This window comes from Oceanimonas doudoroffii (genome assembly GCF_002242685.1).
GTDB classification, from domain to species: Bacteria; Pseudomonadota; Gammaproteobacteria; order Enterobacterales; family Aeromonadaceae; genus Oceanimonas; species Oceanimonas doudoroffii.
Genome location: NZ_NBIM01000001.1, coordinates 54,992 through 111,902 on the forward strand (window position 1 = coordinate 54,992; position 56,911 = coordinate 111,902).

At 61.7% G+C, this 56,911-nt stretch carries 51 protein-coding genes, 1 tRNA gene and 2 riboswitches (2 of these 54 cut by a window edge); of the genes, 26 read left to right on the forward strand and 26 right to left on the reverse strand.

Annotation, left to right across the window (positions count from 1 at the left end):
* Together B6S08_RS00280 and B6S08_RS00285 are read left to right on the forward strand one after the other, a co-directional pair.
* Positions 1–147, forward strand: partial view of a macro domain-containing protein gene (locus B6S08_RS00280; RefSeq protein WP_094198790.1) — the end only. The gene continues 393 nt to the left of window position 1, outside the view; only the last 147 of its 540 coding nucleotides appear in the window; its start codon lies off the left edge, out of view; its stop codon occupies positions 145–147.
* Positions 148–243: 96 nt separating this feature from the next.
* Entirely contained in the window at positions 244–1,962 is a 1,719-nt protein-coding gene (locus B6S08_RS00285; RefSeq protein ID WP_094198791.1) for a potassium/proton antiporter, read from the forward strand.
* Positions 1,963–1,978: 16 nt separating this feature from the next.
* Here B6S08_RS00285 and B6S08_RS00290 read toward each other — a convergent pair whose 3' ends face one another.
* From B6S08_RS00290 to B6S08_RS00305, 4 genes are all read right to left on the reverse strand, one after another.
* Positions 1,979–2,368, reverse strand: a complete 390-nt coding sequence (locus B6S08_RS00290) for a rhodanese-like domain-containing protein (RefSeq protein WP_094198792.1) — start codon at positions 2,366–2,368, stop codon at positions 1,979–1,981.
* 156 nt (positions 2,369–2,524) lie between these two features.
* Positions 2,525–2,974 (reverse strand): YtoQ family protein, encoded by a 450-nt coding sequence (locus B6S08_RS00295; protein WP_094198793.1) that lies wholly within the window; start codon positions 2,972–2,974, stop codon positions 2,525–2,527.
* Positions 2,975–3,050: 76 nt separating this feature from the next.
* Positions 3,051–4,160: a PQQ-dependent sugar dehydrogenase gene (locus B6S08_RS00300; RefSeq protein WP_094198794.1), complete on the reverse strand. Its 1,110-nt coding sequence runs from the start codon at positions 4,158–4,160 to the stop codon at positions 3,051–3,053.
* Complete coding sequence (locus B6S08_RS00305; RefSeq protein ID WP_094198795.1) at positions 4,141–4,575, reverse strand: IS1096 element passenger TnpR family protein; 435 nt, start codon at positions 4,573–4,575, stop codon at positions 4,141–4,143. The genes B6S08_RS00300 and B6S08_RS00305 overlap by 20 nt, the downstream gene beginning before the upstream one ends.
* Before the next feature lie 190 nt (positions 4,576–4,765).
* Here B6S08_RS00305 and B6S08_RS00310 point away from each other — a divergent pair, with 190 nt between their 5' ends.
* Positions 4,766–5,785 carry an amino acid ABC transporter substrate-binding protein gene (locus B6S08_RS00310; RefSeq protein WP_094198796.1) on the forward strand — a complete coding sequence of 340 codons (1,020 nt, stop codon included), beginning with the start codon at positions 4,766–4,768 and terminating at the stop codon, positions 5,783–5,785.
* 12 nt (positions 5,786–5,797) lie between these two features.
* Positions 5,798–7,477: a GGDEF domain-containing protein gene (locus B6S08_RS00315; RefSeq protein ID WP_245849779.1), complete on the forward strand. Its 1,680-nt coding sequence runs from the start codon at positions 5,798–5,800 to the stop codon at positions 7,475–7,477.
* A 13-nt stretch (positions 7,478–7,490) separates the two neighbouring features.
* On the opposite strand, the gene B6S08_RS00320 is transcribed toward B6S08_RS00315, so the two are convergent.
* Together B6S08_RS00320 and ppnP are read right to left on the reverse strand one after the other, a co-directional pair.
* Complete coding sequence (locus tag B6S08_RS00320; protein ID WP_094198797.1) at positions 7,491–8,993, reverse strand: Na+/H+ antiporter NhaC family protein; 1,503 nt, start codon at positions 8,991–8,993, stop codon at positions 7,491–7,493.
* A gap of 212 nt (positions 8,994–9,205) precedes the next feature.
* Positions 9,206–9,532 (reverse strand): pyrimidine/purine nucleoside phosphorylase, encoded by a 327-nt coding sequence (ppnP, locus tag B6S08_RS00325; protein ID WP_094198798.1) that lies wholly within the window; start codon positions 9,530–9,532, stop codon positions 9,206–9,208.
* A gap of 139 nt (positions 9,533–9,671) precedes the next feature.
* Between ppnP and ovoA the strand changes: the two genes are divergently transcribed.
* On the forward strand, positions 9,672–11,792 hold the full coding sequence (gene ovoA, locus B6S08_RS00330; RefSeq protein WP_094198799.1) for a 5-histidylcysteine sulfoxide synthase: 2,121 nt from the start codon (positions 9,672–9,674) through the stop codon (positions 11,790–11,792).
* 190 nt (positions 11,793–11,982) lie between these two features.
* On the opposite strand, the gene B6S08_RS00335 is transcribed toward ovoA, so the two are convergent.
* From B6S08_RS00335 to ppsR, 3 genes are all read right to left on the reverse strand, one after another.
* On the reverse strand, positions 11,983–12,351 hold the full coding sequence (locus tag B6S08_RS00335) for a cupin domain-containing protein (protein WP_165662274.1): 369 nt from the start codon (positions 12,349–12,351) through the stop codon (positions 11,983–11,985).
* A 365-nt stretch (positions 12,352–12,716) separates the two neighbouring features.
* Positions 12,717–14,126 (reverse strand): uracil-xanthine permease family protein, encoded by a 1,410-nt coding sequence (locus B6S08_RS00340; protein ID WP_094198801.1) that lies wholly within the window; start codon positions 14,124–14,126, stop codon positions 12,717–12,719.
* 271 nt (positions 14,127–14,397) lie between these two features.
* A complete protein-coding gene (gene ppsR / locus B6S08_RS00345) occupies positions 14,398–15,210 on the reverse strand; it encodes a posphoenolpyruvate synthetase regulatory kinase/phosphorylase PpsR (protein WP_094198802.1) in 813 nt (270 codons plus the stop codon).
* Between the two features lie 181 nt (positions 15,211–15,391).
* On the opposite strand from ppsR, the gene ppsA reads away from it, so the two are divergent.
* From ppsA to B6S08_RS00375, 6 genes are all read left to right on the forward strand, one after another.
* Positions 15,392–17,767, forward strand: a complete 2,376-nt coding sequence (gene ppsA / locus B6S08_RS00350) for a phosphoenolpyruvate synthase (protein ID WP_094198803.1) — start codon at positions 15,392–15,394, stop codon at positions 17,765–17,767.
* A 161-nt stretch (positions 17,768–17,928) separates the two neighbouring features.
* On the forward strand, positions 17,929–18,624 hold the full coding sequence (queC, locus tag B6S08_RS00355) for a 7-cyano-7-deazaguanine synthase QueC (RefSeq protein WP_094198804.1): 696 nt from the start codon (positions 17,929–17,931) through the stop codon (positions 18,622–18,624).
* Positions 18,624–18,980, forward strand: a complete 357-nt coding sequence (gene queD / locus B6S08_RS00360; RefSeq protein WP_094198805.1) for a 6-carboxytetrahydropterin synthase QueD — start codon at positions 18,624–18,626, stop codon at positions 18,978–18,980. The genes queC and queD overlap by 1 nt, the downstream gene beginning before the upstream one ends.
* Positions 18,977–19,693: a 7-carboxy-7-deazaguanine synthase QueE gene (queE, locus tag B6S08_RS00365; protein ID WP_094198806.1), complete on the forward strand. Its 717-nt coding sequence runs from the start codon at positions 18,977–18,979 to the stop codon at positions 19,691–19,693. The genes queD and queE overlap by 4 nt, the downstream gene beginning before the upstream one ends.
* 150 nt (positions 19,694–19,843) lie before the next feature.
* The gene (locus tag B6S08_RS00370; protein ID WP_094198807.1) at positions 19,844–20,650 is read left to right on the forward strand and encodes a MetQ/NlpA family ABC transporter substrate-binding protein; all 807 of its coding nucleotides are present in this window, start codon (positions 19,844–19,846) and stop codon (positions 20,648–20,650) included.
* The gene (locus B6S08_RS00375) at positions 20,643–21,497 is read left to right on the forward strand and encodes an alpha/beta fold hydrolase (protein WP_094198808.1); all 855 of its coding nucleotides are present in this window, start codon (positions 20,643–20,645) and stop codon (positions 21,495–21,497) included. The genes B6S08_RS00370 and B6S08_RS00375 overlap by 8 nt, the downstream gene beginning before the upstream one ends.
* Before the next feature lie 19 nt (positions 21,498–21,516).
* Here B6S08_RS00375 and B6S08_RS00380 read toward each other — a convergent pair whose 3' ends face one another.
* Both B6S08_RS00380 and B6S08_RS00385 read right to left on the reverse strand, forming a co-directional pair.
* Positions 21,517–22,923: a YfcC family protein gene (locus B6S08_RS00380; protein ID WP_206063703.1), complete on the reverse strand. Its 1,407-nt coding sequence runs from the start codon at positions 22,921–22,923 to the stop codon at positions 21,517–21,519.
* 45 nt (positions 22,924–22,968) lie between these two features.
* The gene (locus B6S08_RS00385; protein ID WP_206063704.1) at positions 22,969–24,195 is read right to left on the reverse strand and encodes a M20 aminoacylase family protein; all 1,227 of its coding nucleotides are present in this window, start codon (positions 24,193–24,195) and stop codon (positions 22,969–22,971) included.
* 110 nt (positions 24,196–24,305) lie between these two features.
* Here B6S08_RS00385 and B6S08_RS00390 point away from each other — a divergent pair, with 110 nt between their 5' ends.
* Positions 24,306–25,250: a LysR substrate-binding domain-containing protein gene (locus B6S08_RS00390; RefSeq protein WP_094198809.1), complete on the forward strand. Its 945-nt coding sequence runs from the start codon at positions 24,306–24,308 to the stop codon at positions 25,248–25,250.
* Positions 25,251–25,277: 27 nt separating this feature from the next.
* Here the strand turns inward: B6S08_RS00390 and B6S08_RS00395 are convergent, their stop codons facing one another.
* Genes B6S08_RS00395 through B6S08_RS00405 form a run of 3 tightly spaced genes read right to left on the reverse strand, consistent with a single transcriptional unit; the run spans position 25,278 to position 28,242 of the window.
* Positions 25,278–25,538, reverse strand: a complete 261-nt coding sequence (locus B6S08_RS00395; RefSeq protein ID WP_094198810.1) for a DUF1289 domain-containing protein — start codon at positions 25,536–25,538, stop codon at positions 25,278–25,280.
* Between the two features lie 49 nt (positions 25,539–25,587).
* Complete coding sequence (locus tag B6S08_RS00400; protein ID WP_094198811.1) at positions 25,588–26,862, reverse strand: NAD(P)/FAD-dependent oxidoreductase; 1,275 nt, start codon at positions 26,860–26,862, stop codon at positions 25,588–25,590.
* A 15-nt stretch (positions 26,863–26,877) separates the two neighbouring features.
* On the reverse strand, positions 26,878–28,242 hold the full coding sequence (locus tag B6S08_RS00405) for a glutamine synthetase family protein (protein WP_094198812.1): 1,365 nt from the start codon (positions 28,240–28,242) through the stop codon (positions 26,878–26,880).
* A 215-nt stretch (positions 28,243–28,457) separates the two neighbouring features.
* Between B6S08_RS00405 and B6S08_RS00410 the strand changes: the two genes are divergently transcribed.
* The 7 genes from B6S08_RS00410 (at position 28,458) to B6S08_RS00440 (ending at position 35,917) form a co-directional block, all read left to right on the forward strand.
* Complete coding sequence (locus B6S08_RS00410) at positions 28,458–29,816, forward strand: glutamine synthetase family protein (protein WP_370462326.1); 1,359 nt, start codon at positions 28,458–28,460, stop codon at positions 29,814–29,816.
* A gap of 30 nt (positions 29,817–29,846) precedes the next feature.
* A complete protein-coding gene (locus B6S08_RS00415) occupies positions 29,847–31,220 on the forward strand; it encodes an aspartate aminotransferase family protein (protein WP_094198813.1) in 1,374 nt (457 codons plus the stop codon).
* 1 nt (position 31,221) lies between these two features.
* A complete protein-coding gene (locus B6S08_RS00420) occupies positions 31,222–32,328 on the forward strand; it encodes an extracellular solute-binding protein (RefSeq protein WP_094198814.1) in 1,107 nt (368 codons plus the stop codon).
* A 164-nt stretch (positions 32,329–32,492) separates the two neighbouring features.
* Positions 32,493–33,614 (forward strand): putrescine ABC transporter ATP-binding subunit PotG, encoded by a 1,122-nt coding sequence (gene potG / locus B6S08_RS00425; protein WP_094198815.1) that lies wholly within the window; start codon positions 32,493–32,495, stop codon positions 33,612–33,614.
* A gap of 10 nt (positions 33,615–33,624) precedes the next feature.
* A complete protein-coding gene (gene potH, locus B6S08_RS00430) occupies positions 33,625–34,515 on the forward strand; it encodes a putrescine ABC transporter permease PotH (protein ID WP_094198816.1) in 891 nt (296 codons plus the stop codon).
* A gap of 3 nt (positions 34,516–34,518) precedes the next feature.
* Positions 34,519–35,364: a putrescine ABC transporter permease PotI gene (gene potI, locus B6S08_RS00435; RefSeq protein ID WP_094198817.1), complete on the forward strand. Its 846-nt coding sequence runs from the start codon at positions 34,519–34,521 to the stop codon at positions 35,362–35,364.
* Positions 35,365–35,374: 10 nt separating this feature from the next.
* Positions 35,375–35,917 carry a cupin domain-containing protein gene (locus tag B6S08_RS00440; protein ID WP_094198818.1) on the forward strand — a complete coding sequence of 181 codons (543 nt, stop codon included), beginning with the start codon at positions 35,375–35,377 and terminating at the stop codon, positions 35,915–35,917.
* On the opposite strand, the gene B6S08_RS00445 is transcribed toward B6S08_RS00440, so the two are convergent.
* On the reverse strand, positions 35,914–36,462 hold the full coding sequence (locus B6S08_RS00445) for a cupin domain-containing protein (RefSeq protein WP_094198819.1): 549 nt from the start codon (positions 36,460–36,462) through the stop codon (positions 35,914–35,916). The two genes, B6S08_RS00440 and B6S08_RS00445, sit on opposite strands and share 4 nt — an antisense overlap.
* A gap of 157 nt (positions 36,463–36,619) precedes the next feature.
* On the opposite strand from B6S08_RS00445, the gene ald reads away from it, so the two are divergent.
* On the forward strand, positions 36,620–37,762 hold the full coding sequence (ald, locus tag B6S08_RS00450) for an alanine dehydrogenase (protein WP_094198820.1): 1,143 nt from the start codon (positions 36,620–36,622) through the stop codon (positions 37,760–37,762).
* A 94-nt stretch (positions 37,763–37,856) separates the two neighbouring features.
* Here ald and lysC read toward each other — a convergent pair whose 3' ends face one another.
* The gene (gene lysC / locus B6S08_RS00455) at positions 37,857–39,194 is read right to left on the reverse strand and encodes a lysine-sensitive aspartokinase 3 (protein ID WP_094198821.1); all 1,338 of its coding nucleotides are present in this window, start codon (positions 39,192–39,194) and stop codon (positions 37,857–37,859) included.
* Positions 39,195–39,263: 69 nt separating this feature from the next.
* Positions 39,264–39,435, reverse strand: a riboswitch (Lysine riboswitch).
* Positions 39,436–39,503: 68 nt separating this feature from the next.
* Positions 39,504–40,841 (reverse strand): amino-acid N-acetyltransferase, encoded by a 1,338-nt coding sequence (argA, locus tag B6S08_RS00460; RefSeq protein ID WP_094198822.1) that lies wholly within the window; start codon positions 40,839–40,841, stop codon positions 39,504–39,506.
* 277 nt (positions 40,842–41,118) lie between these two features.
* Between argA and nhaD the strand changes: the two genes are divergently transcribed.
* The gene (gene nhaD, locus B6S08_RS00465) at positions 41,119–42,561 is read left to right on the forward strand and encodes a sodium:proton antiporter NhaD (protein WP_094198823.1); all 1,443 of its coding nucleotides are present in this window, start codon (positions 41,119–41,121) and stop codon (positions 42,559–42,561) included.
* Between the two features lie 46 nt (positions 42,562–42,607).
* On the opposite strand, the gene B6S08_RS00470 is transcribed toward nhaD, so the two are convergent.
* The 5 genes from B6S08_RS00470 to nagB all read right to left on the reverse strand — a co-directional run bounded on the left by B6S08_RS00470 (position 42,608) and on the right by nagB (position 46,893).
* Positions 42,608–43,174, reverse strand: a complete 567-nt coding sequence (locus B6S08_RS00470) for a TMEM165/GDT1 family protein (RefSeq protein WP_094198824.1) — start codon at positions 43,172–43,174, stop codon at positions 42,608–42,610.
* 23 nt (positions 43,175–43,197) lie between these two features.
* Positions 43,198–43,373: riboswitch (yybP-ykoY riboswitch) on the reverse strand.
* A gap of 45 nt (positions 43,374–43,418) precedes the next feature.
* Positions 43,419–43,736: a translation initiation factor gene (locus B6S08_RS00475; protein WP_094198825.1), complete on the reverse strand. Its 318-nt coding sequence runs from the start codon at positions 43,734–43,736 to the stop codon at positions 43,419–43,421.
* Complete coding sequence (locus B6S08_RS00480; RefSeq protein ID WP_094198826.1) at positions 43,733–44,947, reverse strand: ROK family transcriptional regulator; 1,215 nt, start codon at positions 44,945–44,947, stop codon at positions 43,733–43,735. The genes B6S08_RS00475 and B6S08_RS00480 overlap by 4 nt, the downstream gene beginning before the upstream one ends.
* Complete coding sequence (gene nagA, locus B6S08_RS00485) at positions 44,944–46,086, reverse strand: N-acetylglucosamine-6-phosphate deacetylase (protein WP_094198827.1); 1,143 nt, start codon at positions 46,084–46,086, stop codon at positions 44,944–44,946. The genes B6S08_RS00480 and nagA overlap by 4 nt, the downstream gene beginning before the upstream one ends.
* Positions 46,087–46,089: 3 nt before the next feature.
* Positions 46,090–46,893, reverse strand: coding sequence for a glucosamine-6-phosphate deaminase (gene nagB, locus B6S08_RS00490; RefSeq protein ID WP_094198828.1), 804 nt, complete (start codon positions 46,891–46,893; stop codon positions 46,090–46,092).
* 120 nt (positions 46,894–47,013) lie between these two features.
* Between nagB and nagE the strand changes: the two genes are divergently transcribed.
* The gene (nagE, locus tag B6S08_RS00495; protein ID WP_245849840.1) at positions 47,014–48,540 is read left to right on the forward strand and encodes an N-acetylglucosamine-specific PTS transporter subunit IIBC; all 1,527 of its coding nucleotides are present in this window, start codon (positions 47,014–47,016) and stop codon (positions 48,538–48,540) included.
* Positions 48,541–49,047: 507 nt separating this feature from the next.
* On the opposite strand, the gene B6S08_RS00500 is transcribed toward nagE, so the two are convergent.
* Positions 49,048–49,123, reverse strand: a tRNA-Asn gene (locus tag B6S08_RS00500).
* A gap of 151 nt (positions 49,124–49,274) precedes the next feature.
* Here B6S08_RS00500 and uvrB point away from each other — a divergent pair.
* The 3 genes from uvrB (at position 49,275) to B6S08_RS00515 (ending at position 53,140) form a co-directional block, all read left to right on the forward strand.
* Positions 49,275–51,275, forward strand: a complete 2,001-nt coding sequence (gene uvrB, locus B6S08_RS00505) for an excinuclease ABC subunit UvrB (RefSeq protein WP_094198830.1) — start codon at positions 49,275–49,277, stop codon at positions 51,273–51,275.
* 87 nt (positions 51,276–51,362) lie between these two features.
* The gene (locus B6S08_RS00510) at positions 51,363–52,163 is read left to right on the forward strand and encodes a helix-turn-helix domain-containing protein (protein ID WP_094198831.1); all 801 of its coding nucleotides are present in this window, start codon (positions 51,363–51,365) and stop codon (positions 52,161–52,163) included.
* Between the two features lie 50 nt (positions 52,164–52,213).
* On the forward strand, positions 52,214–53,140 hold the full coding sequence (locus B6S08_RS00515) for a TlpA family protein disulfide reductase (RefSeq protein WP_094198832.1): 927 nt from the start codon (positions 52,214–52,216) through the stop codon (positions 53,138–53,140).
* Between the two features lie 31 nt (positions 53,141–53,171).
* Here B6S08_RS00515 and B6S08_RS00520 read toward each other — a convergent pair whose 3' ends face one another.
* Together B6S08_RS00520 and corA are read right to left on the reverse strand one after the other, a co-directional pair.
* Positions 53,172–53,639, reverse strand: coding sequence for a CreA family protein (locus tag B6S08_RS00520; protein WP_094198833.1), 468 nt, complete (start codon positions 53,637–53,639; stop codon positions 53,172–53,174).
* Between the two features lie 80 nt (positions 53,640–53,719).
* Positions 53,720–54,667: a magnesium/cobalt transporter CorA gene (corA, locus tag B6S08_RS00525; protein WP_094198834.1), complete on the reverse strand. Its 948-nt coding sequence runs from the start codon at positions 54,665–54,667 to the stop codon at positions 53,720–53,722.
* Between the two features lie 209 nt (positions 54,668–54,876).
* On the opposite strand from corA, the gene B6S08_RS00530 reads away from it, so the two are divergent.
* Complete coding sequence (locus B6S08_RS00530) at positions 54,877–55,347, forward strand: DUF922 domain-containing protein (protein ID WP_094198835.1); 471 nt, start codon at positions 54,877–54,879, stop codon at positions 55,345–55,347.
* A 40-nt stretch (positions 55,348–55,387) separates the two neighbouring features.
* Here the strand turns inward: B6S08_RS00530 and mnmC are convergent, their stop codons facing one another.
* Positions 55,388–56,911, reverse strand: the 3' portion of a protein-coding gene (gene mnmC / locus B6S08_RS00535) for a bifunctional tRNA (5-methylaminomethyl-2-thiouridine)(34)-methyltransferase MnmC2/FAD-dependent 5-carboxymethylaminomethyl-2-thiouridine(34) oxidoreductase MnmC1 (protein ID WP_094198836.1). The gene runs 462 nt beyond the window's last position; the window shows 1,524 of its 1,986 coding nt (coding positions 463–1,986); the start codon falls outside the window, past its right edge; its stop codon occupies positions 55,388–55,390.

Sequence of the window (56,911 nt, forward strand, 5' to 3'; positions counted from 1 at the left end):
GCGCCGGCGGCGCGCATTGCCGTCGAGACGGTGCTGGCGACCCTGCCCGCCTGCCCGAGCGTAAAACGGGTGCGTTTTGTGCTGTTCGGCGCCGCCGATCTGGCCTGCTATGAACAGGTGCTGAACGAATGGAAAAGCGGTAATTGAATTTATATTTTTAAATAATCACTAAAAATTCACTTTTAGGGGGCCGCCCCGACTGTGATATAACATTCATATCTAAAAAGAATCGGAATAATCATATTGAATAATATCGAACACCTGTTTTTGCTGGCCGGCGCCCTGCTGTGCCTGAGTGTACTGGCCACCCTGGTGTCGGCGCGCTCGGGCATTCCCATACTGCTTATTTTCTTGCTGATCGGCATGCTGGCCGGTGAGAGCGGTCCCGGTGGCATTCAGTTCGAGAGTTATTCCCTGGCCTATTCGGTAGGCAACCTGGCGTTGGCCATTATTCTGCTTGACGGCGGCATGCGCACCCGCATGGATACCTTTCGCGTGGGGCTCAAACCGGCGCTCAGCCTGGCCACCCTGGGGGTGGTGATCACCAGCGGCATTACCGGCATGCTGGCGGTCTACATTCTGGATCTGGGCTGGCTGCAGGGGTTGCTGCTGGGGGCCATTGTCGGCTCCACCGACGCCGCGGCGGTATTTTCCCTGCTGGGAGGGCGGGGCATGCAGCTCAACCAGCGGGTCGGCGCTTCCCTGGAAATCGAGTCGGGTACCAACGATCCCATGGCCATTTTCCTGACCCTGACCCTGATTGCGCTGATCACCGGCGAGATGGACAGCACCGGCGATGCCCTGTTGTTTCTGCTGAGCCAGTTCGGCGTGGGCACCCTGGCGGGGCTGTCGGGGGGCTGGCTGCTGGTGCAGCTGATTCGCCGCATTCACCTGGTCTCCGGGTTGTATCCACTGCTGGTGGCCGGCTTTGGCCTGGCCCTGTTTGCGTTGACCGCGGTGCTGGAAGGCAGCGGTTTTCTGGCGGTGTACCTGGCCGGGCTGGTGCTGGGCAACTCCCGGCTGCGTAACCTGGAGTCGATTCTGCCGATGTTCGATGGCCTGGCCTGGCTCAGTCAGATTGGCCTGTTCCTGATCCTGGGGCTGCTGGTGTCCCCCGCCGACATGTGGGCCATGGCGCTGCCCGCCAGCCTGATCGCCCTGGCCATGATCTTTATTGCCCGGCCGCTGGCGGTGCTGGCCTCGCTGTTGCCGTTTTTCCGCTTTAACGCACGGGAGCTGGGATTTATTTCCTGGGTGGGGTTGCGCGGCGCCGTGCCCATTGTGCTGGCCATTTTTCCGCTGATGGCGGGCATCGAAGAAGGCAACATACTGTTCAATGTGGCCTTTTTCGTGGTGTTGATCTCCCTGCTGGTGCAGGGCTCCAGCCTGCCGCCGGTGGCCCGCTGGCTGAGTGTGGAAGTGCCCCCCGAGCCGGCGCCCCGGCGGCGCTCCATGCTGGGCATTTTCAAGGAAAACGACTTCGAGATGTTCCTGTACCGTGTCGACAGCCAGTCCCTGGACGGCGTGGTGGTTCGCCAGCTGACCTTTCCGCCCCACTGCCGGGTGGCGGCGGTGTTTCGAGGAGAGCACCTGCTGCCGGCTTCGGGCAGCACTCGGCTGGCGATGAATGACATGCTCTGTGTGATCGGCCGCAGCACCCACCTGAAAACCCTCAACAACATGTTTGGCGGCGATCTGGAAACGGCGCGGGAGAAGGCCAGGGCCTTCTTTGGCGACTTTATTCTCGCCGCCGACGCCCGCATGGGCGATGTGGCACTGATGTACGGCGTGGACGTGGCAGAAGACGAGCTGGAACTGACCCTGGGCGACTTCGTGCTGGCCCACAGCAGTGGCCACCCCGTGGTGGGGGATCACTTCGTGCGTTACGGCATGGTCTGGACGGTGGCGGACGTGGACGGCGACCGTGTACTCAAGGTGGGTCTGCGCGAACGGGAACTCTGAGCCTCAGCCGGCCTGCTTATCGGGCCGGCAGGGTGTGACCGGCGGGTTGCAGCCGGGGCGAAGGGGCGGGCGGCGCCGAGCCCCGCAGTGCACTCAGGCTGCCAAAGTCCTCTACCCTGTGGTAGCCCAGTGCCTGCAGGGCTTCCATGGCCATGCGCGAACGCCGGCCATCCTGACCGTAAAGGTTGATGCGGGTCTCGCGGTTGGGAAAGCGTTCGGTCACCCCCCGGGCGATGTGGGTGTGGGGAATGAGCACCGCCCCCGGCAAGTGATCCTGCTGATATTCCTCGGCGCTGCGTACATCTACCCAGACCGGACCTCGCCTGTTCGCGTCCTCAGAGACCGGCTCGGCGGCCATCAGCGGCGTGGTCAGGGTCAGCAGCAGGGGAAGGAGGCGGGCATTCATGAAGACTTAACCTGTTCAGTGATGTTCGCCCCCAGTGTAAAACAGAACCTGTGGTGGCCAAGGAACGAACGGTCACCGGCCGACAGAAACCGGCACAGCAATGCAAAAACGGAGCCACAAGGCTCCGTTTTTTAAGGCTTAATGGGGTGTGTCGGTTCAGGACATCAGGTAGGCCAGGATCTCCACCACCTGTTCCGGGTGACGGCAGGTGGCCTTGGCGGCTTCGTCCACTTCCTTCAGCGGGTGATCGTGCTCGGCGTCGTGCAGGGTGATGATGGGCACACCGGATGCCACGGCAAAGCCGGCGTCAAAGGCGGCATTCCATTGCTTGTATTTGGGGCCGAAACGCACCACCACCAAATCCGCTTCGCGAATGTGGGTGGAGGTACGAATGCTGTTAATGCCGGAGGCTTTGCGGTCACGCCAGAAGTTGTCTTCCTCGCTGCCCAGAATGTTCACGCCCACCATGTCGCTGGCGTCGTGATCGGTCACGGCGGAGCTGAAGCGTACCTTCAGGCCCTTGGCTTCACAGCCGGCGATGATTTGCTCGCGCCAGTCGGTGTGGATTTCGCCGGAGAGGTAGACGTTCCAGATCTTGTCGCTCATATTGCTTCCTTATTGTTCACAAAAGTAACTTAAATAAAGTACAGTTGTTACAGGTTACCCCATTTCGGCGGCAAAATCAGCCCTTGGCTGCGGCCGGCACCAGCTTGAGCAAACGGCCGTCGGGCGCGTCGGTCAGCACCAGAATACCGCCGTCGGTGGCCTGGGCCAGGGCGCGAATACGCCAATCCCGCTCCTGCAGCAGATGGTGCTCGCTCATCACCCGCTCACCTTTCAGTGCCAGCCGCACCAAACGGCGCTTGGCCAGGGCGCCCACAAACAGATTGCCGCGCCAGCCGGGAAAGGCGTCACCGGTGTAAAACAGCATGCCCGAAGGCGCGATGGAGGGTACCCACACCCAGAGCGGGTCTTCCATGCCCGCCTTGCGGTTGCCTTCGCCGATAACGCCGCCGCCGTATTCCTCGCCAAAGGTCACCACCGGCCAGCCATAGTTGGCGCCCCTGCGAATGCGGTTGACCTCGTCGCCCCCCTGGGGGCCGTGTTCATTAATCCACAGTACCCCGGTGCCGGGATGGATGGCGGCACCCTGCACATTGCGATGGCCCAGGCTCCAGATTTCGGGCAGGGCACCGGGCCTGTTCACAAAGGGATTGTCGGCGGGCACGCCGCCGTCGTCGTGCAGGCGAATGATCTTGCCGAGGTGATTGTCCAGCCGCTGTGCCTGATGCCGGCTGTGGTAGCGGTCGCCGGTGGTGATAAACAGAAAGCCGTCGGCATCAAAGGCCAGCCGGGAGCCAAAATGGGCGCGGCCGTGGGTTTTGGGGTGCTGCACAAACACCAGCTCAACGTCTTTAAGCCCGTCAGCCGTCAGTCTGGCCCGGGCCACGGCGGTGCCGGCCCCACCCGGGCCGGGCTGGCTGAAACTGAAATAGAGCCACCCGTTGCGTTCAAAGTCGGGGTGCAGGGCCAGATCGAGCAGCCCGCCCTGGCCGCCGGCGGCGATGGGCGGCAGGCCGGACAGACTGTGCCGTTCGCCGTCGGGTCCAAGCCGCAACAGCTGGCCCCGGCGCTCGCTGACCAGCAGGCGGCCGTCGGGCAGCTCCACCAGCCCCCAGGGATGATGCAGGCCGGTGGCCAGGGTCTGTACGGTGTAGTCTGCTACTGCCAGGGGGGCGGCCAGCAGCCACAGCAGCAGTGCCGTCAGCCACTTACCATTCGGGTTCGGCATGGGGGTCATAGCCTTCGTATTGCACCGGACGAGTGCCGCTTTCACCACTGACGCGAGGGTAAGGCGCATCGGGGCCGGCGTCTTTCGGGCGCTTGCGGGATTTGCCCACCTGAAAAATCCAGTCGTCACCAAAGTCGAACCAGTAGAACAGTTTTTTGCCGGCGGGCAGCGGAAAGAGCGAGGCAATGCTGGCGCCGTGGGAGAATTCTTCGCCATCGAACAGCTGGCGCTCGGCGCCCTGCGTCTTGCGGGAAATAAAAAAGGCATAGAGGTGATCGTTGTCAAAGTGTACCGCCTGCTGAATGGCGAGATGCAGATCATGCAGCGAGGCCTGATCATCAATGTCCAGTTCGCAGCCCCAGTCGTGATGGGCATACATGCCGGACTCCAGCCGGACCGAAAGGGTAATGAGCATGGGCCGCTCCTCGGGTTAACAACCTATCATCAGAATAGTCGTTGATGGCCGGGCCGGGCTCGGCCATCAAGGGTGAACGCTATGATTAAAAAATGGACAGATTAGGTGCCGAATGGCAATGTCATTATGCCAATACGGTCAAAATGGTACATGCTGACAGCAACGGAAAATCGACGACAAGGATGTGAATATGCCGGCTCAACGACGGGGTAACCCGCTTATTGCACTGCTATTGCTTGCCTTTATGCTGACCGGCCTGTCGGCTCGGGCCGAGACCCTGCCCCAGGTGATGAATCATGGTGACATTCGGTGCGGGGTCTTTCCCGATGATCCCGGACGCAGCGCCATTGACGAAAACGGCGTCTGGCGCGGTTTTTATGTCGACTTTTGCCGAGCCACCGCCGCCGCCCTGTTTGGCGACCCAACCCGAGTGCAGTTTGTGGAGGTGGATGCCACCAGCCGTTTTTCCACCCTGGAACACAGGCGCAGCGATGTGGTGATGTACAGCGCCACCTGGACCCTGGGGCGGGAAGATCATTACCGGGTGGCCTTTCCCGCCATCTATCTCTTTGACGGCCAGGGGCTGATGGTGCGACGGGGCTCGGGCATCACCGCGCTGGCGGATCTTCAGGGCAAAACCATTTGCGTGACCGAAAACACCACTACCCATAGCCACCTGCTCAGCCTGATGGAACGGGATCAGATCCATGCCCAGGTGCTATTTTCCAATGGCGACAGTTTTTTTCGGGGGCACTGTGACGCCTACACCGCCGACCGCATCAACCTGGCCATCAACCGGGCGCACCGGGCCGACAACCCCGATGAGTATTACATTTTACCCGAACTGCTCTCTCGGGAGCCCATCAGCCCCATGGTCAGAAATGATGATGACCGCTGGGTGCGGGTGATCCGCTCCGTGGTGCACGCGCTGATCCTGGCCGATGACAAGGGCATCACCCAGGCCAGTGTGGAGGCGGTGCGCCGCCAGAGCACCGACACCGAAGTGCAGAACCTGCTGGGAGTGAGCGGCAATGTAGGGGAGAGGCTGGGGTTGCCCGCCGACTGGGCTTACCAGGCCATTCGCAGTGTGGGTAATTACAGTGAAATTTATCAGCGCCACTTCGGGCCGGGCACGCCGGTCAACGTGGCACCGGGACTGAACCAGCCCTGGTCCAGAGGGGGGCTGCTGTATGCGCCCCTGTTTCGGTAAGCGGCCGCCCCCGTGAGCCGGACTCGAAAGGGCAGGGTGCACCAGAGCCTGGGGCGGCGCCTCAGCCTGGTGATCATGCTGGTCTTCAGCCTTTATCTGTTGTCGGCGTCGCTGTTTGCCTATGTGATCTATCACCAGTACACCGTACTGGTGGGAACCCTGGGCAGCCATTTCGAACGCGCCATGATCGCCGCCGAGCTGACCCGGGATGCGGAGTCCATCGCCGCCGAGGTCTATGAGCTGCTGGTGGGCAATGACAGATCCATCAGTGCCGGCAACCGCCGGGTGGATAACCTGGCCCAGATTTACCAGGCCACCCGCAAACGGTTGGAACCGTTGTCTGAGGCCGATACCCAGGCCCTGGATCGCTGGCAGACGCCGTTTTTCAGCAGCCTGGATCGCCTCAACGAGCGCCTGCGCGCCGAGCAGGAGCTGCAGGCGACCCAGTTTCAGCGGGTGGACATGCTGTTCCTGTTGCTGCAGCGGGTGTCGACGCTGGAGCAGGGCGAGGCCTTGCCGGGGGCAGAGCGGCGTTTTGTCGGCCAGGCCCTGGCGGGGCTGGGTTACGCCGCCGCCGCCCTCAGTGCCGAGCGTCCCGGCCATATCGCCCGGCTGACCCGCTATTGCCGTCAGCAAATGCAGGAAATGATGGCATTGCCACTCACCCATCCCGACTTTATTACCCTGCGGGAGCAGCTCGCCCAGGAGCTGCCGGACGTCTTTGCCAGCCGTTCACCGCTGCTGCGCCATGGCCGCGCCACCCTGGCCACGGCGCGACAAACTCGCGTGCTGGCGCAGAAGCTCACCAGCGCCACCTTTGGTTATCACCAGCGGCTCAAAGTATCGGCCGGGGAGGCCCTGCAGCAACAAAAGGCACTGATGCACCGTTCCCTGGCGGGGCTGTTGTCCGCGTCACTGGTGCTGGTGCTGATCACCCTGGGGGCCCTGTTTTACATTCGCCGGGTCATTATTCAGCGCATCAATCGTCTCAGCCGGGCCATGCAGGCCCACTGGCAGGGGGAGGGGCCGCCCATTCCCATCGACGGCGATGATGAAATCAGCCGTATGGGAGGGACTTTTGAGGCCTTTGTGCGGGCCCGGCAAAGTGCGGAGCAAAAACTGGCCCTGGCCAACCGTGAACTGCAACAGATGAACCTGTCGCTGCATCGCCTGAGCGAGTTGGACGAGCTCACCCAGATTGCCAACCGGCGCTGTTTTGACCGGCATTTTCAGGCCGAATGGCGGCGGGCCCAGCGCGAGAAGCGCTCGCTGGCATTGATCATGGGGGATGTGGACGACTTCAAGCGATACAACGATGAATACGGTCATCAGTGCGGCGACGAGTGCCTGCACCGGGTGGCCCAGGCGCTGGCCGGGCGGCTGCACCGGGAAGGCGACATGGTGGCCCGCTATGGCGGCGAGGAGTTTATTGTCTTGCTGCCGGGGCTGAGCAGGGAGCAGGCCCGGCAGGTGGCCGAACAGTTACTGACGACGGTGCGGGAGCTGAATATTCCCCACCGGCAGTCGGTGCATGGCCGGGTGACCCTGAGCCTGGGCGTGGCGGCCTGTGTGCCACGCCCGGATGCGCGCTTTGAAACCCTGGTGGGGGAGGCGGATCGGGCGCTGTATCGGGCCAAGGAGCAGGGGCGCAACCGGCTCAGCGTGCGGCCGCATGACGACGCGGCCGGCTGACCGGCCCCGAGGTTCAGGCCGGCTGGGCCTGCAGCTGCCGCTGGCGCCGGGCCAGCAGGGTCACCAGCAGCAGCTGAACGACAATGGCTCCGGCGAGGATCAGCGGGCTGGCACTGAACCCGGCGAGCACGAAGCCGCTCAGGGCAATGCCGCCGTTGAGCAGGGCGTAGGGCAGCTGGGTGCGGAAGTGTTCAAACTGATCACAGCCCGAGCCGGTGGACGACAATATGGTGGTTTCCGAAATCGGCGAGCAGTGATCGCCAAACAGGCCCCCCGACAGCACGGCACCGATGCAGGCATAGAGCGGCGCGTCGATGGCGATGGCGGTGGGAATCACCAGCGGCAGCATGATGGCGAAGGTGCCCCAGGACGAGCCGGTGGCAAAGGAGATGATGGCCGACAGCAAAAATGCCACCGCCGGCACCAGCCAGGCAGGGAAACCGGCCTGGGCCTGCTCGGCGATGTAGGCGGCGGCGCCCAGTTCCTTGCCTACGCTGCTCAGGGTCCAGGCCAGGATAAGCACAATGGCCACCTGCATCATGTTGCCCATGCCCTTGAGGTAGACGGCAATGCCATCGCTGACCCGGCGCACGCCATGCACTGCCATCAGCACGATCAGGGTGGCGGCGGCGGAGAAGTAGGCGGTGGACAGGGCGGCACGGAATACCGATCCCGATATCTTTTCAAAGGGAAAGCCGAGCGGCCCCAGCATGGCCAGCAACACCGCCCCCATTACCAGCAGCGGCGCCCAGACAAAGCTGGCGCGGGCATTGTCGTGGGTAAAGGGCTGCAGTTCATGCAGGGGGCCGGCGGCAATTTCCCCGCGCAGGGCGGCGCGCTCGGCCTCGGCCATGGGGCCGAAGTCCAGCTTTCTCAGCGCGATCAGCGGCACCAGGGTGACCGCCAGCACGGCGTAAAACTGAAACGGTATGGCGGCAATAAAGGCCTGCCAGTCGCTCAGATCCAGCTCAAGGGCGGTAAATTCCTTTTGCAGCAGGCCCATGATGTATACGCCCCAGCCGATAAAAGGCACCAGTATGGCCACCGGCGAGGCGGTGGAGTCGATGATAAAGGCCAGCTTCTGGCGGGACACCTTCAGCTTGTCAAACAACGGCCGGAATACCGGGCCGACGATCAGCGGCGTGCCCAGATCCGAGAAAAAGATAACGATGCCGCCCAGCCAGGCGGACAACTGGGCCCGGCACTTGCTGCTGACCCAGTGGGTAACCCGGCGGGCAAAGGCCTGGCCGCCGCCGGACTGTTCCATCAGCGCCACAAAGCCGCCGATAAACACCAGCAGTACCAGCACGCCGGCGTTATAACTGTCGGTAAGCTGGGCCACCAGGTGATCCTTGACCAGAATGCCAAAGGTATCGAGGGGATGCAGCCAGTCGTTGAGCATGAGCACGCCGCTGAGCACGCCGGCAAACAGGCCGATAACCACGTTACGGGTGGTGAGCGAGAGCAGCAGGGTCAGAAAAATGGGGATCAGCGAACTGATATGCGGACTTTCCATTGAAGCGGGTTCCTGTACGGCATTGGCCCGGTGCGGCCACAACAAAACGAGGGGCGGACTGTAAACAAGGCGAACGGAAGGCGCAAGGAGAAGGAAAGCGTTAGGTGAATTTTTTATCGGAAAAAGTGGTTTTATTTAGGGTGTAAGGCCAAAAGCAGGCATTTTGGTGCATATTTATTCCAAGTGGCGGCGGTTTCCCGCCGCCTCGCCGCTTACTTGAAGTAGGAGCAGCAGTAGTCCACCAGGCTGTGGATTTTGAGGTTGAAGCTGGCATTGGCGGGCACCTCAAAGGACTGGCCGCCCTGAATACGCTGCCACTGATCGCTGCCCGGCAGCTGAACTTCCAGATCGCCGGCGGTGATTTCCATCAGCTCGGCGGCATCGGTACCAAAGGTGTATTCACCCGGCAGCATGATGCCCAGGGTCTTGTGGCTGCCATCGGCAAACTTCACCACCCGGCTGGTGACCTTGCCGTCGTGGTAGACATTGGCCTGCTTGACCACGGAGACGTTGTCGAACTGAGTATCGGCGTGAGACATGTTACTTCCTGTAGCTGTGTTGAGAGGGGATTGGTTATAGCACAACCCCGGGCGCCGTAAAATGCCCTTGACCCAGACATCCCGGCCTTCTCATTTTCCCTGCGTCAAGGTAACGTAATCAAAAAATGTGAACAGGGACATGTTTATGCGCACCTTGGCAGACGCCGTCACTCGAACCCCGCTGCTTACCGGCACAGAGCCGGGGCAAAAGCGGGAAGAAATCCGCCGTTATTTTCACCATACCTTCAGCCTTTATGAGGCGCTGTTTGACTGCATCGCCACCGAGCAGGCCTATTATTCCCGTCCCGAGCCGCTGCGCCACCCGCTGATTTTCTATTTTGGCCACACCGCGGTGTTTTTTATCAACAAGCTGGTGCTGGGCAAATACCTGCCGGCGCGCATCGACGAGCGGCTGGAGTCCATGTTTGCCATTGGCGTGGACGAAATGTCCTGGGACGATCTCAACGACGCCCACTACGACTGGCCCGGCCTGGCCCACACTCGGGACTACCGCAAGCGGGTGCGCGAGACCGTGGATGCCTTTATCAGCAACATGCCCTTGACCTTGCCAATCAGGCCCGACAGCGCCGCCTGGATGGTGCTGATGGGTATTGAGCACGAGCGCATTCATCTGGAAACCTCCTCGGTGATCATGCGCATGCTGCCGCTGACGCAGCTGAACGTCCACCCGTTGTGGACGGCCTGCGGCGACACCGGCCCGGCACCGCAAAACGCCCTGCTGCCGGTGGACGGCGACACCATCACCCTGGGTAAACCGGCCTCGGCGGCCACCTATGGCTGGGACAACGAGTACGGCAGCAAGACCGTGGAGGTGCAGCCCTACCGGGTCTCGCAATTCCTGGTGTCCAACGGCGAATACCTTGAGTTTGTGCGCGCCTGTGGTTACCAAAAACCCGAATACTGGACCGAGGAAGGGCGCCAGTGGCTGGGCTTTACTCAGGCCCGCATGCCCCGCTTCTGGCTTGAGCGTAACGGCGCATACTGGCAGCGTAACCTGCTGGAAGAAGTGCCGCTGCCGCTGGACTGGCCGGTGGAGGTGAACTACCTCGAGGCCAAGGCCTTCTGTCACTGGAAGGCGACGCAAACCGGCACTCACATTCGCCTGCCCACCGAGGCGGAGTGGACCCTGCTGCGCAATCGCATCGACGTGGATCAGACCGACTGGACGCGGGCGCCGGGCAACCTCAACCTGGAGCATTACGCCTCGTCCTGCCCGGTGAACCGCTTTGAGCAGGATGGCATCTTTGATATTACCGGCAACGTCTGGCAATGGACCGAAACCCCCATCGACGGCTTTCCCGGTTTTGAGGTGCACCCTTTGTATGACGACTTTTCCACCCCCACCTTTGACAACCGGCACAACCTGTTCAAGGGCGGCTCCTGGATCTCCACCGGCAATGAGGCCACCCGTTATTCCCGCTATGCCTTTCGCCGGCATTTTTTTCAGCATGCCGGCTTTCGTTATATTGAATCCGACAACCCCGAGGTCCCCGTGGAACCCGTAAACACCTATGAAACCGACGAGCTGGTGGCCCAGTACCTGGAATTTCACTATGGCGACGGCTACTTCGGCGTGGCCAATTACCCGGTGGCCTGCGTCAATGCACTGTTGGCCCACCTGCCCGATGTGCACCGGGGCAGGGCGCTGGATCTGGGCTGCTCGGTGGGACGCGCCAGCTTTGAGCTGGCGCGTCATTTCGACCGGGTGGATGGCATCGACTTTTCCGCCCGCTTTATTCAGCATGGCGTTCAGCTGCAGGAAAGCGGCCAGACCCGCTTTGCCATTCCCACCGAGGGCGAGCTGGTGGAATTCAGGGAAGCCGGCCTCGAACAAATGGGCTATGCCGGCGTGGCGAGCCGCATCGAATTTGTACAGGGTGATGCACACAATCTTAAGCCCCAATTTACCGGCTACGACCTCATTTTCTGCGGTAATCTGATAGACCGGCTGTACGATCCGGCGGCCTTTCTGGCTCAGGTGCATGCGCGCCTCAACGCCGGTGGCTGCCTGGTGCTGACCTCGCCCTATACCTGGCTGGATACCTATACTCCCAGGGCCAAGTGGCTGGGTGGCATCAAGGTCAACGGCGAGAACTTTACCACCCTGGACGGCCTGAAGCGGGAGCTGGGCGAGCGCTTTGAGCTGGTGGCCCGGCAGGACATTCCCTTTGTGATTCGGGAAACCCGACGCAAGTTTCAGCACACCCTGGCCGAAATGACGGTCTGGAAGCTGAAATAAGCGGTTACTTCATCAAGGAATCGGTGAGGGGTGAAGAGCATCCCCCCTCACTCTTTCAGGCGTCTTTCAAGATAGTTGTCGCCTGTTTATTTTTAGGCCGCGTTTTCTGGGGCTGTCTTTTGGCGCTGAGGGGGCAGCGCAACATGACCCGATGACGTTAGCTCAATTCACTCGGCGCCGGGGGTGTGGCTCACAGACCGTCAAGATGGGCCGCGGAGACAAAGATTTTTTTGGCGTATTCTTCGACCACCCAGGTAACACGGGTCCCCTTGGGCACAACAAAGGAGTCGCCCTTGTTGTACACATGGGTCACACCGCTGTCTTCCTCGATGATCTTGACGCTGCCTTCGACGATATGACAGAACTCGAGTTTGGGGTGGTTATGTTCCCAACTGCCGGCGGTACAGTCCCAGGTTCCCGCCTTGAAATTGCCCGAGCTGTGATCAAAATAGGTCACATTGCTGGCAAACGGCTCGCCGGATTTGGGGTTTGTTTTTGGCCCCGAGGTGCGTGATACCGGTTCGGACTTTTCAAGGGTGACCACGTTTTCAACAGGCATGCTTCTTCTCCGTATATCCGTATATGACAAGAATGGTGTGACGCCGTATCCCCACGGCATGTGGAGGAATAGGTAGCCGAAGCGTCTGCCCCGGCACAGAAGCCGGGGGTTGCTACCCGCGAGGAGCCGGCCGGGAAATATAGTGTGGCATATGCGCGTACATGGCAAGCCTGTGCAGCTGACGCCTGCCTGTTGTAATCGTCACCGGACTGCCTTAACCGAAGCCGCGTTAACACCTCGAAAGCGGCAAACGTCCGGGCCTCAGCCTGCGGGCGGTCTGCACTTTGTGTCAGACAAAAAAGCCGGTCGCAAGACCGGCTTTTTTATCACTGTGGATGTTCATCCTTGCCCGAGGGCTTACCCTTTCAATGGCTGGCGTTGGCTTCGCGCAGTTGGGTGTTGTCGTCGGACTGTTCCGAGCCCTGGTTCATCTGGCGTTCGATTTCCTCACGCTCGCGGGCTTCGTCCTGCAGCGACTTTCTCGGCAGCAGCATGTTCAGAATAAAGGCCACGGAAGCCGCCACTATTACCGGTGAGCCGATCAGCATGCGGGCGGTGTCACCCAGCTGGGCAATGGCTTCGGGCACGGCATTAATGCCCATGGCCAGGGCCACGGCCAGGGCCACTATGGTGACGTTGCGGGAAGACAGCTCGTCTTTCACCAGCAGCTGAATACCGGTCATGGTGATCATGCCGAACACGATAATGGTGGCACCACCCAGCACCGGGTAGGGAATGGTGGTCATGGCGGCACCAAACTTGGGCAGCAGACCGGCAATAACCAGGAACACGGCGGCAATGCCCAGCACGTAACGGCTGATCACCTTGGTCATGGCCACAATGCCCACATTCTGGCTGAAGGAGGCGGTGGGCAGGCCACCAAAGATGGAGCCAACCAGGGTGCACAGGCCGTTGCCGAGCAGGCCGCCGGACAGCTCCTTGTCTTCCAGCTCCCGGTTCATGCCGCCCACGGTAGTGGCGGACAGATCACCAATGGTTTGTACCGAGTTGACGATACAGATCACCACCATGGAGATCACCGCGGAAGTGTGGAACTCAATGCCCACGGCAAAGGGCGTGGGAATCATCACCCAGGGGGCGGCGTCCAGCTTGCTGAAGTCCACCATGCCAAAGAAGAAGGAGATGGCGTAGCCCACCAGAATGCCGACAATAATGGCGGCCAGGCGCAGGTAGCCCTTGCCGAACTGGGAACACAGCAGCACCACGGCCAGGGTGGTGATGCCCACCAGCCAGTTTTGCGCGCTGCCAAAGCCCTCGGCGGCCACATTGCCGCTGCCGGCCATGTACTTGATGGCGATGTCATACAGGGACAGGCCGATCACCAGCACCACGGTGCCGGCGACCACGGGCGGAAACAGGTGACGAATTTGCTTGATGAACAGACCCACCACCAGCATGGCGATACCACCGGCGATCTGGGCGCCGAAGATGCCGGGCAGGCCATAGACGCTGCCAATGGCGATCAGGGAAGGGACATAGGCGAAGCCCACACCAAAAATGGTGGGCACGCCGGCGCCGAAACGGCCGACGGGGAACAACTGCAGCAGGGTGGACAGACCCGAGAACAGCAGGGCGATTTGCACCAGCATCATGGTTTCCTGGGCGTTGGCACCGGCCACACCCGCCACGATGAGCGGCGGCGTCACTGCGCCCATGATCATTGCCAGGATATGCTGGAAGGAGAGCGGCAGCGCTTTACCGAAAGACGGTTTGCCGTAGTAATCGAATACCGATTTGCTTTGGCTGTGTTTCATTGCAATAAGTCCCTGAGGGTTGCTCAAGTAAGTTGTTGTTCACTGTCCGCCATCGTTATCTGGTTATATTAAGGCTGACAGAACCACACCGCAGTGTACGAGCCGGTTGACTCATTTTGTGTCCAACTTCAGGGGTGGTTGACCCCGTGGTTAATCACGGGGATCAATGTATACATTTTTGTAAACACCAAATCAATATTTTGTTCATATTTGTCGAGTGTATCGCGCTCCGGCTCGCAGTTTTTTGTTCTGTCTTGTTGTTGATACTGTATTAGTAAATTTTGCGACGTATGCCGGTGCGCTCCAGGATCTTCACCGAGATCTCTTCCACCGAGTGAAATGTAGTGTCGATAAAGGGAATGGCTTCCATGCGAAACAGTCGCTCCACCTGGCCCAGCTCGAACCGGCACTGATCAATGTCGGCATAGCGGCTGTCTGCCCGGCGGCGCTGGCGAATTTCCTGCAGCCGGTTGGCGTCTATGGTGAGTCCGAACAGCTTGTGCCGGTTGGCCTTGAGCGCGGCGGGCAGGTTCATCTGCTTCATGTCCTGATCGATAAAGGGATAGTTGGCCACGCGAATGCCGAACTGCAGCGCCAGATAGAGGCTGGTGGGGGTCTTGCCGCAGCGGGACACGCCCACCAGTATGATGTCGGCCTCGTCATATTCCTTGGTGGTCACGCCGTCGTCGTTGTCGAGGGCGTAGTTCACCGCATCGATGCGCAGATCATAGTTGTGCTTGTTGGCGATGCTGTGGGAGCGGTGGGCGCGGGGCTCGGCCTTGACCCCCAGCTGCTGTTCAATGGGGGCCACAAAGGTGTTGAGAAAGTCGTAGCACATGGCCTCGCTGCCGGTGATGATGCTGCGCAGCTCGTCGTCGACAATAGTGTGAAACACCAGGGGGCGCTTGCCGCTCTGGTGAAAGCTGTTGTTGATGCGTTCCCGCACCGCCCGGGCCTTTTCCTTGTCTTCCACAAAGGGAAAGGTAAGTTGCTCAAAGGGCAGGGGAAACTGACTCAGCACGGCATGGCCGAACACTTCGGCTGTGATCGCCGTCCCATCAGAAACATAAAAAACCGTGTGCACAGGGCCTCCAGATCTCACTTTCGAGTATTGAAGCGGGCGGGGCGTTTACCCGCTTTTCGGCGCCATTGTAGAATCATTTCCAGTGCGGGCGCACCACACAATAACAACATCAGGTGGCCTGCCTTCACACCGAAATCAAGAGATACGGATATCCCGAAACAACTTTTGTGGAGACGTGGCAGTGCAGGAATATGTGATTTGGTACGAACAGCTCGGTATGAACGACGTGGACCGGGTTGGCGGCAAGAATGCCTCACTGGGCGAAATGATCAGTCAGCTGGCCGGCGCCGGAGTATCGGTACCCGGTGGCTTTGCGACCACCGCCTTTGCCTTTAACGAATTTCTCGAGCAGAGCGGGTTGAACGATCGTATTCACGATCTGCTCGACAAGCTCGACGTGGACAACATCGCCGCCCTCGGCGAGGCCGGCAAGACCATTCGCCAGTGGGTGATTGACACCCCCTTCCAGCCCGAGCTGGAGGCGGCCATTCGCGAGTCTTATGAAGATCTCGCCGGCAAGGCCGGTGATGAAGCCTCCTTTGCGGTGCGCTCCTCGGCTACCGCCGAAGACATGCCCGACGCCTCTTTTGCCGGCCAGCAGGAAACCTTCCTCAACGTGCGCGGCCTGGATGCGGTGCGGGAAGCCGTCAAGCACGTGTTTGCCTCCCTGTTCAACGACCGTGCCATTTCCTACCGGGTGCACCAGGGCTACGACCACAAGGGCGTGGCACTGTCGGCAGGCATTCAGCGCATGGTACGTTCCGACATCGCGTCCTCGGGCGTGATGTTTACCCTGGACACCGAGTCCGGCTTTGATCAGGTGGTGTTCGTGACGTCCGCCTGGGGCCTGGGTGAAATGGTGGTGCAGGGTGCGGTTAACCCGGACGAATTCTACGTGCACAAGCCCACCCTGAAAGCCGGCCGTCCGGCGGTGGTGCGCAAGACCCTGGGTTCCAAGCTGCAGAAAATGATCTACGCCAATGCCCAGGAGCTGGGCAAGCAGGTGGATATCAAGGAAACCAGCCGGGAAGAGCGCCGTCAGTTCTCGCTGTCCAACGACGAGGTGATGGAGCTGTCCAAGCAGGCCATGATCATCGAAAAGCACTACGGCCGCCCCATGGACATCGAGTGGGCCAAGGACGGTGTAGACGGCAAGCTTTACATCGTGCAGGCTCGCCCGGAAACCGTGCGCAGCCGCCAGGACGCCAATGTGCTGGAGCGCTTTGCCCTGAGCCAGAAAGGCGAGGTCATTGCCGAAGGCCGGGCCATCGGCCACAAGATTGGTGCCGGTACCGCCAAGGTCATCGACTCCATCGATCAGATGGACGAAATCAAGGCCGGCGACGTGCTGGTGACCGACATGACCGATCCAGACTGGGAACCGATCATGAAGCGGGCCGCCGCCATCGTCACCAACCGGGGTGGACGTACCTGTCATGCCGCTATTATTGCCCGTGAGCTTGGCATTCCCGCCGTGGTGGGCTGCGGCAACGCCACCGAGCTGGTGCAGGACGGCCAGCAGGTGACCGTATCCTGTGCCGAGGGCGATACCGGCTACATCTATGACGGCAAGCTGGACTTCAGCGTCAACACCTCGGAAGTCGGCTCCATGCCTGCCTCGCCGGTAAAGGTGATGATGAACGTGGGCAACCCGGACCGGGCCTTTGACTTTGCACAATTGCCCAACGCCGGCGTAGGCCTGGCGCGGCTGGAGTTTATCATCAACCGCATGATCGGCGTGCACCCCAAGGCGCTGCTCAACTACGACACTCAAAGCCCCGAGCTCAAGCTCAAGATCGATGAGATCATCGCCGGCTACGACAGCCCGCGGGAGTTCTTCGTGGCCAAGCTGACCGAAGGCATCGCCACCTTGGCTGCCGCCTTCTGGCCGGAGCGAGTGATCGTGCGCATGTCCGACTTCAAGTCGAACGAATACGCCAACCTGCTCGGCGGCGACGCCTACGAGCCGGACGAGGAAAACCCCATGCTGGGCTTCCGCGGTGCGTCCCGTTACATCTCCAACGATTTCCAGGACTGCTTTGCCATGGAATGCGAGGCGATGAAGCGGGTGCGGGGCGAGATGGGCCTGACCAACGTCGAGATCATGATTCCCTTTGTGCGCACCCTGAACGAAGCCGCGTCCGTTATCGACATTCTCGGTGAGAACGGCCTCAAGCGTGGCGAAAACGGCCTCAAGGTGATCATGATGTGCGAGCTGCCGTCCAACGCCCTGCTGGCGGACAAGTTCCTGGCTCACTTTGACGGCTTCTCCATCGGCTCCAACGACATGACTCAGCTCACTCTGGGGCTGGATCGGGACTCCGGCCTGGTGGCGGGCTCCTTTGATGAGCGCGACGAGGCGGTGAAAACCCTGCTGGCCATGGCCATTCAGGCCGCCCGCAAGGCCGGCAAGTACGTGGGCATCTGCGGCCAGGGGCCGTCGGATCACGCCGACTTTGCCGCCTGGCTGGTGGAGCAGGGCATTGATTCCGTGTCCCTGAACCCGGACACCGTCATCGACACCTGGTTGTACCTGGCAGAACAGGCCAAGCACTAATCCTTGCATTGGATTCAAAGGGCGCCTCGGCGCCCTTTTCTGTTTTTGGCGCCCATTGAAACTATCTTCGAATAAAACTAGACATGTGTTAGCGGGCCGTTAAAATGGCCTCCGCTTTTAACCCGGTCGCAGCCTACCCGGACAAAACAAGGACACAATCTATGAAAGCACTGCTGATCTGCTCCGGCGGATTCGACTCCGTCACGCTCGCCTACCGGCTGGCGGCGAACAACGCCCTTGGCGCCCTGCTGACCTTTGATTACGGCCAGCGCCACAAAAAAGAAATCGACGCCGCTCACTTGTGTGCCGAACGTCTCAATGTGCCTCATCTGGTGATGGACATCGGTCATATCGGTCGTCAGCTCTCCGGCTCGGCACTGACCGACGACATCGACGTGCCCCACGGCCACTACAGCGAAGAAAACATGAAGGTGACCGTGGTGCCTAACCGCAACGCCATCATGCTCACCATCGCCTTTGGCGTGGCCGCCGCCCGAGGCCTCGATACCGTGGCGCTGGCGGTGCACGGCGGCGATCACTTTATCTACCCTGACTGTCGTCCCGACTTTATTCGCCTGTTTGGCGAAATGCAGGCCCGGGCCCTGGACGGCGTGGCCGAGGTGGCGTTGCTGGCGCCCTATGTCGATGCCGACAAGACCGAGATTGCCCGGGATGCGGCCCGTTTTCAGGTACCGGTGGCCGACACCTGGTCCTGCTACGAAGGGGGGGACATTCACTGTGGCCGCTGCGGCACCTGTGTGGAGCGCATCGAGGCCATGGCCCTGGCCGGCGTGACCGACACCACCTCCTATAAAGATGAAGCATACTGGCGCGATGCGGTGGCGAGGGTGAAGTAATGTATACCATCAAAAAAGAGTTTCATTTCTCCGCCTCGCACCAGCTCAAGCAAATGCCCGACTGGCACCCCTGCGCCCGGCTGCACGGCCACAACTATGTGGTGGTGATCGAGCTGCAAAGCGAGCGGCTCGATCAGTACGGCTTCGTGCGCGACTACCTCGAACTCAAGGCGTTCAAGGACTATATCGACGACCAGCTCGACCACCGTCACCTCAACGAGGTGCTGGGGGATGAGTGCACCACCGCCGAACGGCTGGCACGGCACCTGTATGAGTGGGCGCGGGAGCACTGGCCCGAGGTGAGCGCCGTGGCCGTGTCGGAAACCCCCAAGACCTGGGCGGAGTTCCGGCCATGATCGCCATCAGCGAAATCTTTGGCCCCACCATTCAGGGGGAAGGGGCGCTGACCGGCGTGCCCACGGTGTTTGTGCGCACCGGCGGCTGCGACTTTCGCTGCAGCTGGTGCGACACCCTGTATGCGGTAGAAGCCCGCTTCAAGGCCGACTGGACCCCGATGAGCGCCGAGGCGGTGCTGGCCGAGGTGGAGCGGCTGAGCGGCGGCCGCCCGCTGTTGATTACCCTCTCCGGGGGCAATCCGGCGCTGCAGCCCCTGGGGGATCTGCTGAGCCTGGGCCAGGCCAGGGGTTATACCTTTGCCATTGAAACTCAGGGCAGCAAGGCGCAGGACTGGTTTGCCCGGCTCGACCACCTGACCCTGAGCCCCAAGCCGCCTTCCGCCGGCATGGCTTTCAGCCAACGTCGGTTTGACGCCTGCCTCGCCGCCGCCGGGGTCAATACTCAGGTCACCCTCAAGCTGGTGATCGCCGACGAGGCCGACTACCGGTGGGCGAGGGACTTTGCCGCTCGGTACCCGCACCTGCCGCTTACCCTGCAACCCTGCAACCCGGCGCCGGCCACCCCCGATGAGCCGGCGCGGGAAACCGACCTCGACGCCCTGAATGCCAGGCTGCGCTGGCTGGTGGACAAGGTCACCGCCGACGGCTGGTTTGCGGCCAGAGTGCTGCCTCAGCTGCATGTGATCATCTGGAATAACGAACGGGGCGTGTAAGCCTTGCCGCCCCTGTACGGTCAGGGGCGTTCTTTGTTGTTATTCGCCTCGCGTTTTTACCGTAAACGCATTGCCTGTTTGAATCCGCTCGAATAGTATGGACGTCTAAACGTCTGTTATACACATTATTCAGGAATCACAGGAGTCGTCATGTCCCGCTTTTCCCGCGTCCTGCCGTGGCTGGCATTGTCATTGTGCTCGTTTCCCCTGCTGGCGGTCGACGAAGCCAAAAAGGAAATCGTTATCGGCACCACGGTGGGTGACTTCGCCGACATGGTCACCGAGTCGATCAAGCCCCAGCTTGAAGCCCTGGGCTATCGCGTCAAACTGGTGGAGTTTACCGATTATGTCATGCCCAACCTGGCCCTGGCAGAAGGCTCACTGGATGTTAACTGTTTTCAGCACAAGCCCTACCTGGATACCTTCAGTCAAAGCCGCGGCCTGACCCTGAGCCCCATCACCCAGGTGCCCACCGGCCCCATGGGGCTGTATGCGGGCAAGGCCGACTCGCTGGAACAGGTAAAGCAAGGCAGCACGGTCGCCATTCCCAACGATCCCACCAATCAGGCCCGGGCCCTGCTGATGCTGGAAGACATGGGCTGGATCACCCTGAAAAAAGACATAGATCCGCTCAAGGCCAGCGAATTTGATGTGGCGGACAACCCCAAAGGCATTAAGCTCATCATGCTGGAAGCGGCCCAGCTGCCGCGCTCGCGCCAGGATGTGGACTTCTCGGTGATCAACGGCAACTACGCCGCCTCCAGTGGCATTCCGTTCAGCGAAGGTCTCTTTCTGGAGCGCAGTTACGATTTTATCAACTGGGTGGTGGTGCGCAGCGAAGACAAGGACAAGGCCTTTGTGCAGGACGTGATTGAGGCCTATAACAGCGAGGCGTTCAAGGACTATGCCAGCAAACGCTTTGAAGGCTACAAGTACCCCGAATCCTGGCATGAATAAACCCAGAGAATTCCATATTGATGTGCATGGCCGCCGGCTGGCGGTGGTGGAGTGGGGCGACCCGAATGGCATCCCCCTGGTGGCCCTGCACGGCTGGCTGGACAACGCCGCTAGCTTTACCCCCCTGGCGCAGCGGTTGCCCGGTGTGCGGCTGATTGCCCCGGATCTGGCCGGTCATGGCCGCTCCGATCACCGGGCGCCGGGCCAGCCCTATTACATCTGGGACAATGTGGCCGATGTGCTGGCCCTGCTGGACGCCCTTGAGCTGAAACAGGTGGCATTGCTGGGCCATTCCATGGGGGCCAGCGTGGCCACCCTGTTCGCCGGCGCCTTTCCCGAGCGGGTCAGCCGGCTATTTTTGCTGGACGGTCTGGTTCCTCACGATTATGCCGCCGATACCCTGCCGGAACAGCTGGCCGCCGCTCTGGAAAAGGCCAAACGCCAGCGTCGCCGGGGGCCACGCTGCTATCCGGATTTTGAAAGCGCGGTGACGGCACGCATGAACAGCCGCTGGCCGGTCAGCCGGGAAGCGGCCCGGCTGTTGCTGGCCCGGGGCATGGAGCAAACCGCTGAAGGCTGGCTGTGGCGCCACGATGGCGCACTGGTGCTGCCCTCTGTGGTGCGGCTGTGCGAGGCGCAGATCACCGCCTTTGTGCGCCGGCTGAGCATGCCGGTATGGCTGATGATGGCAACGCAGGGCATTGGCATGGCACGGGTAGCGCCCTGGCTGGATCTGATCCCCGGGCTGGAGCTTGAGGTGCTTGACGGCGGCCATCACCTGCATATGGACGAACAGCCGGCGGCACTGATTGCCAACCGGCTGCTCGCAGGGCTGGACCGGGGCTGAGCCCCGGTGAGGCCGGTACTCAGTAACCCAGGTGGGCGGCAATCACCATCAAAACCCAGCAGAAGGCATAAATGGGCACCATGATGGGCACGATCACCGGCAGCCACTGGGCGTAGGAGACCCGCCCCAGTGCCAGCATGGCCAGGATGCCGCCGGCGGTGGGAATGAACAGGTTGGTCAGACCATCGCCGATCTGGAAGGCCGAGACCATCAGCTGCCGGCTCATGCCGATCAGATCCGCCAGCGGGATCAGTATTGGCATGGTGATCAGGGCCTGGGCCGAGCCGCTGGGAATAAACAGGTTGATGATGCCCTGAATAATGCTGGTCAGCACGGCGGCCAGGGCCACGGGCATGCCTTCCAGTACCGAGCTCAGTGATTTGACGATAGTGTCAATCACCCGGGCGTCCTGCAGAATCACCGGAATTGAGGCCGCCAGGCCAATCACCAGCGCGCCCGAGGTGACCGAGGAGGCCCCTTCCATCATGCGCTTGACCAGCTGGTTGGCGCTCATGCCCGCCGCCAGGCCGATGACGATGGCCATGATCAGAAAGACGGCGGAAATTTCTGTGATGTACCAGCCGCGGGTGAAGATCCCCGTCAGCAGGCTGATCAGGCCGATCAGAAAGATGCCGAGAATGGTCAGATCCTGGCGTGACAACCGGTATTCGTGCAATGCCTTGCTCATTTCGACCGGCTGCTCGTCATGAAACTCCATCCTGACCACGCGCAGGCAGATATAGGCCGCCAGCATGCTCAGCGAGCCCAGCACCATCAGGGTGCGCAGGCCCCAGCCCGAAAACAGCGGCAGCTCGCCAATGCTCTGGGCTATGCCCACGGTATAGGGGCTGATGGGTGACAGGGCAAAGCCGATGCCGATGCCGCCCACCGCCATGGTGACCCCCACCAGCCGGGAGCAGCCCACCGCCGCCGCCACCAGCACGCCCAGGGGCACCAGGGCGATGTTGTTTTCACCCCCCACGGCCACACCGAAGAAACCGTAGGTAAAGGTACCCAGCACGATGATCAGGTTACGGCTTCTGGTGCTGTTGCTGGCGCCCACCTTGTTGGCGGCCACGCCGATCATGTTTTCCAGCGCGCCCGTGCTCTGCAGCACATGAAAAAGGCCACCGGCGATAAACACGATAAACAGGAAGGGGGCGGCATTGATCATGCCCTGGGGAATGGCCAGAAACAGGTCAAAAAAGGGCAGCTTCTCCACCCCGGTCAGATACGCGAAGGTATCGGGAATGACCCGGCTTCTGCCATCGATCACTTCCCGGGCGAACTCGCCGGCGGGAATGATAAAGGTCAGCAGGTAAACCCCGACCAGCACCATGAAGATCAACACCATGGGATCGGGAAACTCGTTAAACCACCTGCGTTGCTTTTTATCGCTCCCGGCACGGGGGTGGGACTGGTTCATATGTCTCTCCTTGAAGATGAAATCGCTGGCAACGTAGGACGCACGTCAGGGCTGCGCGGGCTGGCCGAAATAACGGGCGACCAGGTTCACCAGAAAAGTGGCGGCGGTCTCCATGCAGTCGTCGTTGAAGTCGTAATGGGGGTTGTGCAGGCTGCAGGGGCCCAGCCGGGCACCGGCCTGGTGGCCGTTGTCGCCATTGCCGACCAGGAAGTAACAGCCAGGCACCTGCTCCAGAAAGTAGGCGCAGTCTTCGCTGCCGGTCAGGGGGGCGGTGGGGGCCTCGACACTGTCGTCACCGAACTGCTCCCGGGCGGTGTCTACCGCCAGCCGGGTCATGGCCGGATCGTTGATCAGCACCGGGTAGCCGCGCTGGTAGTCGATCTCGCACTGGCAGTCGAAGGCCGCCGCCTGAGCCTGGGCCAGGGTGCGGACACGGCGCTCCAGGGTGTCGCGCACGGCGGGATCCAGGGTGCGGATGCTGAGCTCCAGCTCGGCGGTGTTGGGGATCACGTTGGCGGCGCTGCCCGCCTGCATTTTGCCGACGCTGATCACCGCGACCTGGTTGGGATCCACGTTGCGGCCCACTATGCTCTGCAGGGCCAGCACGGTGGCGGCCGCTGGCAAGGTCGGGTCCTGGGACAGCTGGGGCAGGGCGCCATGGCCACCCTTGCCGATAAAGGTCAGTTTGGCGGTATCCGACGAGGCCATAAAGGCGCCTTCGCGAAAGCAGAGCCTGCCCACGGGCACACCGGGAAAGTTGTGCAGGGCAAAGAGGGCATCGCAGGGAAAGCGCTCGAACAGGCCTTCCTCAAGCATGCGCTGGGCACCGCCGCCGCCGCCCAACTCCTCGGCCGGCTGGAAAATCAGGGTCAGGGTGCCGCTGCCGGTCAGCCCCTGCTCCCGCTGGCGGCGGGCCATGGCTTCGGCCACGCCCAGCAGGATGGCGGTGTGGCCGTCGTGACCACAGGCATGCATTTTGCCATCCACCTGGCTGGCCCAGGGCAGGCCGGTGGCTTCCTGAATGGGCAGGGCATCCATGTCGGCACGCAGGCCCAGGCGAAGGCCAGTGCCGTCACCCCAGCGCAGCACCCCCACCACGCCGGTGACGGCAATGCCGGTATGCACCTCGTAGCCCCAGGTCCTGAGGCGATCGGCCACCAGCTGGCTGGTGGAGAACTCCTCAAACCCCAGCTCCGGGTGCTGATGGATCTGGCGGCGCCAGGCTTTCATCTGGTCGAGGTCTGGTTTGATGTCGATGTTCACTGTCGTCATAATACTCCCTGGCTGGTGGTTTCTGCGGCGGCGGGAAATAGTGTCAGCCATCAGCGATAGTGAAAAGGCAGAAAATTTTGCCTGGTGACAACTTTTGGTAATCATGTGATATGAAAGATCATCAGCTCAGGGCGCTGGTTAAGGTGGCCGAAGAAGGCTCTATTCGCGGAGCGGCCCGCTCCCTGCATCTGAGCCAGAGTGCACTGACCAAGGCGCTGCGGGAGCTGGAGGCCGATCTGGGCACTCAGCTGCTGATCCGCAGCTACCGGGGGGTTGAATTTACCCCCGCGGGCCAGACCTTGCTGACCCGGGCACGCCTGGCCTTGTCAACTCTGGACAGGGCGCGTGATGAAATTCGCTGGCTGCAGGGAGGCGCCGGGCTCAAGGTCACCGCGGCCATCACCACGGCCGTTGCCTCGACGGCCTTGCCGGCGGTGCTGAACGAGTTTGAGCGAGAGTTTCCGGACGTCAGCCTGCGGTTTATGGAAGGCATGCTGACCACGGTATTGCCCGGTCTACTGGAAGGACAGCTCGACTTTGCCATTGCCGTGGCCGAGCCGGAACAGCTGCCCTATGAGATCGCCTTCGAGCCTCTGACCCGTATCTTTTCCGAGCCGGTGGCACGGGAAGGACATCCGTTACTGGCCGCGACCGACTGGTCACAGATGGCGGATGCCCGCTGGGTGCTGAACCTGACCACCGGCAGTTCGGCCCAGCAGCTGGTGAACTGGCTCGATACCCAGAAGGTGTCGCTGTCACAGCGTATTGTGCATTGTGATTCGCCCTTGCTGATGGTGGAGTTGATCCGCCGTACCGATCTGGTGGGCTTTGGCCCGCGGGTATTTTTTGAGGATCCGCTGTCCGGTTGCGGACTGTCCTGTTTTGATTCTCTGCCCAGGTTTCCGGCTCACGCGCTGGGCTTGCTTACCCTCAGGGGAGTACCGCTGAACCTGGGGGCGGAGCGTCTGGTCAGCCTGTTTCGACGCCGGATCACAGAACTGGAGCTGGCGCCCTCAGCCCCGAGCCGGGGGATAGACAGAGAGGAGAGTGAATAAGGTGTAGTGGCAAAGCGAGCTGAGCTATTACAGCGGCAGGCTATCCTGAGGCGGAGTGTGCTGTTGTTCAAGTTCCAGCTCCAGCTGTTTTTTACGGGCGGCGGCCAGCACCCGGCGCTTGCGATCCTGGCACAGACGGATCACGTCCCGGCGCTGGGCGGGGGTAAACTTGAGCCAGTTAAAGCGCTCTTCACGGCTGCGAAAGCAGCCCTTGCAGTAACCCCTGTTGTTGACCTGGCAGACGCCGATGCAGGGGCTGGGTACATCAAAAAACTCCAGTTGCTCCATTGAGCCGCCTCCCTGTTACCGCCTTCACTGGAGCATATTCCGCTCACATTTACAACAGATCCCGCAGCCGGTACCAGGCCATGGCCAGCACCAGTGCCGGGGTGCGCAGCAGCCGGCCGCCGGGAAAGTCGCGGTGGGGTATGCGGGAAAACAGATCGAAACGCTCGGCGCTGCCGGCAATGGCGTCGGCCATCAGGCTGCCGGCCATGCCGGTGAGGGCAATGCCATGGCCGGAAAACCCTTGCGCAAAATACACATTGCCGTTCAGCCGGCCAAAGTGGGGAGCCCGGTTCATGGTAATGCCCACATAGCCGCCCCAGGTGTATTGCTGCTTGACCCCTTCCAGCTGTGGGAACACATGGCGCAGGCGCTTGCCCATGGAGGCCGCCAGGTTCACCGGATCCAGGCCCGAGTAGCTGACCCGACCACCAAACAGCAGCCGGTGGTCGGCGCTCAGGCGAAAATAATCGAGCACAAAATTGATGTCGGCTACCGCCATGTTGTTGGTAATCAGGGCGTTGGCCCGCTCCTCGCCCAGGGGCTCGGTGGCGGTGATATAGGTGCCCACCGGCATGATCTTGCGCTCAATGTCAGGGGCGATGCCGTCGAGGTAGGCGTTGCCACACAGCAGCAGGTGACGGCAGCGCACCACGCCATGCGGCGTGTGCACCACCGGGTGTTCGCCCTGCTCAATGCGGGTGGCGGGGGTGTACTCAAAGAATTGCGCGCCGGCCTCGGCGGCGGCTTTCGCCAGCCCCAGGGTGTAATTAAGCGGGTGCACATGGCCGCTGGCGGCGTCATAGAGGCCGCCGAGATAGGCATCGGTGCTCATGTGCTCGCGCACTCGCTCTTTGCTCCACATTTCCAGCGAGTCGTAGCCATAATCCTTGCGCAGGCTGTCGGCCCAGTGCTCCAGCTCTTTCATGTGCCTGGGCTTGACTGCCGCATGCAGGTGGCCGTCTGCCAGATCACACTGAATGTCATGCTGATCGATGCGCCGGCGCATTTGCGTGAGGGATTCCACCGAGATATCCCATAGCTGCCGGCTGATGGTGTCGCCCACCAGCTTTTTAAGGGTGGGCTGCTCGCAGGCATAGCCAAAAATCATCTGTCCACCGCTGCGGCCCGAGGCACCCCAGCCGACCCGGCGGCTTTCCAGCACCGCCACGCTGTACCCCCGTTCGGCAAGATTGAGCGCGGCGGCACAGCCGGTGATGCCGCCCCCTACAACGCACACGTCCACCTCCAGGTTGTCGTGCAGGGTGGGATGCTTCGGCGCCGGGTGGGCGGAGGCGGCGTAATAGGAATCGGCGTGTGGCTGCATAAAGGCTCCTAAATCCTAAACCAGGTGCTGATACCACTGGTATTCCAGCGGCGTCACGTGTTGATCGAATTCGGCCAGCTCAAAGCGCTTGTTGATAAGGTAGGCCCGGTGAAACTCCTTGCCCAGGTATTGCGACAGCCGGTGTGACTGGGCAAAGCGGTCCAGGGCGCTTTGCCAGCGGTAGGGCAGCAACGGCAAATCCAGCTTGTTGGCATCGCCCTGAATGGGGGCGGGTGGGTGCAATTGCTCGGTCAGGCCGTGATCCACCGCGGCAAGGATGGCCGCCACCACCAGGTAGGGGTTGGCGTCGGCACCGGCCACCCTGTGCTCCAGCCGGGTATTGGCCGGATCGCCGGACGGAATGCGCACCGCCACGGTGCGGTTGTCAAAGCCCCAGCTGGCGTGCAGGGGCACATACATATGGGGTTGCAGCCGGCGAAAGGAGTTGGCATTGGGGGCAAACAGCGCCATCGACTCCGGCAGCATGCTAAGGGTGCCGGCAATGGCCTGGCGCAGCAATTCGTGATCGCCGGCAAACACATTGTTGCCGTCGTCGTCGAGCAGGCTGACGTGAATATGCATGCCGGAGCCGGTCTGACCGTTATAGGGCTTGGCCATAAAGGTGGCGTACATGCCCTGCTTGATGGCGATGGCCTTGATCGCCCGCTTGAGCAGAATGGCCTGATCGCAGGCGGCCACGGCGTCGTGCTGATGGGCCAGGTTGATTTCAAACTGGCCCGGGGCGTATTCGGCCACGGCGTTGTCGGCGGGAATGCGCTGCAGTTTGCACACCTCGGCCACCTGCACCAGAAAGTCCTCCCAGCTGTCGAGATCGTCCAGGGAATACACCTGAGTGTCGTGCATGCGCTCGTCGGTACCGGGCAGAATGGGGGCCTGGGGCAGGCCGTCGGCGCCTTCCTTTTGATCCACCAGATAGAACTCCAGCTCCACCGCCACACAGGGGTGCAGCCCCTTTTCCTTGAGCCGGGTAAGTACGCCCTGCAGCACATGGCGCGGATCCGCAAAGAAGGGGCTGCCGTCCAGATCTTCCATGGTCATCATGATCTGCCCGGACGGGGTCTTGTGCCAGGGTACCGGTGCCAGGGTGTGGGGTAGCAGCCGGCAGGTGCGGTCGCTGTCCCCTTGCGCCAGGCCCATGCCGGTTTCCTCCACCGTCTGGCCGGTAATGTCGAGGGCAAACACCGAGGCGGGCAGGCTGACGCCCTGCTCCAGGGCCTTTTCAAAGGCGCTGGTCTGAATGCGTTTGCCGCGGATCACGCCGTTGATGTCGCACAGCATGAGATCGACGGACTGAAATTCCGCCCAGGGCGGGCTGGCGTCGGAATGGGCGGCGCGGGGCCGGTTGCGGGCTTTGGTCATGGGGCTGTCCTTAAGGGCTGATGCACGTCTTCCCTGTGGGTGCATGGCTGCACAACTGTTTAATATCAACGAAATATTGTTAAATTTTAACCGGGTCTGTTTAGTGTGGCAAAAAGGCCGTTTTTTTCTTGCCCGTTATCTATGTCTATGTCTAGCATACTTTTACACCAATATGGACTATGCTGACGAGTGTGTCTTTCACCCAGAGCTTCACTATGAGTGTTCAAGATCCTGAAAATCGCAATATGGAGTGGCTGCGCCAATGGATGCAGCAGCATGCCATCACCGAGGTGGAATGCTTGTTGCCCGACTTTACCGGCAATGCCAGGGGCAAGATACTGCCGGCCAGCAAGTTTCTGAAAGAAGGTGGCATGCGTCTGCCCGACAATATCTTTCTGCAGACCGTGAACGGTGACTGGCCCGACGATGACAACATCGACTGGACCGAACGCGACATGGAGCTGCATGCCGACATCAACACGCCCCGGCTGGTGCCCTGGGCCAGCGAGCCGACCGCCCAGGTGATCCACGATTGCTTTGACAGTGACGGCAACCCGGTGGAAATCGCCCCGCGCAGCGTGCTGCGCCGCGTGCTCAAGCTGTATGAAGAGCGGGGCTGGCGCCCGGTGGTGGCGCCGGAGCTGGAGTTCTTTCTGGTCAAGAAAAACGAAGACTGGGACTACCCCCTGGAGCCGCCCATCGGTCGCAACGGCCGGCCGGAGACCGCCCGCCAGTCGTTCAGCATCGATGCGGTCAACGAGTTCGATCCCATCTTTGAGGAAATGTACGACTTCTGCGAGGCCCAGGAGCTGGAGGTGGATACCCTGATCCATGAGTCGGGGGCGGCGCAGATGGAGGTGAACTTCATTCATGGCGACGCCCTGGATTTGGCGGACCAGGTGTTTCTGTTCAAGCGCACCATGCGCGAGGCGGCCATGCGCCACAACGTGTATGCCACCTTTATGGCCAAGCCGATGAAAAACGAGCCCGGCAGTGCCATGCATATTCACCAGAGCCTGGTAGACGTTGACGGCAACAACCTGTTCGCCAACCCCGACGGCAGCCACAGCGAGCTGTTTCTGCACTTTATCGGCGGCATGCAGCGCTACATTCCCAGCGCCGTGGCGCTGTTCGCCCCCAACGTCAACTCCTATCGCCGGCTGGCCTTTGGCGACTCGGCGCCGCGCAACATGGCCTGGGGCGAAGACAACCGCACCGTGGGCCTGCGGGTGCCGCGCTCGGAGCTGGCCGACAGGCGCATTGAGAACCGTTTTGCCGGCGCCGATGCCAACCCTTATCTGGCGCTGGCGGCCAGCCTGGCCTGCGGTTACCTCGGCATGGTCCATGGCCTGCCGCCTACCGAGCAGGTGGAAGGCAGCGCCTACAACATGCCCTTTGGCCTGGCCCGCAGCCTGGAGGAGGCGTTGCTGGAGCTGGAACAGTGCGAGGAGCTGAAGCAGATCCTGGGGCCGCGCTTTGTAAATGCCTTTATTGCGGTCAAGCGCAAGGAATACGAGGCCTTCTTTACCGTGATCAGCGCCTGGGAGCGGGAGTTTCTGCTGCTGAACGTGTAGCACGTTAACCATGTCGACAGGGAGTTGATCATGCCAGAGTCAAACAAGGAAGCACTGCAGCGGCTGGATGCGGCCCATCACCTGCATCCGTTCACCGACGGTCGGGCCCTGCAGCAAAAGGGCACACGAGTGATCGAGCGGGGCGAGGGGGTCTACCTGTGGGACGCCGACGGCAACCGCATTCTTGACGGCATGGCCGGGCTCTGGTGCGTCAACCTGGGCTACGGCCGGCAAGAGCTGATCGAGGCGGCGGATGCCCAGCTGCGGCAGCTGCCCTACTACAACCTGTTTTTTCAGACCACTCATCCGCCGGCGGCAAGGCTTGCCGCCACCCTGGCCGGGCTGCTGCCCGGCGATTTGCACCACTTGTTTTTTACCGGCTCCGGCTCCGAGTGCAACGACACCGTCGTGCGCATGGTGCGCCACTTCTGGGCCGAGCGTGGCCGGCCCGAACGACGGGTTATCATCAGCCGCAACAATGCCTATCACGGCTCCACCCTGGCCGGGGCGTCCCTGGGCGGCATGAAACCCATGCATGGCCAGGGGGGCTTGCCGCTGCCCGACATGGTGCATATCGACCAGCCCTACCACTTTGGTGAGGGGCGAGACACCGATCCTCATGCCTTCGGCCTGGAGCGGGCGCGGCAGCTTGAGCGAAAAATTCTGGCGCTGGGTCCGGAGCGAGTGGCGGCCTTTATCGGCGAGCCCGTGCAGGGTGCCGGTGGTGTGATCATTCCCCCCGACGGCTACTGGCCGGAAATTCAGCGCATCTGCCAAAAGTACGACGTCCTGCTGGTGATGGATGAAGTGATCTGCGGCTTTGGCCGCACCGGCCACTGGTTTGCCAGTGAGTATTACGGTCTGGCGCCGGATCTGCTGTGCATGGCCAAGGGCATCACGTCGGGCTACCAGCCCCTGGGCGCCGTGGCGGTGGGTGACAGAGTGGCGGAAACACTGATCAACGGCGGCGAGTTCTTTCACGGCTTTACTTATTCGGGGCATCCGGTGGCCTGCGCCGTGGCCCAGGCCTGCATCGAGGTGATGCAGCGGGAGCAGGTCGTCGAGCGGGTGCGTGACGATATCGGCCCCTACCTGCAGCGGCGCTGGGCCAGCCTGGGTGATCATCCCCTGGTGGGAGAAACCCGGGGGTTGGGGCTACTGGCGGCGCTGGAGCTGGTGGCCGACCAGGCCACCCTGCAACGTTTTCCCACAGACACCGGTGCCGGCCTTATCTGCCGCGAACACTGTTTTGAACAGGGACTGGTGATGCGGGCGGTGGGCGACACCATGATCATCTCGCCACCCCTGGTGATCACTCACGAGCAGGTGGACGAACTCGTGGAAAAGGCCCGACGCGCCCTGGATTTGACCCTCTCTACCCTCAGCAACCAACAAGGAAAGTAACATGACGCCACATGCTAAGTTGAACACCGGCCTGCTGGCCGCCGGTGTGGTCCTGGCCCTGAACGCACAGGCCCAGGAGCCGTCACAGGTCAATTTCTACAACTGGTCGGACTATATTGCCGAAAACACCCTGGCCAATTTCACCGAGCAAACCGGCATTGCCGTGACCTATGACGTGTTTGACTCCAACGAGGTACTGGAGGCCAAGCTGCTTGCCGGCAATACCGGCTTTGATGTGGTGGTGCCCACCGGCGACTTTATGGGACGGCAGATCCAGGCCGGGGCCTTCCTGCCCCTGGACAAGTCCAAACTGCCCAATTACGACAACCTGGATCCGCGTATCATGGCGTTGCTGGAAGACAAGGATCCCGGCAACCAGTTTGGTATTCCCTATTTATGGGGTACCACCGGCATCGGCTATAACGTCGACAAGGTCAGGGAAGCCCTGGGTGAGGATGCCCCGGTGGACTCCTGGGATCTGGTGATGAAGCCGGAAAACCTGGAAAAGCTGGCCCAGTGCGGCGTGGCCTTTCTCGATGCGCCCACCGAAATCTTTGCCGCCGCCCTTAACTATCAGGGCCTGGACCCCAACAGCACCAATCTGAGTGATTACCGTGGCCCGGCCACCGAGCTGATGATGAAGCTTCGGCCCCATATCACCTATTTCCACTCGTCCAAGTACATCAACGATCTGGCCAACGGCGATATCTGCGTGGCGGTGGGCTGGTCCGGCGACATACTGCAGGCGCGGGATCGGGCCGATGAGGCGGGCAGGGGGGTGCAGGTGGCTTATCGCATTCCCAAGGAAGGTGCGTTGATGTGGGTGGACATGCTTACCATTCCCAAGGACGCCAACCACCCGGACAACGCCCACAAGCTGATTAACTACCTGCTTAAGCCGGAGGTGATCGGTGAGGTGTCCAACTACGTGGCCTACGCCAATCCCAACAAAAACGCCAATGAGTTTGTGGATGCGGAAATACTGAACGACCCGGGCATTTACCCCAGCCAGGAAGTGGCGGACAAGCTGTATACCGCCAAGCTGCTGCCGCAAAAGGTAAACCGGGCCATTACCCGTGCCTGGACCCGGGTCAAGACCGGTAAGTAAGCAGGTTTGAAGTAAAAAAGGCAGGCGCAGGAGGGGCTACTTGCGTCTGCCCGGGGTATTCCTTGTCATGCCCGCTTGGGTGGTTGGCTGAATGGACTCCCGCCCGCGCGGAGTGACAAGGTCTTAAGCAATAAAGAAGTAGGGCAAGCAACACGGAGGCAAGCATGCCGGAACAGGAACAACCGGTCAGTACGGAAACGACGCCCTTTCTGGAATTGCGGGGCGTCAGCAAATTCTATGACGGGCAGCCGGCGGTGGATGACGTCAGCCTGCAAATCCCCCGGGGGGAAATCTTTGCCCTGCTCGGGGCTTCGGGCTGTGGCAAGTCGACCCTGCTGCGCATGCTGGCCGGCTTTGAGCCGCCCAGCCGGGGCGAGATCTTTCTCGACGGGGTCGACATTGGCGAGGTGCCGCCCTATGACAGGCCCATCAACATGATGTTTCAGTCCTATGCGCTGTTTCCCCACATGACGGTGGAAGCCAATATCGCCTTTGGCCTGAAGCAGGACAAGCTGCCCAGGGCCGAGATCGCCAGCAGAGTGGCGGAAATGCTCAGGCTGGTGCACATGGAAGACTATGCCAAACGCAAGCCCCACCAGCTCTCCGGAGGTCAGCGGCAGCGGGTGGCGCTGGCCCGCAGCCTGGCCAAACGGCCCAAGCTGCTGCTGCTGGACGAGCCCATGGGCGCGCTCGACAAAAAGCTCAGGGAAGAAATGCAGCTGGAGCTGGTGAACATCATCGAGAGCGTGGGCGTGACCTGCGTCATGGTGACCCACGATCAGGAAGAGGCCATGACCATGGCCGGGCGTATCGCCATCATGAACAAGGGCCGGCTGGTGCAGGTGGGTGAGCCGCTGGATGTGTATGAATACCCCAATTGCCGTTTCAGCGCCGAGTTTATCGGCTCGGTCAATGTGTTTGAGGGCGAGCTGACCCGCAATGAGGCCGACAGTGCCCTGATCCGCTGTGCCGATCTGGCGCAGCCGCTGCAGATCAACCACGGCGTGTCCATCGGTGAAGGGCTGCCCATCATGATAGCGGTGCGTCCGGAAAAGATGCAGCTGACCCTGAGTGAGCCGGCCCAGGCCAACAACCGGCTGTCCGGCATCGTGGACGAGATTGCGTATCTCGGGGATGTGTCCATCTATCACGTGCGCCTGTCCTCGGGCAAACGCATTCTGGCCACCCTGCCCAATGTCGACCGGCACAGACGCAACAGCCCCACCTGGGGTGACAGCGTGCATTTGAGCTGGGAAGCGGACAGCTGCGCCGTGCTGATGACCTGAGGAGGTGACGATGAAACGGCTTGGAACCGCTACCGGCCAGCGGCTGGTGATCGCACTGCCCTATGCCTGGCTGCTGCTGTTTTTTCTGGTGCCCTTTCTGATCGTGTTCAAGATCAGCCTGTCGGAAGCGGCCTTGTCCATTCCCCCCTACAGCGCCTTGCTGAGCATGGTCGACGAGCAGCTGCAGATCGTGCTCAACTTCGGCAACTACCTGTTTCTGCTGAGTGACAGCCTTTACATTCAGTCCTACCTGCAGTCCCTCAAGGTGGCCAGCATTTCCACCCTGCTGTGCCTGCTGATTGGCTTTCCCCTGGCCTGGGCCATCGTGCATTCCCGGCCGTCGACCCGCAATGTGCTGTTGATGCTGGTGATATTGCCGTCCTGGACCTCGTTCCTGATTCGGGTGTACGCCTGGATGGGCATTCTCGGCAACACCGGCTTTCTCAATAATGCCTTGATCTGGCTGGGCGCCATCGAGCAGCCCTTGCAAATTCTCAATACCAACACCGCCGTTTATATCGGCATTGTCTATGCCTATCTGCCCTTTATGGTGCTGCCGCTCTATACCGCGCTGATGCGGCTGGATTATTCCCTGGTGGAGGCGGCGGCGGATCTGGGAGCCCGGCCCATGACCACGCTGTTTACGGTGATCGTGCCCCTGGTCAAGGGCGGCATTATTGCCGGGGCCATGCTGGTGTTTATTCCCGCGGTGGGGGAGTTCGTGATTCCCGAGCTGCTTGGCGGCCCCGACACCCTGCTCATTGGCCGAGTGCTGTGGCAGGAATTCTTCAACAACCGGGACTGGCCGGTGGCGGCGGCGGTGGCCAGCGTGATGCTGTTGCTGCTGATGGTGCCCATCATGTGGTTCCATCGCATTCAGCGCAGAGAAATGGAGGGCTGAGCCATGAACAATATTCCCGTCAGCCGCTCCTGGGCGCGGCCGCTCATTCTCTGGCTGGGCTTTGGCTTTCTTTACGCCCCCATGCTGCTGCTGATCGTTTACTCCTTTAACAGCTCCCGGCTGGTGACCGTGTGGGCCGGCTGGTCCACCAAATGGTATGGCGAGCTGCTGGCCGACGACATGATGATGCAGGCGGTGGGGCTCAGCCTGACCATTGCCTTTTTTGCCGCCAGCACCGCCGTGGTGCTGGGCACGGTGGCGGGGTTTGTGCTGACCCGCATCGGCCGTTTTCGCGGCGAGAACGGCTTTGCCTTTATGATCACCGCGCCCCTGGTCATGCCCGAGGTGATCACCGGGCTGTCGCTGTTGCTGCTGTTTGTGGCCATGGGCGATTGGCTGGGCTGGCCGGCCCAACGGGGCATGAGCACCATCTGGATTGCCCATGTCACCTTCTGTACCGCCTATGTGGCGGTGGTGGTGAGTTCCCGGCTGCGGGAGCTCGACCGCTCCCTGGAGGAAGCCGCCATGGATCTGGGGGCGCGGCCGCTTCGTGTGTTCTTTGTCATTACCCTGCCGATCATCGCCCCGGCCATTATCGCCGGCTGGCTGCTGGCCTTTACCCTGTCCCTGGACGATCTGGTGATCGCCAGCTTTGTGTCCGGGCCCAACGCCACCACCCTGCCCATGGTGGTGTTTTCCAGCGTGCGCCTGGGGGTGAGCCCCAAGATCAACGCCCTGGCCACCATCATTATCGTGATCGTATCGTTGGTGACCTTTGTGGGCTGGTGGCTGATGGCCCGGGCCGAAAAGCGCCGGGCTCAGGAAGCCGCCGCCGCCCGTGCGGCCTGAGGAGGGAACGATGGACTTGCCGGAACGCCTGAAATGGCTGCGCGGACAGCACGGCCTGACCCAGCGGGAGCTAGCCCGTCGCGCCGGAGTCAGCAACAGCCTGATCTCGCAAATTGAGCAGGCCGCGGTCAATCCATCGGTGGCCACCCTCAAGCGGGTGCTGGATGGCTTTCCCATCTCCATGGGGGCGTTTTTCAGCCTGGAACGGCGCTGTGGCCGGCAGGTGTTCTTTCGCGCCGGTGAGCTGGTGGAGTTTGGCAGCAACGGCGTCACCATGTGGCTGGTGGGGCCGCTGACCGGCGAACGCAAGCTGGCGCTGCTGCGAGAATGCTATCCGCCCGGCGCCGATACCGGCCCGGAGATGCTCAGCAACGAGGCGGAAGAGGCCGGCCTGGTGCTGCGCGGCGAAATCGAAATCACCGTGGGGGAAGAGTGCCGAGTGCTGAAGGCCGGCGACGGCTATTATTTCGACACCCATCAGCCCCACCGCTTTCGCAACCTGGGCTCCGAAGTATGCGAGCTGGTGTCGGCGGCCACGCCACCGACGTTTTAAAGTGCCTTGGGCTGGCTGGCGGAGACGATATACAGCTCGTCTTCGCCGATATTGATAAAACGGTGGGGCTCGGTGCTGTCGAAGTAGTAGCCGTCGCCCGGGCCCAGCTCAAAGCGGCGTTCACCCACCTGCAGCTGCAATTGTCCGGTAATGACCACGCCGCATTCTTGGCCCGGGTGGCTGAGCAGGTCGGGGCCGGTATCGGCGCCGGGGGGCATGGTTTCCCGCAGCAGGGTGATGTGACGATCGGGAAAGCGGCCGCCGACCAGGCGATAGCCGATGTCGCCGGTGCCGCGCTCGGGCTGATCTTCGGCCCGGTACACCACCGGGTGATCGGCACCAACGGCGTCTTCGTCGGCAAAGAAGTCCGCCAGGGTCATGGGAAAACCGTCGAGCAGCTTCTTCAGTGAGCCGATGGACGGGCTGACCAGGTTTTTTTCCACCTGGGAGATAAAGCCGTTGGTCACGCCAGAGCGCTTGGCCAGCTCCCGCTGGGACAGTTTTGCCTGCAGGCGTATGGTCTTGAGGCGCTGTCCAATGTCCATGGGGCCGGGTTCTCCTGGGGTTCGTTTGAATATTTAAGGACGGAAAAGCACAATCATGCTCCAGCTTCTATAACAGAAGAAAGGGCAAGGCAGGCTGGAGCAACAAGGTTGCAGGCTGCATTCTACTCTAAAACACGCGGCCAGACAGGGGGTGAACATGGATATCGCTGTACCCAGAGAAATCAAGAACCACGAATACCGGGTGGGCATGACGCCGGGGGGCGTGCATGAGCTGACCCGGGCCGGACACCGAGTACGGGTGGAAAGCGGCGCCGGGGCAGGGGTGGGCTTTTCCGATGAGCAATACGCCGCCGCCGGTGCCGAGCTGGTGAGCGACGTGGAGGCGCTCTTTGCCGGCGCCGAGCTCATCGTCAAGGTCAAGGAGCCCCAGCCCGAGGAGTACCGGCGGCTCAAGCCCGGTCAGGTGCTGTTTACCTATCTGCATCTGGCCCCAGACGAAGCTCAGACAAAAGGCCTGCTGGCCTCGGGCTGTACCGCCATCGCCTACGAAACCGTCACCGATGCTCAGGGCGGTCTGCCGTTGCTGGCGCCGATGAGCGAGGTGGCCGGTCGCATGGCGGTGCAGGCCGGCGCCCACTGCCTGGAAAAGGCCCAGGGCGGGCGAGGGGTGTTGCTGGGCGGCGTGCCCGGCGTTCTGCCGGCCCGTGTGCTGGTGCTGGGCGGCGGCGTGGTCGGCATTAATGCCGCGCGCATGGCCATGGGGCTGGGGGCGGACGTGACCATTTTCGACAAGTCACTGGCCCGGCTGAAGGAGCTGGATGCCCTCTACGGCCCTCGGCTCAAGACCCTGTATTCCACCGCCGATGCCATTGAAGCAGAGCTGGCCCGGGCCGATCTGGTGATCGGGGCCGTGCTGATACCCGGCGCCTCGGCGCCCAAGCTGGTGACCCGAGCCATGCTGAAAAAACTGCCGCGAGGGGCGGTGCTGGTGGATGTGGCCATCGATCAGGGTGGCTGTTTTGAAACCAGCAAGCCCACCACGCATCAGCAGCCCACCTTTGAGGTGGATGGTGTGGTGCACTATTGCGTGGCCAACATGCCCGGCGGTGTGGCGCGTACCTCCACCCTGGCACTGACCAACGCCACGCTGCCCTTTGTACAGGCCCTGGCCAACAAGGGGTGGCGCCGAGCCCTGAGTGACAATGCGCACCTGGCTGAGGGACTCAATGTGCATAACGGCAAGGTGGTTTATCAAGCGGTGGCCGAAGCACATCAGCTTCAACATGTGCCGCTGGAGCAGGTGCTGATGGAGACGGTCGGAGATGGCAGCGATATTTGAGTGAGCGCTACCGTCCTCAAGAGAGTTTGGGGGGATGAGGCAACAAAAAAGCGGCGTTGCATTCGGCAACGCCGCTTCGTTAATGCGATCGGCGTTACGCCGGCAGCAATTCCTGGTGCAGATCGGCGATCACCTGGTTGGCGTTGGCTTCATCCACCAGGAAGCAGAAGTTGTGGGGGCTGGCGCCGTAGCAGATCATGCGAATATTGACCTCGTTCACCGCCTGGAACACTCGGCTGGCGGTGCCGCCGGCCTCGCTCATGCGGTTGCCAATCAGTGCTACCAGTGCCAGGCCTTCTTCCACCTTGAGGTGACAGTGTTTGGCCAGTTCGTCCTGCACTTCCTGGGTCAGCAGCTCGGCGCCGGCGTCCAGGGTCAGCGACACGCTGATCTCCGAGGTGGTGATCAGATCCACCGAAATCTTGTGCTTGGCCAGAATGCCGAATACCTCGGCCAGAAAACCATGCGCCTGAAACATGCTCTGGCTGGTCAGGGTCAGCAGCACCTGATTGCGGCGCAGGGCCAGGGCTCGAAACAGCGGCTGGCTGGGGGTGGTGTTGCGAATCCAGGTGCCGCCTTCTTCCGGCGCACGGCTGGAGCCCACGAACACCGGGATCTGGCAGCGCACCGCCGGCTGCAGGGTGGCCGGGTGCAGTACCTTGGCGCCAAAGGTGGCCATTTCCGAGGCTTCGCTGAAGCTGATTTCGGGAATGGCGCGGGCCTCGCTCACCAGGCGCGGATCCGTGGTATAGATGCCGGGCACGTCGGTCCAGATTTCCACGGCGGCGGCGTTCAGCGCCTCTCCCAGCAGGGCGGCGGAATAGTCGCTGCCACCCCGTCCAAGGGTGGTGGTACGGCCGTCGGGGGCGGCGCCGATGAAGCCTTGCGTCACCACCAGCTGCTTGGCGCACAGGGGCTTGAGTTCTTTTTCCACTTCCGCCTTGAGGGTAGCCAGATCCGGCGCGGCACGACCAAAGCGATCGTCGGTGCGCATCACCTTGCGCACGTCAAACCAGACCGCATCGGTGCCACGACGGCGCAGCAGCTCCACAAACAGGCGGGTCGACATCAGCTCCCCCTGGGCTACGATTTCGTCGCCGATGGCCTTGGTCGGGCTGATGGCGGCGCCGTCGGCCAGCTCCTTGATGTGGTTGAGAATGTCCTCGATGTGCCGGGTCAGCATCTCGGGACGCTCAAGGCTGTCGAGAATGCGATGCTGAATGGCGGACAGTTGCTGCAGCATGTCCGTGCGCGCTTCCGGGCCGTGGCTACCCGAGGCCAGTGCCACCAGCAGGTTGGTTACGCCGGAGCTGGCGCTCAGCACCGCCAGCCGGGTACCGGTATTGTTTTCAAGAATGGCGGCACAACGGCTCATGGCATCGGCGTCGGCAACGCTGGTTCCACCGAATTTGGCTACAACGGGTTGGTTCAAGGCAAGCTCCTTGCTTTGCTGAAAAAATTGAAACAACGGGGGGAACGACTGCGAAGACATATGGAAAGGTCATCAGGAAGCACTCCACCCAACAGGTGACAGCCCGAAGGATTCAGCCTTCGCAGCCGACCACCACCGTCAAGCCACCGGTGGCAATCTCGGCGTTGTTCCCCTGACCGGCGATCTGTGGAGTGGCGACTCCTTCTGCCGGCTGCCTGAACAACGCGCCTCTTCTCATTGGCCACGGGCACACGTCCCGGGCGGCCCTATAACTACTGATTTAACGTGACAGTGTCAATGATTAATTGGTCAGACCTTCAGATTCAGGTCCTTGAGCATGATCTTGGATCGGCGCTGAAAGTTGTACAGTTTCTGCTTGCCCATGGGCAGGGCGCTGACGTCCACCGGCTCAAAGCCGCGCTCCCTGAACCAGTGAATGGAACGGGTGGTCAGAATAAACAGCCGGCTCATGCCGCGCTTGCGGGCCTGCTCCTCAATCTTGTTCAGCAGCATGTCGCCACGGCTGCCCTTGCGGTAATCGGGGTGAATGGCCACGCAGGCCATTTCCGCCATGCCCTCCTCGGGAAAGGGATAGAGGGCGGCGCAGCCGATGGTGGCCCCGTCCTTTTCGATAATGGTGAACTGATCGATCTCCATTTCCAGCTGTTCCCGGGAGCGGCGCACCAGTATGCCTTCTTCTTCCAGCGGCCGAATCAGGTCGAGAATGCCGCCGATGTCGTCAATGCTGGCCTGACGGGCCTGCTCGGCACTTTCGCTGACGATCTGGGTGCCCAGGCCGTCACGGGTGAACAGCTCCTGGATCAGGGCGCCGTCTTCCTTGTAGCTCACCAGATGGCTGCGGGGCACGCCGCCCCGGCAACTGGAGATGGCCGCACGCAGGTAGCGGGCGGTGCCCGACAGGCTTTCCCCTTCTTCCAGCAAGCGTTGCAGGTGGGCTTCGGCCTGCTCGGGAAACAGTTCGGCAATGGCCACGCCGTCTTCATCCAGCACGCCGCGCTGGGAGCAGAACCCGATCAGCTTGTCGGCCTTGAGCTCAATGGCCAGCCGGCGGGCCAGCTCTTCCGATGACAGATTGAAGCTTTCACCGGTTACCGAAAACCCGATGGGGGAGATCAGCACGGTGGCGCCGTTGGCCAGCTGATGGTGAATGGTGTCGGTATGAATGCGGCGCACCCGGCCCGAATGAATGTAGTCGACGCCGTCATCCACCCCCAGGGGCTGGGCAATGACGAAGTTGCCGGTTACCACGTTGATGCGGGCGTTCTGCATGGGCGTATTGATAAGCCCCATCGACAGCCGGGCGGTAATGTCCATCTGCAGGCCGCCGCACACGTCCTTGATCACGCGAAAGCTGGGCTCGTCGGTGACCCGGGTGTGTTTGTGAAACACGCCGCTGAGTCCGGCCTCGCTCAGCCCTCGATCGATTTGCGGGCGGGCACCAAACACGATCACCAGCCGAATGCCGAGGCTGGTGAGCAGTGCGATATCGCTGACGATATTGGGAAAGTTTTCCTGATCGATGGCCTCGCCACCCAGCATGATGACGAAGGTGGAGCCCCGGTGCAGATTGACATAGGGGCTGGATTGACGGAACGCCTTGACCAGGGCGGCATCATTTTCGCGCACGTACTTGTCCTTGGTAACCTGAAAAACACGCCACCATCATCGTGAAAGATAATGCAAAAAACAAGACTAAATATTTACTTTGTGGCGTTGGGTTTGGGTTTCGTATAACACTACCACGGCCCAGTGAGGTGCCAAAACTGCGAACCGGGGCAAGAAACCGGTCAGCCCGAAGGGCGGTGCTTATGATAGCCTTTTCAAGGGCTTCGCGTTGCCCGCGAACGTGCCCGTAACTATAGCCAAGATCATAAAAATCACTATTACAAAAGCGAGAATAACAATGACAAGGAAATGGAGTCTGTGTGCGGCCATGCTGGCCGTGCTGGCCAGTCCTGCGGCGCTGGCCGCGACCGGGCAGCTGGATCTGACCGGCTCGGCCTGGGGCCTGCTGGCGCTGGCGATCTTCACGGTCGCTTACCTGCTGGTGACCGCGGAAGAATACCTGCACCTGCGCAAGTCGATACCGGTGCTGGTGGCGGCTGGTATCATATGGGTACTTATCGGCTGGATCTACATGCAGCAGGGCATACCCGGCGTCACCGAAGCAGCCTTTCGCCACAATTTGCTTGAATATGCAGAATTGTTGCTGTTCCTGCTGGTGGCCATGACCTATATCAACGCCATGGAAGAGCGGCGGCTGTTTGATACCCTGCGGGCCTGGATGATACGCCGGGGCTTCAGCTACAAGGCACTGTTCTGGCTGACCGGCTTTCTGTCGTTTTTTATCTCTCCCATCGCCGACAACCTGACCACGGCACTGCTGATGTGCGCCGTGGTGACCAAGGTGGCGGAAGGGGACAAACGCTTTATCAATCTCTGTTGCATCAATATCGTGATCGCCGCCAATGCCGGCGGCGCCTTCAGCCCTTTTGGCGACATTACCACCCTGATGGTGTGGCAGGCGGGCATCGTCAAGTTCAACGAGTTCTTTATTCTGTTCGTTCCGGCCCTGGTCAATTATCTGGTGCCGGCCCTGGCGATGAATTTCTTTATCGAAAACCGCAAGCCCGCCGCCCGTTATGAAGAGGTTGAGCTCAAGCGCGGGGCCATTCGCATCGTGTTGCTGTTTTTGCTCACCATCGCCTCGGCGGTGGCCTGTCACAGCCTGCTGCACTTGCCGCCGGTGCTGGGCATGATGACTGGCCTGGGTTATCTGCAGTGCTTTGGCTACTTCCTGCGGCGCACCCTGCCGAGTTCGCTGGCGCGCAAACGGGCGCTGGCCATCAAGCGGGGCGATGACGAGGCGCTCAAGCGCCTCGGCAGCGTGGTGCCCTTTGATGTGTTCAGCCGGGTGGCCCGGGCCGAGTGGGACACCCTGCTGTTTTTCTACGGGGTGGTGATGTGCGTGGGGGGCCTGGGCTACATGGGGTATCTGGCGTTGATGTCGGATCTGCTTTACAACAGCTGGGACGCGGTGTACGCCAACATTACTTTGGGGGTGCTGTCGGCCATCATCGACAACATTCCGGTGATGTTTGCGGTGCTCACCATGCAGCCGGAAATGTCCCACGGCAACTGGTTGCTGATCACCCTGACCGCCGGCGTGGGCGGCAGTCTGTTGTCCATCGGCTCCGCCGCCGGGGTAGCGCTGATGGGGCAGGCGAGGGGCATGTACACCTTTGCCGGCCACCTGAAGTGGGCGCCGGTGATCGCCCTGGGCTACGTCGCCAGTATTCTGGTGCACCTGTGGCTGAACAGCGAAAGCTTTAACGTTTACGGCTGACGAAGGGCCCCGCCCGGCGGGGCTCCTTCTTTAGCAGGACGAGGCGTCAGGACCAGGGCCACCATAGTGTGGTCACGCCCAGTACCAGGAAGATCAGTGCGCTGGCGCCATGTATCCAGTGCATGGGCAAGCGTCCGGCGCCCTTGTGGCCGGCCAGTACCGCCGGCAGGTTGGCCACCATCATGCCCAGGGTGGTGCCGGCCACCACCAGCCAGAACTCATCCACAAACCGGGCCGCCAGCAGGGTGGTGGCGATCTGGGTCTTGTCACCGATCTCCGCCAGGAAAAACAGCACAAAGGTCGCCACAAAGGGCCCCAGGCGGTAAAAGCGGCTGTCTTCGTCGTCGGCCTTGTCGGGAATCAGCATCCAGGCCGCCATGGCGAAGAAGGACAGTGCCAGCAGCCAGCGCAGCCATTGCGGATCCAGCCAGGACTGTATCCATATTCCAACCGAGCCGGCGAGGGCGTGGTTGATCAGGGTGGCGAGAAAAATACCCCAGATAATGGGCAGGGGTTTTCTGAACCGGCAGGCCAGGATCAGGGCCAGCAACTGGGTCTTGTCGCCAATTTCGGCGATGGACACGGCCAGGGTCGAGGTGGTGAGGGCTTCCAAGAGTGTTTACCAAAGGGGACAGGATTATCGTTACCAATGAGCAGACGCCATGCCGCCCGTCCCCGGTATCGGCACTCGTCTGTCAAAGGTCTCGTCAAACCCCGAAAGGTCACGGCCACCATGGTGATTTTGCACCAACTATGTTGACGACCGTCTGCGGAATGGCTTCCGTTAGCGACTACTCCCCCTTGAGCAGGGAAATCGTATTTTAGTCATTTGGCCGGCAAGTTCAAGGCGGTTTCGCTTAGCCGCCGACCTGCTTCACGGTAAAACCGGCCTTTTCCAGCCATTGTTTTATCTGCTCGAGGCGATCGCCCTGAATTTCAATCACCCCCTTCTTGACCGCGCCGCCGGTGCCCAGCTGCTTTTTCAGCTTTTTGGCCACCTCGCCCACCCGTTCTGGGCCGATGCCATACACGCAAATCACCCCGGCGCCCTTGCGGCCCTTGGTTTCCCGGCGCAGGCGCACCACACCGTCGTTGGGAAACAGGCCGGGGCCGTCCTGGTCGCGGCCCTGCTGCGGTTGCCAGTCGGGATTGGTGCTGAAAACGATATTGCTCATGACTTTTGCTCCATAATGCGTTGCAGCAGTTCGCCTTCCAGCAGGCCGCGCTTGACCAGGGCGAGCCCGCCTATGGTCTGATCGTCCTGAAATCGGGCGCGGATCAGCACCTGGCCCTGGTGAAAACCGGGCAGGGACTGATGGCGAATGGCCTTGTTGATAATGGGAAACACCAGCGACTCGGCCTCGCACAGGGCGCCGCTCAGCAGCACCCGTTGTGGGTTGAACAGGTTGATGACAATGGCCATGACCTGGCCCAGGCGTTCGGCGGCCTGGCACAGAATATTCACCGCCAGCCGGTCCTGCTCCAGCGCCGCCCGGCACAGTGCGCCCATGGTGAGCTCCTGCTCCGCCAGGCTGCTGTGATAGCCCTGATCCAGCATGTGCCTGGCCTGACGCAGCAGGGCGGCGTCGGCCACCATGGTCTCCAGGCAGCCGAAATTGCCGCAGTCGCAGCGTTCGCCCAGTGGATCCACATGTATATGGCCGATCTCGGCCACGTCCCGGCCCTGGCTCTTGAAGATGCGGCCTTCGGTGATAATGCCGGCGCCCACTCCGTGGTGCACGCTGACCAGCACCGAGTCCAGGCAATCCTGGGATGCGCCGTAATAATGCTCCGCCAGGGCCTGGGCGCGAATATCGTTGCCGATAAACACCGGCAGCCCCAGGCTGGCGCCCAGGCGTTCGGCCAGGGGCACTCCCGCCAGGGGGTAACAGGGGTGGGCCAGCACCCGGCCGGCCTGGGCATCGGTGAGGCCGGGCATTACCAGGCCCACCGCCATCAGCCGCAGCCCGGCGGCCTCATGCTGTATAAAGTCGGCAATGTGCCGGTGCAGCGCCGGGAGCAGCACGTCCTGCTCCCGGCGGGGAAACGGCAGCACATGGCGGGCATGGGCCCGGCCCGACAGATCGTACAGGGTCAGGCGCAGCTCTTCCCGGCCCAGTTTGACCGCCACCAGGTGAAAGGGATGGGTCACCGTGGTCAGGGAAATGGCGCGCCGGCCCCCGGTGGACGCCTGATGCTCCAGCTCTCGAATCAGTCCCTGCTCAAGCAGGGAGCGGGTGATCTTGGTGACGCTGGCCGGCGCCAGGTGGCTGAGTTCGGCGATGCGCACTCGGGAAATGGGGCCACGGCTGTCGATAAGCCGGTAGACGGCAGAGCAGTTGACCTGTTTGACCAGATCAACGTTGGCGATTTGCGCGCGGGTCATGATGAAGGCAGTCCGTTGACGTAGGTCGCGATGACATTAAAGGTTGTATCAAATGCTACCAGATTGGCCAGCCGGCCGGGAGTAGCGGTGCCGATATCAGCGTCAAGTCCCAGCACCTTAGCCGGGTTGCGGCTGGCCATGGCCAGGGACTGTTCCAGAGACAGGCCCGCCTGCTGTACCAGGTTTTTCACCCCGTCGATCATGGTCAGCGCCGAGCCTCCCAGGGTGCCGTGCTCATCCACGCATTTGCCGTCCCGCACATAGACGGTGGCGCCGCAGAAGTCGAACCGCTCAAAGCCCGGCGGTGCACCGGCGGCGGCGGTGGCGTCGGTTACCAGGCACAGGCGCTCGCCCAGCACCCTGTGGGCCAGGCGCACATTGGCGTAATGCACATGATGGCCGTCGGCAATAATGCCGGCGGCTACCCGGGGCGCGTCATAGACGGCCCCCACGGCGCCGGGCTGGCGGCCGTTGGCGGTGGGGGACATGGCGTTATAGAGATGGGTGGCAAAGCCGATACCGGCGTCAAAGCCGGCCATGGCCTGATCATAGTCGGCGCCGGTGTGGCCCATGGCCAGGTGAATGCCGGCCTGGGCGAGCCGTCGCAGGTGGGCCGGGTTATTCACTTCGGGGGCCAGGGTGAGCATGGCGATGGCGTCGGCGTGTTCACACAGGAAGGTCAGCATGGGCTCGGTCAGCGGCCGAATCTGGGCCGCTGGATGAATGCCTTTGCGTGCCACATTGGTGTAGGGGCCTTCCAGGTGCAGCCCCGGTACCCGCCAGGGGTGGCGGGCCATGTAGTCGCGCACCAGGGTCACCGCCCGGCGCATGTCGTCATCGGGGCTGGTGATCAGGGTGGGCAGGAAACTGGTGGTGCCCGACGCCAGGTTGGTGGCGTGCATGCGATCCAGGGTGGTGGCACTGATGGCATCGTTGAACATGACGCCGCCACAGCCGTTGAGCTGCAGATCGATAAAGCCGGCGCTGAGCACGGCGCCTTGCAGATCGGTGCGGGGCAGGCCGGCGTCCAGGTCGTGCTCGGGCACCAGGGCGGCAATGCGGTCGCCGTCGATAACCAGGGCGGTCTGGCGGTGCAGGCGCTCGCCGTCAAACAGGGTGCAGTGGGTGAGGGCGTGCATGGGTTACTCCGGGCAGGCAGACATGTCGGCTTCGCGTTGTTGAAAATAGCGCAGGGTACGCACCCTGAGCTCCAGGGTGGCATCGTCGTCACACAGGATAAGGCTGTTCGGGTGCAGTTGCAGCGCCGACACCGTCCACAGGTGATTGACCGGGCCTTCCACCGCCGCCTGCAGGGCCCGGGCCTTGTGGGCGCCGGTGACCAGCAGCATGATTTCCTCGGCTTCCATCAGGGTACCCACACCCACGGTCAGGGCCCGGCGCGGCACCTGGGCCGGGTCGTCGTTGAAGAAGCGGGCGTTGGCCCGGCGGGTGGCGTCGGTCAGGGTCATCACCCGCGTGCGTGAGGCCAGCGATGAGGCCGGCTCGTTAAAGGCGATGTGGCCGTCGCTGCCCACACCGCCCAAGAACAGGTTCACACCGCCGTAATGGCGAATGCGGTTTTCAAAACGGCGGCATTCGGCATCCAGATCCTCGGCGGTGCCGTTCAGCAAATGAATGTTGTCGGCGGGGATGTCTATCTGGCTGAACAGGTGCCGGTGCATAAAGGCGTGGTAGCTTTGCGGGTGGGATGGAGACAACCCCACATACTCATCCATGTTAAAGGTGACCACGTGACGAAAGCTGAGCGCGCCGGCCCGGTGCAGCCGCACCAGTTCCCGGTAGGTGCCCAGGGGCGTGCTGCCGGTGGGCAGCCCCAGCACAAAGGGGCGCTGGGCGCTGGGGCCATGGCGCTCGATGCGGGTGGCAATATGATGCGCGGCCCGGCGAGCGACCTGCTCGGCGTCGGCCAGGGGGATCAGACGCATGGGGTCAACCCTAACGGTAAAAAGAGCTTTTTATAATAAAGAAAGTGTCGTTGCCTTGCCACGGGCCCGGGGAACGATCATGGCACGCCGGCCCGGCCATGACCACGGAGAGTCGCTGTGATGCTGTTGGGATATCTGCAAAGGCTGGGCAAGGCGCTGATGCTGCCCATTGCCACCCTGCCGGTGGCGGCGCTGCTGTTGCGCCTCGGACAGCCGGATCTGCTCGCCCTGCCCTTTATGGCCCAGGCGGGGGCCGCCCTGTTTGATCAGTTGCCACTGCTGTTTGCCATCGGCATCGCCGTGGGCCTGTCCCGGGACGATGCCGGTGCCGCGGCCCTGGCCGGCGCCGTGGGGTACCTGGTACTCACCGGTGCCGTGGTGAGCCTTCATGCCGAGATCAGGCTGTCATTTTTTGGCGGCATTATCGCCGGCATCATCGCCGGGCACTGTTATAACCGCTTTGCCGCCGTGCGCCTGCCGGACAGCCTGGCCTTTTTTGGCGGCAAGCGGCTGGTGCCCATCATGACCGGGCTATTGTGTCTGCTGGTCGCGGTGTTGCTGGGGGTTGCCTGGCCGCCGGTGCAGCAGGCCATCGACGGCCTTGGCCAGGCGGTGGCGGGCGCCGGTGGTGCGGGGCAGTTTGTCTATGGCGTGCTCAACCGGGCGCTGATCCCGGTGGGGCTGCACCATGTGCTCAATTCCCTGTTCTGGTTTGGCCTGGGAGATTGCCTCAAGGTGAGTTATGAGGCCGGCGGTGTTCAGCAGCATATTTGCCTGGCACCGGCCCTGGCCGGCACCCTCAGCGTGGGCGGGGCCGTGCCCGGCGTGGACGGCGCCGTGATCAACGGCATCGCCGACGACGTTGTTCGGGGTGATCTGAATCGATTCTTTGCCGGCGACCCCACCGCCGGCGGATTTATGGCCGGTTTCTTTCCGGTGATGATGTTTGGCCTGCCGGCGGCGGCCCTGGCCATGGTGCTGGCAGCGCCCAGGGGGCACAGGGCCCGGGCCGCAGGCCTGCTGCTGTCGATGGCGCTGACCTCCTTGCTCACCGGCATTACCGAGCCGCTCGAATTTACCTTTATGTTTCTGGCGCCGTTGCTCTATGGCCTGCATGCGCTGCTTACCGGGGTGTCGCTGATGGCGGCCAATGCCCTGGGTGCGCTGCACGGTTTTGGCTTTTCCGCCGGCCTGTTTGATCTGGTACTGAACTGGGGGCTGGCCACCCATCCCTGGCGTTTACTGGGACTGGGGCTGGTGATGGCGCTGCTCTATTTCGTGTTGTTCTACTCGGCCATTCGCCTGTTTCACCTTGCCACGCCGGGACGGGAGCTCGCCGGCGATGCCCCTGAGCAGCAGAACGAAACGATTCGGCCCAAGGATGATCAGGACAGTGTGTTGGCGAGAGGATTGATCGCCGCCTTGGGCGGGGCCGGCAACCTGCAACACATTGACGCCTGCATCACTCGACTGCGGCTGACCCTGAAGGATACCGCCCTGGCGGACGACGCCCGGCTGCGGGCCCTGGGAGCAAAAGGCGTGGTGCACCTGGGGGAGCACCACCTGCAGGTGGTGCTGGGCACCCGTGCCGAGGCGGTGGCCGGTGCGATGAAGGCCGGGTTAGTTAAGGAGCAAAACGGGTCTTAATCGTGCTGATAGTGAAATTTTACCGGTGTTGATGGCGAATTGAGACCCAAGTAGGGAAAAAGTCATATAAATCTGGCCTGCCGGTACGATTGAATGCGGCAATGTATGTAAAAAAACGAAACGGGTTGCGGCGCTTTGCCGAATATCGCGGCCGGGGATTTTTTCAGTTTCGTACGGCACTGATTTGATCACGGGTTATGCACAGCCGGCGGGAGCCTCGCGGCGGCTGGGTTTGGGCAGGTTATCCACTATTTCTGTGGATAACCGTGTGGACTTGATGAAGGAAAGCGGTGAGAAGCCAGTCAGGGCGCGGCTTTCAATTAATCCGGCAAAAAAACAATCAAATGATAATGCATTGAAAATCAATGCTTTAAAAAAAGCAACAAAAAAATCCCGCTCAGTTTATCGACACTGGCGAGGGAATGAAACAAAGCCGCTGGCATGTGGGTTTTTGCCGGAGTGGATTGTTGATTTAGTGGATAAGTCAAGTGCCGACAGGCGAAAAAGTGGCTCCCCCTGCTGGACTCGAACCAGCGACATACGGATTAACAGTCCGCCGTTCTACCGACTGAACTAAGGGGGAATCTCGTGAAGAGGCCGCGAATAATACGCGGCCGATCTGTCCGGGTCAAGGCCCCAAAGGGATTTTGTTGCTAACGGCCATTCGCGCCCGTTTTTGCCAATAAAGGTCACTCGGAGGTACACTGGCCGGGCATAGCGAGGAGGCAGGGCCCATGAGCAAGACATTTGAACTGGTGAGCGACTATCAGCCCGGCGGCGATCAGCCCACCGCCATCGCCCAGTTGCTGGACGGCATCGAGTCCGGGCTGGCGCACCAGACCCTGCTGGGGGTTACCGGCTCCGGCAAGACCTTTACCATGGCCAACGTCATTGCCACCCTCAACCGGCCTACCATGGTGCTGGCGCCCAACAAGACCCTGGCGGCCCAGCTGTATGGCGAGATGAAGGAGTTCTTTCCGCACAACGCGGTGGAGTATTTCGTTTCCTATTACGACTACTACCAGCCCGAGGCCTATGTGCCCACCACCGACACCTTTATTGAAAAGGACGCTTCCATCAACGATCACATCGAGCAGATGCGGTTGTCGGCCACCAAGGCGCTGATGGAGCGGCGGGATGTGATTATCGTGGCCTCGGTGTCGGCCATTTACGGCCTGGGCGATCCTCAGTCCTACCTGAGCATGATGCTGCATCTGCGCACCGGCGATGTGCTGGATCAGCGCGACATGCTGCGCCGGCTGGCGGAGCTGCAATACAGCCGCAACGACGCGGCTTTTCAGCGCGGCACCTTTCGCGTACGCGGGGAGGTGGTGGACATCTTTCCCGCCGAATCGGACGATCAGGCGGTGCGAGTGGAGCTGTTCGATGACGAGATCGAGCGCATCAGCCTGTTTGATCCGCTCACCGGCGCCGTGCTGCAGACGGTGGCCCGTTTTACCATCTACCCCAAGACCCACTATGTGACCCCGCGGGAGACCCTGCTGGAAGCCATAGAACACATTAAAAAAGAGCTGGTTGAGCGCAAGGCGCAGCTGCTCTCGGCCAACAAGCTGCTGGAAGAGCAGCGCATCAGTCAGCGTACCCAGTTTGACATCGAGATGATACAGGAGCTGGGTTACTGCTCCGGCATTGAAAACTACTCTCGCTACCTGTCGGGCCGGGGGGAGGGCGAGCCGCCGCCCACCCTGTTTGACTATCTGCCCGGTGACGGCCTGCTGATCATCGACGAGTCCCACGTCACCGTGCCCCAGATTGGCGGCATGTATAAAGGCGACCGTTCTCGCAAGGAGACCCTGGTGGAATACGGCTTTCGCCTGCCCTCGGCGCTGGACAACCGGCCCCTGCGCTTTGAGGAGTTCGAGGCGCTGATGCCCCAGACGGTGTTTGTGTCGGCCACTCCCGGCCCCTATGAGCTCGACAAGTCCGGGAATGATATTGCCGAGCAGGTGGTGCGTCCGACCGGCCTGCTTGACCCTGTGCTTGAGGTGCGCCCGGTGGCGACTCAGGTGGACGATCTGCTCTCCGAAGCGAGGCTTCGAGTGGAGCAGGGCGAGCGAGTACTGGTGACCACCCTGACCAAGCGCATGGCGGAAGATCTCACCGAGTACCTGAACGAGCACGGGGTCAAGGTGCGCTACCTGCATTCCGACATTGATACCGTGGAACGCATGGAGATCATTCGTGATCTGCGCCTGGGCGAGTTTGACGTGCTGGTGGGCATCAACCTGTTGCGGGAAGGCCTGGACATGCCGGAAGTGTCGCTGGTGGCCATTCTCGATGCGGACAAGGAAGGCTTCCTGCGCTCCGAGCGTTCCCTGATCCAGACCATAGGCCGGGCCGCCCGCAACCTGAACGGCAAGGCCATTCTCTATGCCGACCGCATTACCCGCTCCATGGCTGCCGCCATTGATGAAACCGAGCGGCGGCGGGCCAAGCAGCAGGCCTTTAACGAAGAGCACGGCATTGTGCCCAAGGGCCTCAACAAGCGCATCACCGATGTGATGGATCTGGACGGCACCAAGCGGGTGGGGTCAAAACGGGCCAAGGACAAAGCCCCGTTGCCGGAACACCTGCCCAGTGCCAGGGAGCTCAGCCACCAGATCGACGAGCTGGAGCAGCAAATGCTGGCCCACGCCCAGAACCTGGAGTTCGAGCAGGCCGCGGCGCTGCGGGATCGCATTCACCAGCTCAGGGAGCAGATGATTCGCAGCTGAGGGCGATGAAAATGAACCAGGCTCAGGACAAGCTGTTTTTCCGCTCACGGCGCGGCCCCGAACTCCGATCCCGGGGGAGGGCCTGGGGTGCGTGAGCAAGGGCAGCTGGCATTCCGCTATCTGGGATTTCGGCGCTTTTTGCCGGATCCCGAGCTGGCCGGCTGGGTGGACTGCTTCTGGGCCATTGGCGAAGGTGCCGGCCTGCCTTACGGATCCTTTGAGACCACGTATCCGGACGGCGGCTGCAGCCTGACGGTGACCCTTGACGGCCCCCTGCGCGGCGCCCGCATCGAATTCAACCGGCGTACCGAGCGGCATCTGTTTCTGGCCGGGCATCGCTGCATCAGCGCCCGGCTCAGGCCCGGCGCCCTGTTTCAGTTGTTTGGGGTGTCTCCCACCCTGTTGCCGGCGGGGGCGGTGGATGCCTGCCAGCTGTTGCCCAGCCCGGCGCAAGCCCGCTTGCGCCGGCTGCTGGTCGGGCTGGACGGCCTGGCGGTGGTGCCGGCCATTGCCAGGCTGGAAGGCTGGCTCGCGGAGGAGGCGGTGCACACCGGCGACGCCTCGCAGACTCGGCTGGCGTTGGCCATGTTACGGGAGCCGGACATGCGAGTGGGCCAGGTGGCCTGCCGGCTTGGCATCAGCAGCCGCACCCTGGAGCGACGGCTGCAGCAGCAGATAGGCCTGAGTCCGGCGTTTTACCAGCTTTGTGTGCGCATGCAGGCGGCCCGACTGCAACTGGCCCGCCCAAAGGCTTCACTGGCACAGGTCGCGCTGTCTTGCGGTTATTACGATCAGGCCCACTTCACCCATGCCTTTCGCCGCTTTGTCGGCGGTACCCCCGCCGAATACCGTAAACGCAAGTTGTCGCAAAACTACAAGGCACCCTGACGGCGTTCGTTCACACTTCACGGGAACCCATTGCCACCGAGGAGCCTTTTATGATCATCCCCCTTGCGCGCCTGTGTCTGGCGTTTTGCCTGACCCTGTCCTTATCCGCCTGGAGCCAGGAGTCGCATTATCGCACCATTGAACTGACCGATTTTGCCACCGGCACGCCAACCCGGCTGGCGGAGCTGGATCATGCCAAGCCGACCTATATCAAGTTCTGGGCCACCTGGTGTCAGCCCTGCATGCAGCAGATGCCCCACTTTCAGCTGCTGCAAGACACCTTTGGCGACCGCATTAATTTCGTGGCGGTGAACATCAACATCAATGAACGTTCGGGCCGGGTCAGCAGCGTGATCGACAGGTTCGGGCTGACCATGCCGGTATGGATGGATCAACGGGGCCAGCTGGCACTGGAGCTGGGGCTGGAAGGCACTCCCTATTCGGTACTGATCAACCCCGCGGGGAAGATCGTCTACACCACCCATGAGTCCGATGCGATGCTCGACGGCGTGATGGCGCGGCTGGCCGACGGACAGTCGCTGTCTTCGGCCGGCACCGAGACGTTAGGCGAGAAGCAAAAGGCACGGCTGCTGGCGCCCTGGCAGCAGGGAGAACACCTGGTGTTTTTTAGCGCGACCTGGTGCGACTGGTACCTGGAAGAAGCCAGGCCCGGCATGGCGCGACGCTGCAAGGACGTGCAGCAAGGGTTGAACGAGCTGGTGAAACAGTTGCCTGAAGAGCCCTGGCAGGGAGTGGTCAATCACCTGTGGACGGACGACAAGGCGCTGAGCGAGTTTGTGGAAAAATACCAAATGACGATACCGTTTCACATTGATCGTCATGGCGTGTTGTTTAACGAATTCGGCGTGCGCGACCTGCCGGTACTGCTGAAACTCAGAGACGGCAAGGTGATCGCCACCGTCACCGACTTTTCTTCGGTGGCGGCGGTCAGGGCACGTCTGGGCGAAGCGCGCTGAATGCGGGGGCCTTTGGCCCCCGTTGTGGCGTTCAGGGCCGGGAGGCGGCCTGATAGGCCTGGGTGCCCCACAAGGGCACCGTCGACATGGAGTGTTTGTAGCTGCCGCTGGTCTCCTTGGTGCTGTAGGCGATATAGAGCAGACTCTGGCTGGTTTCGTCATAGATGCGGCGAATCTTCAGGCTCTTGAGAAAGATGCTCTTGGACTTCTTGAACACGATATCACCGCTTTTCGAGCGGTCGATGCCGGCTATCATGGCGGCGGTGATCTCGCCGGTCTGCCGGCAGCTGATCGACATGTCCGACGGATCGGCCAGATCCAGGTCTGCCACTATGTTGGACATATGGCAGGTGACGCCGGGCACTTCCGGATCGGTCAGCACCTCAATCTTGATGTCCTTGGTGGTAAACAGCCCCAGGGACACATCGCCCACCTCGTTATTGTCGCAGCCGGCCAGGCCGAGGGCGGCCAGCAGCAGGGTCATGCATGGGTATTTCATGTCATTCCTCGTCGATCAGGTCACTATGGTGATAAGCCATGGCCGGCGCGTTGACCGGTTGCCGGCGCTTCATGATGCGGCTACAGCCAGCCTTTGCGCTTGAAGAAGTAATAGGTGCCGCAGGCGGACAACAACATCAGCACCAGCGACAGCGGGTAACCGTATTTCAGTGCCAGCTCCGGCATAAAGTTGAAGTTCATGCCGTAAATACTGGCGATCAGGGTGGGGGGCAGAAACACCACGGCGGCCACCGAGAAAATCTTGATCACCTTGCTCTGCTCCAGGCTGGTAAAGCCCATGGCTGCCTCCAGCTGAAAGTTGATCTTGTCGAACAGAAACTGGGTATGGGGCAGCAGCGACTCGATGTCGTAGAGCAGCTCGTCTATCCACTTGCGCTGCTCGTCGCTGGCCTGCTTGCGCAGGGTGCGGCGCATAAAGCGCAGCGCTCGGCGCGTATCGTACAGCGCCAGACGCACATGACCGTTACCGTCTTCCTGATGCATCAGATTCGACATGGTCTGGCGCAGATCTTCCACCTGCAGCACTTCCTTGGCGGTTTCCTCCAGGGTCTTGTAGCCGTCTTCAATCAGATCCGAAATGTATTCGATCTTGAGCTGAAAAATTTCCAGCAGCAGGTCCGGGGCATCTTCCACCTCGAGCCGGTCCTGGCGCATATAGTGGCGCAGCAGCCGCATCAGGCCCAGATCGTCCTCCCGAAAACTTATCAGCATGTTGTTGCGCAGGGTAAACAGCACGTTGATGCCGTCGATTTCCTTGCCCAGCCGCTGGGGAAACAGGGAGTGGATGTGCAGGCCGTCCTTGTCCCGGTAGAAACGGGCCGAGGCCTCGATGTCGTCCAGCTCATCCAGCTCGGGCACTTCTTCCACGAACAGCTGCTTCATCCAGCTTTGTTCCTGCTCGTCGGGTTTGAGAATGTCCAGCCACAGGGTGTTGGCGGGTAGCTTGTCGGTCAGGCTCAGGGGCTGAATTTCAAGGGATTTCCCGTTCAGGGTATAGGCTGTGATCATACAGCGCTCCAGACAGTCGGCTTTGTTTGCACTATATAGAGGCGGGCCGGGCTTGTCAGGTATGCCGGCCCGGCCAAATGCCCGATTGCGGGCTTTTCCACCATAGACTCAAATGACTTAAGTTGCCGCCGGGTTTATAATCAGCAAATCAGGTCAGGCGCCGCTATCGGGAGAAAAGAGTTGTGAAAGGAGTGTCTTTTGCGTTGCTCATGTTGCTTGCCACCCCCGCCTTTGGCGCCATGGAGCTGAAGGCCCGGCAAACCGTGGATGTGTATGGCTCCACGGCCCTGGAGCCCAGCCTGGCGGATGTGGATTACCGCATGTCGTGGCAGCTCAGTGGCGAGCAGGGGCAGGCGGGGTGCGCACCTGCCCGCGTGCTGGTGTCGCTGACCGCCACCGTGACCGAGCCGCTGGAATGGCCGCAAACCCCCGAATGGCAGAACTACCGGCTGGCGCTGACCGCCTACGAGCGGCTGGTGCGCGAACGGGCACTGCTGGCCGCGGAATGGCTGGAGCGCTCGCTGTTTGAAATTGCGCCCCAGGCCGACTGCATGCAGTTGCACCGGGTGGCCGACAACGTGGGTTATCATCAGCTTGGCATTGCCCAGGACCTGCTTAAACACTTTCAGCGTGAGCAGGACTTCGGTCGTCAGCTCGGCCTGATTCGTCCGGCGGAATAACTTCCTCCTTCATGATGCTTCCAGCTTTTAGCTTCCAGCTTTAAGTTACCGGTTTTCCTTTCAGCAGTTTGCGCAGCCAGTGCCGGTTGGGATTGAGGGCGTCAAGCACCTCCCGGCCCAGGGGCAGGGGCTCGTCCTGGATCTGGGCGGCGAGCACTTCCGCCAGCAGCGGCGCCGAGCACATGCCCCGGGAGCCCAGCCCGGAGAGCACATACAGGCCCGCGTGATCCGCGGCCAGGGGAAAGGCCTGGCCGGCCCGTTTCGGCATGTCGGTGTAGTCGGCCAGCTGGGCGTCCTTGTCGGGAGCGGCACCGGCCAGGGGCAGGTGATCCCGGCAGGCGGCGCGAATGCCCACCCGGCCTTCTCCCGGAATGGCGTTTGGCTCACCCAGGGCGGGCAGGGTACGTTGCAGCTTGGCCAGGTTGTCGGCTTCGTCTGTTTCACGGTAATCAAGGCCGGCATCGCGTCGGTCGTAGCTGGCGCCCACGCAATGCTGCCCTTGCCAGGCGGGAGTGAGGTAGCCTTCGTAGCACACCACAGTATTCAGTGCCGCCAGCACCGGTTGGGCTGGCAGATGGTTGACCTGGCCACGCACCGGATAGAGCGCCAGACCTTGGGTTTGCGCCAGGGTGGTCAGGGCGTGGCCATTGGCCAGCACCACATTATCCGCACCGAATGTCTGCCCGTGCTCCGTCTGTACTTGCCATCCATCATGGATACGTTCAAGACCGGTAACCCTGGTATTAAAATGGCATGCAATATCACCGGCTTCCGCCAGCAGGGCGGCGGTCAGCTCATGGGGGCAGACCCAGCCGCCAAGCGGATAGGCGACCCCCCTCCGGTTGGCCTCGATGCCGGTGGTTTCATTCACTTCCTCGGCAGACAAGGGCCGTACCAGCTCGGGCGGAAAGGCACCGGCGATCAGTTTGTCTATCTTGGCGGCGCTCTTGTCATCGTGGGCCAGCTGTACCACGCCACACCAGTCGTGGCCAAAGGGCTGGCGTCGAGCCAGGCGCTCAAGGGTGCGCCGGCCATACAAAAACGCCGGCAGATAAAACTGGCTCAGGGTGTCGTGATCACCGTTCAGCAGTGGATAGATGGCGCCCTGATGGTTGCCCGAGGCCCCCTGTGCCGAAGCACTTTCCCGTTCCAGCAGGGTGACGTGGTGGCCGCGGCGGGTCAGTTGCCGGGCCAGGGCCGCCCCCGCCACGCCGGCGCCCACGATCAGGGTGCGCTGACCCAGGCCCGGACGGCGCCAGTACCAGGGTGAAGGGCGGGGGGGCCGAGTGTCGCTGCGACGAAAACCGGCCAGCATTTCCCGTTTGCGGCCAAAGCCTTTGACCCGTTTGACCTCAAAGCCCGCGTCAATCAGCCCGCGGCGCACAAAACCCGCGGCGGTAAAGGTGGCCAGGGTGGCGCCGTTACGGGCCAGCCGGGCCAGCTGGGCAAACAGCTCGGGTGTCCACATTTCCGGGTTTTTACCCGGGGCAAAGCCGTCCAGATACCAGGCGTCGACCCGGCCGGCGAGCCCGGCGTCCATTTGCGGCAGCAGCTCGGCCACGTC

Excerpts from the sequence above, each read along its gene's own strand:
- queE (WP_094198806.1), top strand. The coding sequence starts at position 18,977 with ATGATCGCCATCAGCGAAATCTTTGGCCCCACCATTCAGGGGGAAGGG.
- B6S08_RS00520 (WP_094198833.1), bottom strand. The coding sequence starts at position 53,639 with ATGAAATACCCATGCATGACCCTGCTGCTGGCCGCCCTCGGCCTGGCC.
- B6S08_RS00290 (WP_094198792.1), bottom strand. The coding sequence starts at position 2,368 with ATGAATGCCCGCCTCCTTCCCCTGCTGCTGACCCTGACCACGCCGCTG.
- potG (WP_094198815.1), top strand. The coding sequence starts at position 32,493 with ATGCCGGAACAGGAACAACCGGTCAGTACGGAAACGACGCCCTTTCTG.
- B6S08_RS00445 (WP_094198819.1), bottom strand. The coding sequence starts at position 36,462 with ATGGACATTGGACAGCGCCTCAAGACCATACGCCTGCAGGCAAAACTG.
- B6S08_RS00375 (WP_094198808.1), top strand. The coding sequence starts at position 20,643 with ATGAATAAACCCAGAGAATTCCATATTGATGTGCATGGCCGCCGGCTG.
- ppnP (WP_094198798.1), bottom strand. The coding sequence starts at position 9,532 with ATGTCTCACGCCGATACTCAGTTCGACAACGTCTCCGTGGTCAAGCAG.
- uvrB (WP_094198830.1), top strand. The coding sequence starts at position 49,275 with ATGAGCAAGACATTTGAACTGGTGAGCGACTATCAGCCCGGCGGCGAT.
- nagE (WP_245849840.1), top strand. The coding sequence starts at position 47,014 with ATGCTGTTGGGATATCTGCAAAGGCTGGGCAAGGCGCTGATGCTGCCC.
- B6S08_RS00335 (WP_165662274.1), bottom strand. The coding sequence starts at position 12,351 with ATGCCTGTTGAAAACGTGGTCACCCTTGAAAAGTCCGAACCGGTATCA.
- B6S08_RS00410 (WP_370462326.1), top strand. The coding sequence starts at position 28,458 with ATGAGTGTTCAAGATCCTGAAAATCGCAATATGGAGTGGCTGCGCCAA.
- B6S08_RS00530 (WP_094198835.1), top strand. The coding sequence starts at position 54,877 with ATGTTGCTTGCCACCCCCGCCTTTGGCGCCATGGAGCTGAAGGCCCGG.
- B6S08_RS00400 (WP_094198811.1), bottom strand. The coding sequence starts at position 26,862 with ATGCAGCCACACGCCGATTCCTATTACGCCGCCTCCGCCCACCCGGCG.
- B6S08_RS00305 (WP_094198795.1), bottom strand. The coding sequence starts at position 4,575 with ATGCTCATTACCCTTTCGGTCCGGCTGGAGTCCGGCATGTATGCCCAT.
- B6S08_RS00480 (WP_094198826.1), bottom strand. The coding sequence starts at position 44,947 with ATGACCCGCGCGCAAATCGCCAACGTTGATCTGGTCAAACAGGTCAAC.
- B6S08_RS00370 (WP_094198807.1), top strand. The coding sequence starts at position 19,844 with ATGTCCCGCTTTTCCCGCGTCCTGCCGTGGCTGGCATTGTCATTGTGC.
- nhaD (WP_094198823.1), top strand. The coding sequence starts at position 41,119 with ATGACAAGGAAATGGAGTCTGTGTGCGGCCATGCTGGCCGTGCTGGCC.
- B6S08_RS00340 (WP_094198801.1), bottom strand. The coding sequence starts at position 14,126 with ATGAAACACAGCCAAAGCAAATCGGTATTCGATTACTACGGCAAACCG.
- B6S08_RS00310 (WP_094198796.1), top strand. The coding sequence starts at position 4,766 with ATGCCGGCTCAACGACGGGGTAACCCGCTTATTGCACTGCTATTGCTT.
- B6S08_RS00300 (WP_094198794.1), bottom strand. The coding sequence starts at position 4,160 with ATGCCGAACCCGAATGGTAAGTGGCTGACGGCACTGCTGCTGTGGCTG.
- B6S08_RS00295 (WP_094198793.1), bottom strand. The coding sequence starts at position 2,974 with ATGAGCGACAAGATCTGGAACGTCTACCTCTCCGGCGAAATCCACACC.
- queC (WP_094198804.1), top strand. The coding sequence starts at position 17,929 with ATGAAAGCACTGCTGATCTGCTCCGGCGGATTCGACTCCGTCACGCTC.
- potH (WP_094198816.1), top strand. The coding sequence starts at position 33,625 with ATGAAACGGCTTGGAACCGCTACCGGCCAGCGGCTGGTGATCGCACTG.
- B6S08_RS00320 (WP_094198797.1), bottom strand. The coding sequence starts at position 8,993 with ATGGAAAGTCCGCATATCAGTTCGCTGATCCCCATTTTTCTGACCCTG.
- B6S08_RS00515 (WP_094198832.1), top strand. The coding sequence starts at position 52,214 with ATGATCATCCCCCTTGCGCGCCTGTGTCTGGCGTTTTGCCTGACCCTG.
- corA (WP_094198834.1), bottom strand. The coding sequence starts at position 54,667 with ATGATCACAGCCTATACCCTGAACGGGAAATCCCTTGAAATTCAGCCC.
- B6S08_RS00380 (WP_206063703.1), bottom strand. The coding sequence starts at position 22,923 with ATGAACCAGTCCCACCCCCGTGCCGGGAGCGATAAAAAGCAACGCAGG.
- B6S08_RS00420 (WP_094198814.1), top strand. The coding sequence starts at position 31,222 with ATGACGCCACATGCTAAGTTGAACACCGGCCTGCTGGCCGCCGGTGTG.
- B6S08_RS00415 (WP_094198813.1), top strand. The coding sequence starts at position 29,847 with ATGCCAGAGTCAAACAAGGAAGCACTGCAGCGGCTGGATGCGGCCCAT.
- nagA (WP_094198827.1), bottom strand. The coding sequence starts at position 46,086 with ATGCACGCCCTCACCCACTGCACCCTGTTTGACGGCGAGCGCCTGCAC.
- B6S08_RS00385 (WP_206063704.1), bottom strand. The coding sequence starts at position 24,195 with ATGACGACAGTGAACATCGACATCAAACCAGACCTCGACCAGATGAAA.
- B6S08_RS00475 (WP_094198825.1), bottom strand. The coding sequence starts at position 43,736 with ATGAGCAATATCGTTTTCAGCACCAATCCCGACTGGCAACCGCAGCAG.
- B6S08_RS00395 (WP_094198810.1), bottom strand. The coding sequence starts at position 25,538 with ATGGAGCAACTGGAGTTTTTTGATGTACCCAGCCCCTGCATCGGCGTC.
- ald (WP_094198820.1), top strand. The coding sequence starts at position 36,620 with ATGGATATCGCTGTACCCAGAGAAATCAAGAACCACGAATACCGGGTG.
- potI (WP_094198817.1), top strand. The coding sequence starts at position 34,519 with ATGAACAATATTCCCGTCAGCCGCTCCTGGGCGCGGCCGCTCATTCTC.
- nagB (WP_094198828.1), bottom strand. The coding sequence starts at position 46,893 with ATGCGTCTGATCCCCCTGGCCGACGCCGAGCAGGTCGCTCGCCGGGCC.
- B6S08_RS00405 (WP_094198812.1), bottom strand. The coding sequence starts at position 28,242 with ATGACCAAAGCCCGCAACCGGCCCCGCGCCGCCCATTCCGACGCCAGC.
- queD (WP_094198805.1), top strand. The coding sequence starts at position 18,624 with ATGTATACCATCAAAAAAGAGTTTCATTTCTCCGCCTCGCACCAGCTC.
- B6S08_RS00440 (WP_094198818.1), top strand. The coding sequence starts at position 35,375 with ATGGACTTGCCGGAACGCCTGAAATGGCTGCGCGGACAGCACGGCCTG.
- B6S08_RS00390 (WP_094198809.1), top strand. The coding sequence starts at position 24,306 with ATGAAAGATCATCAGCTCAGGGCGCTGGTTAAGGTGGCCGAAGAAGGC.
- ovoA (WP_094198799.1), top strand. The coding sequence starts at position 9,672 with ATGTTTATGCGCACCTTGGCAGACGCCGTCACTCGAACCCCGCTGCTT.